This window comes from Cupriavidus pauculus (assembly GCF_022179805.1).
Classification (GTDB): Bacteria; Pseudomonadota; Gammaproteobacteria; order Burkholderiales; family Burkholderiaceae; genus Cupriavidus; species Cupriavidus pauculus_E.
Window position 1 is genome coordinate 1 of sequence record NZ_BPUO01000024.1, and the last position, 57,509, is coordinate 57,509.

Here is a 57,509-nt window from a genome sequence, read left to right on the forward strand (position 1 = left end):
TGAACCAGTTTGCTATTCTCTATGAGGAACGCTTCACCCACCCCGCATCGCTGAGATAATGCTGGCTCACCGGCTAAGTTGACGGTGAGCCTTTAACTGCCCTGAACACAAAAACGCTGACAGGCCCCATGGCGGCTCTGCTTGCCTACAGGTCGCAAATTGAACCGCCAGCCCTCACCCCTGCCCCTCTCCCAGAGGGAGAGGGGAAAACATAGGGTGATGGCCTTCGCCTTAGCGTACGGTGACAAAAACCACCACGCCTCACATCACCCCGCATTCTCCGCAATGATCCTCTCGATCCGCTGATCCGCATCACGCCCCACCGCCGCATACACATCCGTCGACAGCGGTGTCACGACCGGCAACGTATCCAGACTGGCGCCGCCATGCTCGTGCACATCCACCGTGGCCCGCATCGACAACCCAATCCGCAACGGGTGCACGGCCAACTGCGCTGGGTCCAGCGCAATTCGTACCGGCAACCTCTGCACCACCTTGATCCAGTTGCCGGTGGCATTCTGCGCGGGCAGCACCGAAAACGCCGCGCCGGTGCCAGCGGCGAAGCCGGCCACCTTGCCGACGTACCGCACGCGCGAGCCATAGAAATCGGCTTCCAGCGTCACGGGCTGGCCCACGCGCATGTCCTTCATCTGGTTTTCCTTGAAGTTGGCGTCCACCCAGACCTGGTCCAGCGGCACCACGCCCATCAACGCCACGCCTGGCGCCATGCGCTGGCCCACCTGCACGGCGCGGCGGGCGATGAAGCCGGTGACCGGCGCGGGCAGTGTCGAGCGGGCATAGGCCAGGTAGGCGGTGCGATAGGCCGCCGCGGCGCGAGCCACGTCAGGGTGATCGGCAATCGTGGTGTTGCGGGTCAGTGCACGGTTCGATGCCAGTTGCTCCAGCGCGGCCCGCAGCGACGCCTGCGCTTCCTTGAGCGTGGCCTGGGCGTGCTCGATGTCCTCTTTCGAAACGGCGCCGGTACCGTCGACCGACATGCGTCTGCGTAGATCATCACGGGCGTTCTCCACGTTGGCCTGCCGTTGGGCGATATTGGCCTGCAGCGTGCCGTTGTTGACATACAGCGTGCGCACCTGGCGCACGGTTTCCGCCAGTTGCGCGGCGGCCTGCTGCAGCGCTACCTGGCTGTCTGCCGGATCGAGTTGCACCAGCGGCTGGCCCATCGTCACGCGCTGCGTGTCGTCGGCGGCAATTGACACCACCGTGCCGGACACCTGCGACGTGACCTGCACCACGTTGCCGGCCACGTAGGCGTCGTCGGTGGACACGAAGTGCCGGCCGGTGGTCCACCACCACGCGCCGGTGGCGATGCCGGCCGTGGCGACGATCGCGGCCACGACGATCAGGCGCCGGCGTGGCACGGGGCGCATCTCGGCCGAGGGCACGGTGGGCGTGGCGGGTGTGTTCATGGCGTGTGGTTGTTGACGTGGTCCGGCACGGGCGCGGCGTCGGCGGGCAACTGTCCCGCGTAGCCACCGCCGAGCGTCCAGACCAGCTGGAATTGAAGATCGAGTTGGCGCCCCTGCAGCAGCGCCAGCAGCCGCTGCTGGGCCAGCACGCTGTCCTGCGCGGTCAGCACGGCCAGTTGATTGACCAGCCCCGCCTGCCAGCGGTCACCGGCCAGCGCGAACGCATGCTGCGCGAACTGCAGGGCCCGCTGGCGCTGCGGCATCTCGGTGGTCACCGCGCCCAGGCTGCCCACCGTGTCGGCGATCTCGCGCAGGGCATCGGTCAACGTCTGGTTGTAGTCGGCGACGGCCGCGTCATAGTCGGCATGGCGCGCGTGCAGGTCCGCACGCAGCCGGCCGCCTTCGAACACCGGCAGCCGCAATGACGGGCCAAACGCAAAGGCGCGGCTCGCGCCGAGCAGGAAATCGGACGGTGTGATCGTGGTCAGCCCGGCCACGGCCGACAGCGTGATATCGGGCAGGAATTCAGCGCGCGCCACGTCGATGTCCTTCGATGCCGCCTCCACGCGCCAGCGGGCGGCCACCAGGTCGGGCCGGCGCGACAGCAGGCCGATCCGGGCATCGTCGGGAAGTTTCAGGGTCGAGTTGGCCAGCAGCACGGGCCGGGCGATGGCCAGGCCGCGATCGGGGCCCTTGCCCAGCAGCGCGGCAAGCTGATGGCGCGTGACGTCGATGTCGTCGTCGACCTGGGTCAGGTCCGCTTCGGCGCTGGCCAGGTCGGCGGCCTGCAAGGTCAGGCCAACCTGGCTGTCGAGCCCGGCCACGAGCCGCGCGCGGCCCACCGTCGACAGTTGCCGACGCTGCGCGATGGTTTGCGTAGCCACATCGCGCAGTGCATACAGCGTGGCCAGCCGCGCATAGACACGCGCCACGCCCGTGGTCAGCAGCAGCCGGGCCGACTGGCGTTCCGCCTCGGCCTCGCGCACACCCGACAGCGCCGCCTGCAGCGCGTTGCGGTGCTTGCCCCAGAAGTCCAGGTCATACGTCAGTCCGCTGGAGAGCTGCACCTGGTTGACCCAGCGGCCCGACAGCGGCGTGGCGCCCAGCAGGTCCGTCTCCGAGATGCGCTGGCGCGTCACGCCGCCCCGGATATCGACGTCGGGATACAGGCCGCTCCGCGCGCCCTCGGCCACGGCCCGCGCGGCCTCCACGCGCGCCTCGGCGGCCTGCAAGGTGGGGCTTCCGGCCACGGCCTCGCGCGCCAGCGCTGCCAGTTGCGGATCGCCAAAGGCGTCCAGCCAGTCGTCGGCCGGCCATTGGCCGTGCTGGGCCGGCAGGCTTTGCGCGGTGTCGGCCACGGGCGCCAGCGTCTGCGTGGGCGCGCTGTGGTCGAACGCCGCGCAACCGGCCAAGGCCAGGGCGGACAGCAAGGCGGCGGCGCCCTGCGCCGGCAGCCGCCATCGGGTAGCGGCGTGCATGGCGGCCCCAATCTGATGGTAGATGCGGCGAATCATGGCCGAGCCGCGCCGGTCAGGTCATTGCGAACGCCACGTTATTTAGGGATGGCACGGCCGCCTCCATTCCGCCACCAAATGCCCCGTTCCGGTGCACAAAGATGGCCCGGACTATACCTTCGTTTAACGCTGTACCACCCACGCGGCAATTGTGGGCATCCGTACCCGGCTCCTAGCATTCCAGTCATCCACCGACTGCTTCCACGGGAGCCGCCATGAAACCGCAAAAACTCTGGATGCTCATCCTCGCCATCGTCCTCGCCTTTGCCACCGTCGGCGTGGCCGGCGCAACGGTCTACCGCATGTGGCAGCAGGCCATCGCCCCCGTGCACGTCACCGCCGCCGCGCTGTGGCACATCCATTCCTGAGGCCGGCATGACCGAACAGGAAAGCCTGTTGCTCATGTACGGCTGGATTGCCCTCGCGGTCCTCAACCTGATCCTGATCGCCATCGCCTTCATTCAGTACGCTGAATGACCGCGCGGCGTCCACACCCGCCTCCCGGGAGCTTCGCCATGAAAGATGTATCGACCACCGTTCTCGACGCGACCATCGACCTCGATGTGACCGACATGCCCGCGCCGCGCCAGACGCCGCCACAGTTGCGCATCGCGGCCGCCCAGGCGCCCGAGTTCGTCCAGCGCGAGAACCGCTGGCGCCAGGCGCCCGACATGCCGGCGTCGGCGATCCATCGGCCCGACCCGATCGTGGTGACGCGCTGGACGTGCGATGGCGAACCCCCGGTCACCGTGTCGCACGCCGGCGACGACAGCCGGCACTGCATTGCGATCAACCTTCGGTCGAGCTCGATCCGCTTCCTGTGCGGCGGCATGCCGGTGTTCGACGGACGCCTGGGTGCCGGCGCGGTCCACGTCACCGCGCCGGGCACCTCCACCAGTGCCGTTTACGCATCGGCCAGCGACGTGCTGCACCTGTTCGTGCCGCAATCGGTGCTGGCCGCCTGCTACGAAGACCAGTTCGGCCATCCGCACGACGGGGAGCTGCGCCTGGATGACCCGTTCTTCCACGCCGACCCCGCGCTGGAACGCCTGGGCCAGGCGCTGGCCGTGGCGCATTCGCAAGACCCCGGCCTGGGCCGCATCTTTGCCGACAGCGTGGCGCTGGCCATCGTGGCACGCGTGGTGGCCAACCACTTCCAGCGCGTCGCGTCGAACGCGCGGGCCGCCACCACGTTGCCGCAATGGCGCCTGCGGCGCGCCATCGAGTTCATCGACGCCAACCTGTCGGCGCCCATCGGCCTGGCCGATATTGCGCGCAGCACGGGCCTGACCCGTATGTACTTTGCTGCCCAGTTCCGCCGCACCACCGGCATGCGTCCGCACGAATACCTGGTGCGCCGGCGCATCGAACACGCGCAGGACCTGCTGCGCGGCGCCGAGGGCAGCGTGCTGGAAGTGGCCATGCGCTGCGGCTTCCGCTCGCAGGCGCACTTCACCACGGTCTTCAAGCGCTTTGTCGGCGATACGCCGCACTGCTGGCGCGTCAAGGTCACCTCAACTCCCGGGAGCTCCCATGGCTGAAATCCTGCACTCCGCCCCTGCCGACGTTCGCGATCTCGCCGATGTCCGCGACAGTGCCTGCGACACCTGGCTGCGCACCATCGCGCTGCTGGAACCGCAGCGGCATACGCTCACTTCGCTCACGTACTCGGCCGAGGACAACGCGCTGCGCGCCCACGCGCCTATCGTCACCGTGATCGAACGGCTCAGCGCCGCCATGGCCGTGGTGAGCTGGCGCGACGCCACGCACTGCCGCTACGGCGCGCAGGTCTGGACGGCGGGCACCGCACGCGACACCGGCGTCTGCGCGCTGTCGGGGCAGGCCATCGACCGGACCGATCTCGTGTTCCGGCCGCAGCGGTCGCGCCCGCCCGCGCTCAATGCCGACGCCATGATCCTGGCCAAGGCCATGGACCACGCCAGCGTCACCGCCGCGCCCGCGCAGGACGACGATCCGCCTACGTTCCGCTATCGCGCCAACGCCCGGTGAGCCCGCCATGCATGAAGTCCTCGATCTTTCGCGGCTGCAGTTCGGCTTCACGGCCGTCTTCCATATCCTCTGGCCGATCCTGACCATCAGCCTGTCGGCGTTCCTGTTCATCGTCGAAGTGCTCTGGATTCGCACCAACGACGTCACCTGGTACCGCCACGCGCGCTTCTGGAGCAAGCTGCTGTTGCTGAACTTTGCCGTCGGCGTGGTCAGCGGCATTCCGATGGAGTTCGAGTTCGGCACCAACTGGAGCGCGTTCTCGCAGTTCACCGGCCAGTTCTTCGGCAACATCCTCGGCTTCGAGGGCGCCATGGCGTTCATGCTCGAAGCCGGCTTTGTCGGCATCATGATGTTCGGCTGGGACCGCGTGCCGCGCGGCGTCCACCTGTTTGCCACCGGCATGGTGGCACTGGGGTCGTCGCTGTCGGCGTTCTGGATCATGGTGGCCAACTCGTGGATGCAGACGCCGACCGGCGTGGCCGTGGTGGACGGCAAGATCGTCGTCACCGACTACCTGCGCGCGATCTTCAACCCCGATGCGTTCTGGGGCATTGCCCACATGTGGGTGGCCGCGCTTGAAACGGGCCTGGTGGTCGTGGCCGGCATTTCGGCGTGGTACCTGCTCCGCCGCCGCCAGCCCGAGTTCTTCGCGCGATCTTTCCGGCTGGCGATGGTGCTGCTGGTAATCGTGGCGCCGCTGCAGGTGTGGCTGGGCGACGGCAGTGGCGTGGACGTCTTCGAGACCCAGCCGGCCAAGGGCGCCGCCATCGAAGGGCACTGGCAGACCAATGCGCCGGGCACGGCCGCATCGTGGTCGCTGCTGGCATGGCCGGACCAGGCCGCGCAGCGCAACGACTGGTCCATCGAGGTGCCCGGCATGCTGAGCCTGCTGGCCACGCACAAGGTGCATGGCACGGTCACCGGCATGGCCGATATTCCGCGCGCCGACCAGCCGCCAATGCTGCCGCTTCTGTACTACTCGTTTCGCGTGATGGCCGGCATCGGCTTCCTGTTCGTACTGCTGGCGTTCTGGACGGCGTACGTACTGCGGCGCACGCGCCATCAGCCAGCCGCGCTGAGCCAGTACCGGGGCCTGATGCTGGCCTGGGTGCTGGCTATTCCGCTGCCCTACCTCGCGGTGGAATGTGGCTGGATCGTGCGCGAGGTGGGCCGCCAGCCGTGGCTCGTGCATGGCCTGATGCGCACGCAGGATGGCGTCTCCACCGCAATCTCGGCGGCCGATGTGACCGGCAGCATCGCCATGTTCGCCGCCTTCTACATCGTGCTGCTGGCCACGTTCACCTGGCTGGCCGCCCGCTGGCTGCGCAAGGGCCCGGACCTGACGCTCGCCGCGCCGGCACTCACGCCGGCCGCCCTGCCCCGCACTGCCGAACGCGGCACCTACTGATCACCGGAGATCCGTCATGGACAATTCCCCGCACACCCTGCTGGTGTCGCTCTGGTTCTGCATCCTGGGCCTGATGCTGGCCTGCTATGTGGTGACCGACGGCTTTGACCTGGGCATCGGCATCCTGAGCCTGTTCGAGCCCGAGCGCGAACGGCGCGACGTGATGGTCGAGTCGATTGCCCACGTCTGGGATGCCAACGAAACGTGGCTCGTGGTGCTGGGCGGCGGGCTGTTTGGCGCCTTTCCGGCCGCCTACGCCACGCTGCTGCCCCAACTCTACCTGCCACTGATGGCGCTGATTGCCGGGCTGATCATGCGTGGCGCGGCCATCGAATTCCGCCACGCGGCCGAGCGCGGCCCGTTCTGGGACCGCGTGTTTGGCGTGGGCAGCCTGCTGGCCGCCGTCTCGCAGGGCGTGATCCTGGGCCGCATCGTCACCGGGCTGAACCCCGGGGGCTGGAACGCCGTGTTCACGCTGTTCGCGGCCGTGGGCGTGGCCGCCGGCTATGCGCTGCTGGGCGCCACCTACCTGATCAAGAAGACGTCGTATCCGGTGGAATCCGCCGCCCGCACCTGGACGCTCGTCACGCTGCCGGTGACAGTGGTGAGCGCGCTGGTGCTGTCCGGCGCCACGCTCCGGCTGAGCCTGATCGGCACCGAGCGCTGGCACCAGCACGGCGTGCTGGCCGTACTGCTGGTGCTGGGCGCGATGGCCGCCGGCGCCGTGGCCTGGATCGCCGGATCCACGTGGACGGGCAGCCGCCGCGCGCCGTTCCGGGCGACCGTGCTGCTGTTCCTGGTGTCGTTCGACGGGTTGGCCATCAGCCTGTTCCCGTACGTGGTGCCGGGCCGCCTATCGCTGATCGACGCGGCATCCGACGACCGTACGCTGGTATTCATGCTGATCGGTATCGGCGTGCTGCTGCCGGTCATGCTGGGCTACAACCTCTACCAGTACCACGTGTTCCGCAGCAAGGTGCCAGCCTGACCGCTTGTCCGCCGCCGCATCGTTCCGCGGCGGTCTCCCAATAAAAAACGCCCTCTCCAGCCGGAGAGGGCGTTCTGCATGGTGCTGCGGCGATATTACCGGACCGATTCGGCCAGGAACCAGGCGCGGCGCTGCGCCTCGTCGATCCAGTTCTCCAGCAGGCTGGCCGAGGCCACGTCGGCGTGGTCGTCGCAGATCGCATGGGCGTCGAGCATCGCCTCCACGAGCTTGAGATTGTCGGCATGCAGTTCACGCAGCATGGCCTTGGGCGACACGTCCTCGGCGTCGTTGTCGCGCACGCGCTGCAGCCGGGCAATGGCGCCGATCGAGCGCAGCGTGGTGCCGCCGATCTTGCGCACGCGCTCGGCCACGTCGTCGGTCATGGCAAAGATCTGCGCCGACTGCTCGTCCAGCATCAGGTGGTAGTCCCGGAAATGCGGCCCCGACATATGCCAGTGGAAGTTCTTGGTCTTCAGGTACAGCGCGAACACGTCGGCCAGCAGGCGGTTCAGGTGATCCGAGATTTCGGTGACGGCCAGGCCGGCGTCGTCGAGTTGGGTATTCGTCATGGTGACTCCAGAAGATGGGTGCGAAGGGGCGCGGGGGCCCTGTTCCAGTGCACTCGCGGCGGCATGCGCGCCCGGCGAGTGGGCAGTCCGACTATGCGCCCGACGGCGGGATGCCGATTGTCCGCAGGTGGACCGGTTTTACGAAACGCACCGGGCAACGTTAATGCATCAAACATCTCCTATACCTTCATATGATTCCTCGACCAGTCATTCAGGACTAATATCAGCGTCGGATCATGCTGCCGGCCGTGGGCATGGCGTCCAAACCACCGGTTTTCAACCTAGCAAGGGCGAGCGCAAAGGGCATGTACAACCCAACCACCAACCGGCTGTTGATGGGCGCGGCAGGCACACTGGGCCTGTGCGTGTTCCTGATCGATGCCTTCACGCCACTGGACTTCGCGATTGCGGTGGTCTACGTGCTGGTGATCCTGCTGGTGGCGCTGACCGGCGCCATACGGGCAACGCGGATCACGGCCGGCGTAGCGCTGGTGCTGACCGTGGTGGCCTTTGCGGTCGCGCAGAATCCGGACCCCGATCACGGCCAGCTCGCTCGCTTCGTGTTTGCGCTGCTTGCCATCGGCACCACCACTCTGCTGGCGCTGCGCAACCTGTCGGACATGGCGCGGCGCCGCCGCACCGAGGCGGCGCTGGCGCGCAGCGAGGCCTTCCTAGCCGAGGCGCAGCGGCTCAGCAAGACCGGCAGTATCGCGCTGCGGCTGCCCAACAACACGATGACGTGGTCGGACGAGGCGTTCCGCATCTTCGGCTACCCGCGCGGTGAATCGCCCCACTTCGGCATGGTGCTCACGCGCGTGCACCCGGACGACCTGGCCGAAGTGCAGCGCGTGCACGCCGCCATGCTGGGCGGCATACCCATCGTGGACCTGCGCCATCGCCTGCTGCTGCCCGACAGCTCGATCCGGCATGTGCACCTGGTGGCGCGCCGCAGCGCATCGGCCGGTGACCAGCACGAGTACATGGGGGCGCTGATGGACATCACCGACGCCACGCAGACCCAGCAGACGCTGCACCGGACCATGACCGAGCTGGCGCACGTGGCACGCGTGACCACGCTGGGCCAGCTTGCCGCGTCGATCGCGCACGAGGTGACGCAGCCAATGGCCGCCATCGTCACCTGCGGCAGCTCGGCGCTGCGTTGGCTGCAGCGCGATGAACCCGATATCGCCGAGGCCACGGAGTCCATCGAACAGGTGATTCGCGACGCCACGCGTGCGAGCGACATCATCCGCCAGATCCGCGCCATGGCGCAGAAGTCGGAACCCAAGTATGTGGAAATCGGCGTCGACCGGCTGGTGACCGATTCACTGGAACTGGTGCGACGCGAACTGCAGGACCACCAGGTGTCGGCCGTGCTCGACCTCGATGCCGAACAGGCAAGGATTCACGGCGACCGCACCCAGTTGCAGCAGGTGCTGGTGAACCTGATCGTCAATGCCGCGCAGGCGATGGAGCAGGTGCCGGGCCGTCGGCGGCTGACGCTGGCCACGCGCATCATGGCGGACCGTTCGGTGCTGGTCGTCGTCAGCGATACGGGCCCAGGCATTCCGGAGCCCGACATGGACCGCTTGTTCAACCCCTTCTACACCACCAAGGCCGAAGGCATGGGCATGGGGCTATCGATCTGCCGCAATATCGTGGAATCGCACGGCGGCAGCATTGCCGCGGAATCGCCGGCCGAAGGCGGCGCGAGGATGATCGTTCGCCTGCCCCAGCACACGGCCGAAGGCGAGCAGCCGGCAGAAGCGGCCTGAAACAGCGACCTGAAACAGCAGCCTGCCATTGCCAGGCGATAAAGCAATAAGCCGTTCACGCCCGGTGAACGGCCTTCCTGAAACCCGTCATACGCCCGCCCACAACGCCGTGACCAGCGCCATGCCACAGCTCGCGGCGCAGACTCCCACCCATGCCAGCAGCACCCCGATGCCATCGACGGCCGCGCCGGCAGCACGGCCATCGATCCGGCCCGCGGCAATCATGCCGGGGCGTTGCCCGGAGGCGCCGACACGCCGGTCAGATCCTGGCCAGTGAGGATGAAGTGCCCCTGGTCAGCGGGCGTGACCTCAAAGCGGGCGCCCTGCGTGAACCCATCGCGCGGCTGGTCGATGTTGTACTGCGGGTGCGAATGGGTAGCCTGGTGCTTGGTGGAATCGGCTGCATTGGCCATGCCGCTGGACAGCGCGCTGACGGCGGCCACGCCGCAGGCCACGAGTACGGGAACGATATGCTTGCGAATCATGATGAACTCCTGTCTTGACTTGCTGTTTGCAGGACGGGGCACCATCCGGTTTTCCCGCCGGGGCCTGCATTGCAAGCCCGTGAATCCATCGTAGGTGGCGCGGCCGCGCGGCGCATTCGTACCTCGGTTGGTCGCCGGTAGCCAGTTTGTAGCCCGACATCATTCTTTGGTGTAGGTTCGCGCTGCGCCGGCGCTGCCCCGGCGTGCAAAACCGAAAGCTGCGACATCCCGGGGAATGGCCCGGCTGCCCTGCCTCGATACGCTTTGCCATGAAGACGTATCCCGACGTATCGATCCATTCCGCAGGAGAGCAGTGTCATGACCTTCAAGTCCAAGCCCCGCATCGAACCCTATACCCACGCCGCCGCCGGTTGGGGCGCGCTCAAGTACGTGGCGATCAACCTGATCAAGGAGCGCGTGCCGGGCCGCGACTACCGCATGCTGTTCCGGCAGAACAAGAGCGACGGCTTTGACTGCCCCGGCTGCGCATGGCCCGATCGCGAGCACGCGTCGACCTTCGAATTCTGCGAGAACGGCGTCAAGGCCGTGGCCGCCGAATCCACCGGCAAGCGCGTCACGCCGGAATTCCTGGCCCACCACACCGTGGCGGCGCTGATGGCACAGACCGACTACGAGCTGGAGCAGCATGGCCGCCTGACCACGCCGCTGATCTATGACTGGCTTACCGACACCTATCGCCAGATCGACTGGCAGGACGCCTTCGCGCTGATCGGCACCCGGCTGCGCGCGCTGCCCGATCCAGACCAGGCCGCTTTCTACACGTCGGGCCGCGCCAGCAACGAGGCGGCGTTCCTGTACCAGTTGTTCGCGCGCATGGTGGGCACCAACAATTTCCCCGATTGTTCCAACATGTGCCACGAAGCCACCAGCCGTGGCATGCCCCACACCGTGGGCGTGGGCAAGGGCACCGTCACGCTCGACGACTTCGAAACCTGCGACACCATCCTGCTGTTCGGCCAGAACCCCGCCACCAACCATCCACGCATGCTGGCGGAGTTGCGTGACTGCGCGCGGCGCGGCGCCACGCTGGTGTCGATCAACCCGCTGCGCGAGCGCGGGCTGGAACGCTTTACCAGCCCGCAGAGCCCGGTGGAAATGCTGACGATGTCCGATACGAAGATCTGCTCGGTATTCGTGCGCCCGACGCTGGGCGGCGACTACGCGCTGATCAAGGGCGTGGCCAAGCGGGTGCTGGAACTCGACGACGAGGCGCTGGCAACGGGCGCCGCCCGCGTACTCGACACCGCGTTCATCGCCGAACACACGCACGGCTTCGACGCCTTCGCGGCCGACCTGCGCGCCGAGTCATGGCAACTCATCGAGCGTGAATCCGGCGTGCCGCGCGAGGAAATCGAGGGTCTGACCGCGATCTATGCACGCGGCCGTCGCGTAATCTGCACCTGGGGCATGGGCCTGACGCAACACAAGCATTCGGTGCAGACCATCCAGATGCTGTCCAACCTGATGATGATGCGCGGCAACATCGGGCGGCCCGGCGCGGGGCTCTGCCCGGTGCGCGGCCACTCCAACGTGCAAGGCAACCGCACGGTCGGCATCGAGGAACAGCCCACTGGTGCCTTCCTGGACAAGCTCGGCGCGGCGTTCGGCTTCCAGCCGCCGCGCGAGCATGGCTATGACGTGGTGGAAACCATCGAGGCAATGATGCGAGGCGACGTGAAGGTGTTCATCGCGCTGGGCGGCAACTTTGCCGCCGCCACGCCCGACACCCCGCGCACCTGGGACGCGCTGCGGTCGTGCAACCTCACCGTGCATATCGCCACCAAGCTCAATCGCAGCCACCTGGTCCACGGCAAGGAAGCGCTGATCCTGCCTACGCTGGGCCGCACCGAGATCGACCTGCAGGACGGCGTGCCACAGGGCGTAACCGTGGAAGACTCGGTATCGAAGGTACACATCTCGTTCGGCATGAACGAACCGGCGTCGCCAGACCTGATGTCCGAGACGGCCATCATCGCCAACCTGGCGCACGCCACGCTGGGCAGCAGCGCGGTGGACTGGCGCTGGTACGCGCAAGACTACGGGCGCATCCGCGACAAGATCGCCGAGGTGGTGGATGGTTTCGAGCACTACAACGCCCGCGTGGCGATCCCGGGAGGCTTTCACCTGTACGTGCCCGCACGCGAGCGCCAGTGGCATACCCCGTCCGGCAAGGCCGAGTTCCTGGTCAATCCGCTGACGCCCGACACGCCGATATCCCAGGCCCGTGCCCGCCACGGCGAACGCGTGATGACGCTGATGACCACGCGCTCGCACGACCAGTACAACACCACGATCTACGCGCTGGATGACCGCTATCGCGGCGTCTTCGGCCAGCGCCGCGTGGTGTTCATCCACCCCGCCGACCTGGCGATGCTTGGCCTGCAGGACGGCGAATGGGTGGACCTGAGCACGGTCTGGCACGACGACATCGAGCGCCGTGCCGATGGCTTCCGGCTGGTGGCGTACGACATCCCGCGCGGTTGCGTGGCGGCCTACTACCCCGAGACCAATCCGCTGGTGCCGCTGGACAGCGTGGCCGATCTTTGCAACACCCCCACATCAAAGTCGATTCCGATATTGCTGCATCGGGCCAGCGCCATTTGACTGCCTGAAATCCCCAAAAAATGGCCACGTTCTCGTGGCCATTTTCTATTGGCGCTTGCGCAATATTTGCGGCTTTTGCGCAACGCGATTACGAAAAATGCCGGCCATATACAAATCTCCTGGCCCGCGCTTGACCGCTCAACCACCGCTGCACGGCCCACTTTTTGACTTGTACATGACACGGATCGGGCTGCAACCGGCCTCCCATATAGGTGTGACGATCCTCGTCACCGCACGGCGCAAATTTTGTCACCCGGTGCGCCAGATAATGACAATTGACATCTATTTACACGGCTCACGATAATCGCCGCGGCTACAGGGAATGGGCCTTTTCTCCTGCCGGAGATGAAGAAAAATCGAGAACGGAGCCGATGCGGTTCCCCATAAGAACGAAGGGTCAATCATGAAACAAGTCGCTCGCTATCGTGCGCCGGAATTGATGCTGGCCGCTGTAATGCTGGTCACCGCATGCGGTGGAGGGGGCGGTGATGACAAGGCACAGCCTACCGTCACGCCATCGCTCTACGAACCGCTCTACAACGCCGACACGCCGGTGATGGAGCAGATCCAGTACCGCGAGCCGGACGGCACGCTGGTCACGATGATGGGATCGCGCCCGACCGAGCGCCATGCCCGCGAGCGTGGCGAAGCCTGGGATGCGCCCGACGCAGGCCCGGGCCGCTACCTGACCTTCCCGACGTTCTACTTCCAGAACCGTACCTTCGGGCTGGAGATCCGCGACCACGTACCTGCCGGCAAGCAGCTGATCGAGGTCTATCTGCGCGTCAACCAGGGCATTTTCGACGGCACCACGTTCAGCCTGTTCCGCAACGTGCTCGACCCGACGGTGCGCGACTATGGCTGGTCCCTGAACTACGGCTTCAACAATCCGAAGGAAGGTGGCCTGCCGATCTGCCGCGAGAACCAGCCGCGCGAAGACTGCATGATGACGTTCGACTCGAACTGGCGCACTGACCCGCACAGCCCGCTCAAGATCGGCGACAAGGTGGAGCTGGCCCCGGCGCCGCGCCTGAAGCGCGACCCGGTGGTGGACGGCGGCGGCAGCCGCTACTACTCGTTCGAGCAGCTTTACATCGTCGGCGTTGGCATGCGGCCGTGGTACGGCATCGCGCCCAACCTGGACTCCGAGCCGATTCCCGACGACGCGCTGCTGGGCGGCCAGGTCAGCCTCTCGTACAACTACTCGGAAGAACCGATGCGGGTCTTCCAGCAGATGGCCAACAACATCGGCATCACCAACACGCAACGCTTCGTGGAAGGCCGCCGCCTGTTCCACACGTCGTTTGCCGACGGCACGCACTCGGAGCACGACCGCGACAACCCCGTCTTCACCGCGCATATCGGCCAGCTCGGCGCACGCTACAACCAGCCTCGCTGTATCGAATGCCACACCAACAACGGCCGCAGCAAGCCGCTGGCGCTGGGCGCGAAGCTGGACACCATGTCGTTCCTGACCGCCAACAGCGACGGCACCGGCCCGGACCCCGTCTACGGCCACAACGTGCAGCAGCACGCTCAGGACGCCAAGGCCCCGGTCTATGACGTTACCGTGCAGTCGCTGCAGGCCACGGTGCGCACGCTGCCCGATGGCGAGAAGGTGGAACTGGTGAAGCCGGTCTTCGCGTTCGCCGGCCCCACGCCGGCCCGCTTCTCGGCACGCCAGGCGGCACAGGTGATCGGCATGGGCCTGCTCGAAGCGATTCCGGAAACTACCATCCTGGCGCAGGCCGACCCGAACGACGCGAATGGCGACGGCATCAAGGGCGTGGCCAACCTCGTGGTGGACCCGCAGACCGGCAAGACCCACGTGGGCCGCTTTGGCTGGAAGGCTTCGAAGGGCAGCATCCGCCAGCAGGTGGCCGATGCGCTGATCAAGGATATCGGCGTGACCTCGCCAATGTTCCCCGACTACGGCTGCCAGCGCGGCGCGCCGAACTGCCATTCGGTGACCTCGCCGACCTCTGTCAACGAGAACGAGCTGGAGCGCATGACGCACTACCTGTCGCTAATCGCGGTGCCGGCCCAGCGCAAGCTGCGCAGCGGCTTCCCGGACGGCGTGCGCGTATCGCCCGAGCATGACGTCGACCCGGCCAAGATCGCACGCGGCAACGACCTGTTCACGCAAGTGCGCTGCGTGGCCTGCCATACGCCGACCATGAAGACCGGCAACACGCACCCGTTTGCCGAACTGCGCGAGCAGACCATCCATCCGTACAGCGACCTGCTGCTGCACGACATGGGTCCGGATCTGGCCGACACGCTGTCTGAAGGCCGTGCCTATCCGAGCCAGTGGCGTACGGCGCCGCTGTGGGGTCTGGGGTCGCTGCGCTTCGTCCAGAGTGCCGACACCAACGTCCGCCTGCTGCACGACGGCCGCGCCCGCAACGTCACCGAGGCCGTGCTCTGGCACGGTGGCGAGGCCACCGACGCACGCACGCGCTACGAAGCGCTGCCGAAGGCAGACCGCGACGCGATCACCGCGTTCCTGCAGTCGCTGTAACCCGTCGCCACGCTTTTGAAGACACCCCTTCCCCATGCTTGCCATGCGGGAAGGGGCAGGATACCGAACGGAATTACCTATGCTGATGCAATCGTTACGCAGCCGCGCCATTGCGCCGCTGCTCATGGCTTTTGTGCTTGCCGCCTGCGGTGGCGGCGGCGACGGCGGCTCGCCCACTTCCGGCAACGGAGGGCTTGGCAGCAACGGCGGCACGCTGGCGCCGGGCAACCCCAACACCCCGTCCACGCCACCTTCGGCCACGCCCGGTGTGACCAAGAGCGCCAAGCGCGGCATTGCCTATGACCTGGCCAGCAAGGCCGACGTGGCGGCGCTGTCCCCGGGCGTATCGTGGTGGTACAACTGGTCGCCCAAGCCCAATGCTGCGGCGCCCACCGACCCGCGCGCCACCTATGGCATGGACTTCATCCCCATGCTCTGGAACGACTACGCGTTCGATGCCACCACCGTGGAAGCGTGGCTGGTGGCACACCCCGAGATCAAGTACCTGCTGCTGATGAACGAGCCCAACCTGACGGACCAGGCCAACCTGTCGCCCACGGCGGCGGCGGCAGCCTGGCCGCAGTTCGAGGGTATCGCCGCGCGCACCGGCGTGAAGCTCGTGGGACCGGCCATCACGTGGGGCACGATGCCCGGCTACAGCGATCCCGTGGTCTGGCTCGACGCGTTCTACAACGCGTACCGCGCCGCCAATGGCAACCGCAATCCGCAGATCGACTACCTGGCCTTCCATTGGTACGACTACGGCCTGGGCGGGCAGCTCGACCGCCTGGCCAAGTATGGCAAGCCGTTCTGGGTCACCGAGTTCGCCAACTGGCACGCCAATGCCGACGGCGCCCAGATCGACACGCTGGACAAGCAGAAGGCCCAGATGCGCGACATGGTGGCCACCTGCGAACAGCGCGCCGACGTGTTCCGCTATGCATGGTTCACGGGCCGCTGGCGCCCCGATCCGCACTACACGAGCCTACTCGGCGCCGACGGCGAACTCACGGAACTGGGCCGCTATTACCTGAGCCTGCCGTTCTGAAGGCTCGCCGCGACACGCGGGCGTTCCACTTCGCGGAACATCCGTGTGGTTTGCCACTCCTCGCCCAGAATCGTCTTGCAGGCTGCCATGACGGCCTGACCAGAGACCTAGCGAGGAGACGACGATGATTTTGTCTGTGCAGAGCGCGGTAGCCCGCGCGTGGCATGGCGCGTGCTGGATGCTGTGCCTGATGATGGCGCTGGCCACCGGTATGGCCCACGCCGAATACCCCGACCGCCCGATCAAGCTCGTGGTTGGATTTCCGCCGGGCGGCGGCGGCGACCTGTATGGCCGCCTGATCGCGGACCAGATTTCGCGCAAGCTGGGCCAGCCCGTGGTGGTGGAGAACAAGGGCGGCGCCGGAGGCATGATGGCCGCCGAGCAGGTGGCACGCAGCAAGCCCGACGGCTACACGCTGCTGATGGGCATGAGCAGCAACATGTCGCTGGCCGCGGCGATCCGGGGCAAGGAACTGCCCTACCGCGTGCCCGAGGATTTCGTGGCAGTCGGCATGCTGGTGCAGGCGCCTCATGGCCTGTTTGCCTCTGCCGACCGCTACAGCACCGCCAAAGCGGCGCTGGCCGATGCACGGACGCGGCAGATGAGCTATGGCTCGTCGGGACCAGGCAGCGTGGGTTACGTGACGATGGAAATGGTCAAGGCCAAGGCCGGCGTGGAGATCGCACCGATTCCATATCGCGGCTCCGGCCCTGCGATTACCGACCTGCTGGGCGGCCACACGGATCTGTTCTTTGCCACGGCGCCTCCGATCATGGGCCAGGTCAAGGGCGGCAAGCTCAAGCTGCTGGCGCTGACGGGCGAGCAGCGCACGCCGGCCTTTCCCGACGTGCCGACGTTTCGCGAACTGGGCATCGATGTGACCGTGACGCAGTGGTATGGACTGGTGGCCCCCGCCGGCACGCCTAACGCCATCGTCCAGAAACTGTCGCGCGCGGTTTCCGAAGGGCTGGAGAACGCCGAGCTGCGCCGCGTGGTGCGCCAGGACGGCGCCCGTGAAGTGGACATGTCGACCGACCGGTTTCGCCAGTACATCGTGGACGATATCGCCCGCTACCGCGCGGGCATAAGCGACAAGCTTCTGAAGACCATGGAGGTCAAATGAACATTGCTGCCCCTGCCACCCGCCCCGCCCCCGCGCTGCCACAGCGGCTGACGCGCGAACTGGTGGCGCACAGCCTGACCATCGCCCATGGCGACGGCATGCCGTGTGACGTCGCGCGAATTGCCAGGCACAGCCTGCTGGACTGGTTCGCCGTGGCCTGCGCGGCGTGGCAGGAGCCGCCCGTGCAGATCGTGCTGGCCGAAGTGCGCGACGAGGGCGCCACCCCGTGCGCCACGCTGCTCGACGGCTCGCGGGCCAGCGCGGTACAGGCCGCGCTGGTCAATGGCACGGCGTCGCACGTGCTGGATTTCGACGATGCCCACCTGCAGTCGCGCGTGCATCCGTCGGTACCGCTGTGGCCCGCCATCCTGGCGCAAGCCGAAGCGGAACACCTGAGCGGCGCCGAAGCGCTGGCTGCATTCGCGGCCGGCGTGGAACTGCAAAGCCGCGTGGCATCGCTGATGGGCGAAGACCACTACCGGCTGGGCTGGCACAACACGGCCACGCTCGGCGCGCTGGGCGCCACGCTTGCCGTGGCGGCGCTGCTGCGGCTCGACACCGAACGCACCGCGCACGCACTGGCCATTGCCGCCACGCAGGCCGGCGGCATGCGCGCGCTGTTCGGCACCATGGGCAAGCCGCTGCACGCGGGACAGGCCGCCGCCGTGGGCCTGCGTGCCGCCCGCCTGGCCGCGCGTGGCTTCATGGCGGTGCCGGATATCTTGGAGCATGACCAGGGGTTCGCTGCGCTCTACGCGGGTCGGCTCGACCCCGCCGCCGTGTGGCGCGACGCCGCCACCTCGCGCGTGCACGGCATCGTCTACAAGTACCACGCGTCGTGCTACGGCACACAGGCACCGATCGAAACCTGCCTGCAATTGCGGCAGGAAGCCAACTTCGCCACGCCCGACATCGACACCATCGACATCGCCATCGAGCCGCAGTACCTGGACGTCTGCTGCATCGCCAATCCCCGCACGCCTTCGGAAGCGAAGTTCAGCATCACGCATATGGCGGCGCTGGCGCTGGCCGGCTACAGCACCATGGCGACGTCCAGCTTCACGACGGCGCTCGACGACCCAGCCATCCGCGCCCTGCGCGCGCGCATTCGTGTGCATGGCGACCCGGCCATGCCACGCGCCAACGCCGAGGCCACCGTGACGCTGGCCAACGGCCGCACCCACACCACCCATTGCGATGCCAGCCGTCCCGAGACCAATCTGGGCCGGCAGGAGACCCGCATCGCCAACAAGGCCCGCGCGCTGCTGACGCCCGTCCTGGGCGACGAACGCACCGAGGCGCTGATCGCCACCGTGCTCGAATGCGAGAACCTGGACAATGTGACAGCCTGCTTCGCGCCGTTGCGCGGCTAGCGAATGCCGGGCCGCTCTATACCAGACGCAGATCCCACAGCACATCGAGCACGTGCTGGGTGGAGCGTTCCACATACCCGGCACGATGCGCGATGCCGAGCCGACGCCATAGCGCCGGGCGCAGCGGTCGCATGACGATACGCTGGTCCGGCACGGGCGTGGTGGCCTCGTGGGGCAACAGCGCCGCGCCGTATCCCGCCGCGACCAAGCTCTTGATTGCGTCGTTGTAGTTGAGCTGAATGCGCGGTGCGGGGTGGTGTCCAGCCGCCGCGAACCACTCAGTGGTCTGGCGCGAAAGGCGCGTGGTCGCGTCATTGAGAATCAGCGGCTGGGCAGCTAGCCATTCCGGCGTGACACGCGCCGGGCACTCCCAATGCGCCGGCACGAAGGCCATCACGGGGTCGCGCCGCCAGGGCTTGATTACCAACCCAGCCACCGGTGGCTGCGGCAAAGCAACCAGGCCGATATCGATCGTGCCGTCCGCCAGCCGGGTCAATGTTTCCTGCGACGTCAGCACCGCAATCTGGATGTCGATGGCGGGATGCTGCTGGCGCAGCACCTCTAGCGCCTGCGGCAGCAGATGCGCGATCACGCCAGTGGCCGCCCCGAGCCGGGCGCGCCCTTCCAGCCCCTCCACCTGCCGTTGTATATCGTCCAGTGCCTGCTCCGCATCGGCCAGCAACCGGCGCCCGCGCTCCACCAGCACCTCTCCAATCGCCGACGGCCTGACCTGCCCACGCTTGCGCGACAGCAGCGGCGCGCCAATGCGCTGTTCCAGTTCGGCGATGTGAAGGCTGACCGTGGGCGCCGCCAGGTGCAACGCACGCGCCGCTTCGGCGAACGAGCCATGGTCGGCAATGGCCACCAGCGTGCGCAAGCGGTCCAGGCTGATCTCTCGCATGTCGACTCCAGATTCAGAAAAACTGAATGTCATGGTTGTGAAATTCAACTTTTCCTATTTTAGTCGGACGTGGAAGATTAGGGCTCCTTCGACGTGTCACCCCCTTTTCAGCCACTGGAGCATTCCTCGCATGAGCCCTCCCCTTGTTTTCATCGACGGCGACCAAGGCACCACCGGCCTGCAAATCCACGACCAGCTGCGCGGCCGCACCGATCTCAGCCTGTTCACGCTTGCCGCATCGGAACGCAAGGACCCGCGGCGCCGTGCGGAAGCCATCAATGCCTGCGACATCGCCATCCTCTGCCTGCCCGATGTGGCCGCGCGCGAGGCGGTGAGCGCCATCGTCAATCCGGCCGTCCGGGTGATCGACGCAAGCTCCGCCCACCGCACGCATCCGGACTGGACCTATGGCTTTCCGGAAATGGCGCCGGAACAGGCCGCGCGCATCGCGAACGCGAAGCGGGTCACCAATCCCGGCTGCTACCCCACCGGCGCGATTGGCCTGCTGCATCCGCTGGTGCAGGCCGGACTGCTTCCCGCCAGCTACCCGATCAGCATCCATGCCGTCTCCGGCTACTCCGGACGTGGCCGTGCCGGTGTGGACGCATATGAGGGGCCGGATGCCGTCGGCGCGCCACCCTTCCAGATGTACGGCCTGGAACTCGCGCACAAGCACCCTCCCGAGATCCAGCAGTACACCGGACTCGCGCACCGCCCCCTGTTCGTGCCCGCATACGGCGCATTCCGCCAGGGCATCGTGCTGACGGTGCCCATCGCGCTGCGGCTGCTCGCCCCCGGCGTTGACGGCGCCGCGCTGCAAGCATGCCTGGCACGGCACTATGCCGGCGCGGCCCATGTCCACGTGCTGCCACTGGACGAAGCGTCCGTCATGAAGCACCTGGACCCGCAAGCGCTGAACGGCACCAACGATCTGCAGTTGGGCGTGTTTGCCAACGAGGAACACGGGCACGTGCTGCTGTCCGCGGTGTTCGACAACCTCGGCAAGGGCGCATCCGGCGCGGCGGTTCAGAATCTGGATTTGATGCTGGGGCAGCAATAGGGGCGGATAAACGAACAAGGGGGCGGTTGAACCCGCCCCCTTGCCATTCATCGCGACCCGCAACCCACATCAGTCGCGCGCACCCTCCTTACGCCCCACCACCCGATCCACGAACGCCCCCGCCATGCCCGTATAGCCATGCGGATCCAGCATGCGGTCGATGGTCTGTGCGTCGATGCCGGCAGCCACCTTGGGGTTGGCCAGCAGCGCCTCGCGGAAGTCGCCGCCGCGCTCGAACACGTCCATGCACACCTCGTACACGATCTCGTGGGCTTCCTGGCGGCCCAGGCGCTCGCTCAGGCCCATCATCACCGCTTCTGACATCAGCAACCCGCGCTGGATGAACAGGTTCTTCTCCATGTTGGCCGGGCGCACCGTCAGGTTGGCGCAGACGTAGCTCATCTTGGTCGCCGCCGCGTCGCACATGCAGCACAACCGCGAGATGAACTCGCGCTCGGTCTGCAGCACGATCTTGTCGCGCTCGTGCTCGGCCATGATCGATTCCAGCGCCATCGGCGCGGTGTTCCGCACCAGACGGGCCAGCGCCACCACGGTTTCGCAGGTGGGCGGGTTGCGCTTGTGGGGCATGGTGCTGCTGCCGACCTTGCCCATCGCGAACGGCTCTTCCAGTTCGCCGGTCTCGGTCTTCTGCAGGCTGTACACCTCGTGGGCGATCTTGCCGATGGTGCCAGTGCAGATCGCCAGCACGCAGGCCAGCTCGGCAATGCTGTCGCGCGAGACGTGCCAGTGAATGCGCGGACACCCCAGGCCCAGGTCCTCGAACAGCGCCTCCTGCACCGCGATGCCCTTGTCTCCCAGCGCCGCCAGCGTGCCGACCGCGCCCGAGAACTGGCCCACCAGCACGCGCTGCTTCATGGCGTCGAAGCGCTCACGGTTGCGGCGCATCTCCTCCACCCACACGGCCGCCTTGAAGCCGAACGTGATCGGCAACGCCTGCTGGCCGTGGCTGCGCGCCACCATCGTCAGGTCGCGATGCTTCTCCGCCAGCGCCACCAGATGCGTTTCCAGCTCGGCATAACGCTTGCCGATCACGTCGAGTGCATCACGCACCTGCAGCATCGTGCCGGTGTCGATGATGTCCTGCGTGGTGGCGCCCCAGTGGATGTACTCGGCGGCATCGCCGCTGCACACCTTCTTCATCGCCCGCAGCAGCGGCACGATCGGGTGGCTGGTGCGGTCCATCTCGCGCTTCAGGTCCGCCAGGTCGATCAGCTCCACCCGTGCCTTGGCGCAAATCTCGTCGGCGGCGCGCTGCGGGATGATGCCAAGGCGCGCCTGCACGCGGGCCAGCGCGGCCTCGACGTCGAGCCACCGCTGCACGGTCTGCTCGTCACTGAAGATCTCGCGCATCTGCGCGGTACTGAACTGGTCGCGGAACAGGGCGCTGTCAATGACGTACGCTGCCATGCTTGTCTCCTCCGTTTCGGTGTGTGCCTGACCATGTGGTCACGCACGGCATGTCGTTCAGGCGGCTTCGCGCAACTGGCCCACAGCTTCCATCGCCCGCAGCGAATAGACATAGGCGGCGCCGGCGTTGAGTGCAATAGCCGTGCCCAGCGCGTCGCTGACCTCGGCATCGGTCGCGCCGGCCTTCACCGCCGCCGCCGCGTGCGACGAGATGCAGCCGTCGCAACGCGTGGTCACCGCCACCGCCAGCGCAATCAGCTCGCGCGTCTTGGCGTCGAGCGCGCCGTTCGATCCCTGCGCGGCCGCCAGGTTGCGATAGGCCTCCAGCATCTTCGGGTTGCTGTTGCCCAGGCGGGTGTAGGAACGCTTCAGCGTGTTCAGCAGATCGGACCAGTTCATGAACATGGACATGCGGATACTCCTTGTTGGACAGATTGATAACCAAGAAAAATGAATCGATGAGGATGGTTGGAACGCCGGTCATTCGACCTTGACGTTGCCGGCTTTCACCACCTCGCGCCAGCGCGCGATGTCGTTGGCAAGGAAGCGCTTGAAGTAGTCGGGCGACTCGGCCATGGTCTCGGCGCCTTCCGTCTGCATGCGCTCGCGGAACGCGGGGTCGTTCACCGCCTTGTTGATGGCTGCGTTGAGCCGGTCGACGATGGCCGGCGGCGTACCGGCCGGTGCCAGCACGCCGTACCACGCAGCCATGGTCATGTGCGGCATGCCGGCTTCGGTCATGGTCGGTACATCGGGCATCAACGGCGACCGCTTGGCGCTGGTGACGGCCAGCACGCGCATGCGGTTGCTGGATTTCACGGCCATCACCGACGGGATGTTGATGAACGTGTATTGCACCTCGCCGCTCAGGATGGCGACGATGGACGGCGCCGATCCCTTGTAGGGCACGTGGCTCGCCTTGATGCCGGTTTCCTGGCGGAACAGCTCGCCGCCCAGATGCTGCGAACTGCCGGCGCCGGACGACGAGAAGTTCACGCCACTGGCGTTCTGCTTCTTGGCGTAGGCCACGAACTCGGACACGGTGTTCACGCCCAGCGCGGCGGGCACCACCATCAGGTTGGGGCTTTGCCCGAACACCGCCACCGGCGCGAAGCTCTTGACGGGGTCGTAGTCGAGCTTGCCGTAGAGGCTGATGTTGACCGCCAGCGCGTTGGAGCTGAGCAGCAGCGTATAGCCGTCGGCGGGCGAGCGCGCCACGTAGCTTGCCGCGATGTTCTGGCCGGCGCCGGGCTTGTTTTCCACCACCACGGGCTGGCCCAGTTCGGTGCCGATGCGCTGGCCGATCAGCCGGGCCATGATGTCGGTGCCGCCACCGGGTGCGTAGCCCACCACCAGGTGAATCGGCTTGGATGGATACGGCCCTTCGCCCTGCGCGTAAGCCTGCCCCGCGCACAGCCCCGTCATGGCGATAGCTGCGATAGCTGCCACTGCCGCGCCCTGCCTGATGCATTGCTTCATGATCTGTCTCCTCCAATTGGGGGTGCCACGTGCGGATCTTTTGCCCGCTATCGCGACGTGCGCGCCTGCGCCTGTTTTTGCAGGTAGTCGGCCACGCGTTGCCGCAGGCCCGGTACTGCCGCTGACCGCACCAGCGCGGCCAAGTCGCGGGCGTCATCGATTTCCGCATGGCCGTCGATGGCGCCATCGAGCAGGCAGTCCGTTCGGTTGGCCGGACGCTCCAGCACGACATCTTCCGCCGACGCTGCGCAAGCGGTAGCCAAACCCGCACCCAGTGCCTCGGTATCGCGAAACACGCACGCGCTTTCGATCCAGCCCCGCGCACGCTCTGCGCCAACCCGCTGCACCAGCCGACGGCTGCCCAGCACCAGCCCGAAGCCGCGAGCGCCCGGGAACGCGAAGCTCGCTCCATCCAGCGCCACACGCTGGGCGCAGGCCGCGAACAGGTCCGCGCCGGCGCCCATCACGCGCCCCTGTGCCACCGCCACCGTGTGGAACGGCGCGCGCGCCACGCGCTGCAGCATCAGCTCGATGCGCGTGAAGCGCGCCAGCAGGCCGTCGTCAGTTTCGTCGGTCAGGCCGGACAGGTCGAATCCCGTGCAGAAATGGCGGCCGTTGCCCTCGATGACCACGGCCGCGACGCCGCGCTGCGCGCAATCGTCGAGCGCGCCATCGAGCGCATCTACAAGTTCCCGGGATAGCGCGTTGCCCTGCTCCGGCCGATTGAGCGTCAGGTAGCAGACGTCGCCTTCGCGGCGCTGCAAGAGCGGTGCCTGACTCATGAGCGCACCAGGTCCGCGTTGGCGTAGCCAGAGATGAAGGTCTTGGCGGCGCCCGTGGTGGCATCGAACACATGGCGCGACTGCTTGCCGATGTCGGTGCCATAGACGTGAATGCTGATTGACACCCTGTCATCGAACGCGTTGCGCACCACGTGGATATCCCCGATCGATGGCGACACATAGGCCACGTCGCCGGGTTCCAGCCGTTCCGGCTCGCCGCTGGCCACCATGCCGGCGTCGCCGTGCGTGTACGCCTGCCCCGTTTCGGCACCGCGCAACATGCCGATGGCGCCCCAGGTGCAGTGGTCGTGGATCGGCGTCTTCTGTCCCGGTCCCCAGACAAAGCTCACCACACTGTAGCGGCCCTGTGGGTCCGCGTGCAGCAGGTACTGTCGGTAGTACTCGGGATGCGGCATTGCAAACTGTGGATCGAGCCAGTTGTCCGCCGCCACGAGTTCGCCCAGTGCGGCGCCCACACGTGCGAGCGTTTCGGGTTCGGGCACGGCTTCGGTGACGATGTCGTCCATCTTCGCGATGAAGCGAGGCAGGGCCTGGCGGTCTGCCGAGATTTCGGCTGCGACATCGGTTGCGTGTTCGGCTGACATGATTTATCCCTGTTGATCGATACTGGCATTGGCGCTGCCAAAGGCATCGCGCACGGACTGTGAGTGCTCGCCCAGCGTGGGCGGCGCGGAGCGTACTGGTACCGCCTTGCCATCGATGCGGATTGGCGAGGCGAACGTGCGGGTCTGGGTACCGCCCGGCAGTTCAAGGTCCCTGACCCAGCGCATGTGGTCCACCTGCGGATCTTCCAGCGCGCGCGCATAGTCGTTGATGCGCGAATGCGGCACGCCGACATCGCGGAACACGTCGATCCAATGATCGACGCCCTGCTGCACGAACACCTCTTCGAGAATCGTCTTCAGTTCCACCTGATGGCGCGCACGCAGCGTGGGCGAGAGAAAGCGCGGGTCCTCGGCCAGCGTTTCGAGCTGCACCGCACGCAGCACCGCGCGCCAGAGGCTGTCATTACCGGCCGCGATGGCGAAGTAGCCGTCGGCCGCGCGATACGCCTGGTATGGCGCATTGCGCGGATGCGCCGAGCCGAGCTTGCCGGGGCTGCGTCCGGTGCCGAAGTACTCGCTGGTCTGCAGGGCGCCAATGGCCAGCGTGCAGCCGAACATCGGCACATCGAGGTGCATGCCGCGCTTGCGGGCCCGTGCCTGCAGCAGCGCGCTGGCAATCGAGAACGCGCCGTACAGCCCCGAAGCGAAGTCGGATACCGGCACGCCGCATTTGACTGGTGCATCGGAATCGCCGGTCACGCTCATCACGCCGGCCGCCGCCTGGATCGTCAGGTCGAAACCGCCCTCGGCGGCACGCGGGCCGCTCTGGCCGTACGCGGAAATCGAGCAATACACCAGCTCGGGACGCAGCGTGCTCAGCTCGGCATATCCCAGGCCAAGGCGATCCATCACGCCCGGACGGTTGTTCTCGATCAGCACGTCGGCCTGGGCGCACAGCGCCAGCGCCACATCCAGGTCTTCGCGGCGCTTGAGGTCCAGCACCACCGAGCGCTTGTTGCGGTTCAGCGAGGCAAAGTTCTCGCTGAAGCCGTTGGTGATCGGCGGCCAGCTGCGCAGCGTGTCGCCACTGGGCGGCTCGATCTTGATCACGTCGGCGCCCATGTCAGCCAGCAGCATGGCGCAGAACGGGCCGGCGGCAACGGTGCAGAATTCCAGCACGCGTACGCCGCGCAGGGGCAGGTCTTCGGTTCGGATGTCGGTCATGGTGTCATGGTGAGTCGTCGCCGCCGGATGCACGACGTTGAAACCGAGTCTAGAACCGTTCCTCATTTTGACGCGGGTGTTCTACACTTTGGAACAGTTGCCCGCACCCCGCCGGGCGCCCGATGCTCCGTTCCATGAACAACACGCTGATCAAAGGGCTTCACCTGCTCGACATCATGGCGCGCCACGGCAAGCCGATTGGCGTGAGCGAGCTCGCCGTCATGGCGGGCATGCCCAAGAGCGGCGCGCACCGGCTGCTGCAGGCGCTGGTGGATGAGCGCTACGTGGTACGCGTGCCACCGGCCAGCTATACGGTGTCGATCAAGCTCTGGGAACTTGGTTCGGCCGCGCTCTGGAGTTTCGATCTGCGCCGGCATGCCGATACGCTGATGGAGGCGCTGATGCAGTCCACCGGCGAATCGGTGCACCTGTCCGTGCTGGACGGCCGCGAGGTGGTGTACGTGCACAAGGTGGAGTGTCCCAACCCGATCCGCGCCTACAGCCAGATCGGCGGCCGCTCGCAGGCGCACTGCGTGGCCACGGGCAAGGCCATGCTGGCCTTCAGGAATCCGCAGTGGCTGGCCGAGATTGCGCACGACCTGGAACCGGCCACGCCGCGCACCATCACTGATCCCGAGGCATTCCTGCATGAAATGCAGCGCGTGCGCCGTGCGGGCTATGCGATCAATCGTGGCGAATGGCGGCCGGGCGTGAACGGCCTGGCCGCGCCAATTTTCGACGGTACCGGGGCCGTCATCGCGGCCATCGGCATCTCGGGGCCCGATACGCGCTTGCGCACGACGCGCCTGCGCGACCTGGCCCCGCCGGTATGCGAAGCGGCCGAGCAGCTATCGACCGGGCTGGGCGAGATCGGCCCCCACGCGTCGCTGCTGCGCGTGACGAACCACTGGGGCGCGCTGCGCTGAGCGGTACGCCGCGCTACGGGTTGCGCGGGCGGCGGTCGGCTGGCCCTGGCGCCACTGGCGCGGGTGCGGATTGTCCCGCGCCGCGCGCCGCCTTCATGGCCTCCATTTCCAGCCGCGCCTGATCGATCTCGGCGCCGACGTCGCCAGCCTCGGCCACGCCAATCGAGAGCGCCACAGTGCCGCGCGCCACCGGTATGGGAATCGGCTGCGACATGCCGCTGCACTGCGGCGCCGCGCACGGCATGCCTGCACCGTTGAGCGGCACACGCGCCACGGTGGTCACGGCCGAGCCCAGTTCGGCAAAGTTCGCCGCGCCTTCCTGGTTGACCACCAGTTGCCGCGCCACCAGCGCGAACGACACGGCAATGCGCGATGGCTGCGCGGCACTGCCTGCCGCCGTCTTGGCCGTGGCATTGCCGGCACGCACATAGAGCGGCCGGAAGCGGAAGTGATCGGTGAATTTGCCGTCCTGCAGCTTCTGCTCGATGGCCAGTACGGCGAGCAGGCCGGGCCGCGTGGGCGCGTCGCCTTCGGCATAGCGCGCCAAGACCGCGCACCGGACGTTACGGAAGCCGGCCGCCGAGAAGCTGACATCAGCGCTGCTGGCGCTGAGCGCGTCGCGCTTGAGCTGTTCCGGGCCGCTGGCGTCCTTGTCCGCAAAGAGGTCCGCCACGAGCCGCGTGCCCGTGACCACGAACGATGTCGGCGTATTGACCGATGCGCCGTTCGCCGCGCTGGCTGCACGCGCCGCCTGCGCCTTGGTGAGCGGCTCGGCACACTGCGGCGACGCCAGCAAGTCCTTCATGCCACGGTTTTCCGGCAGGGCAAGGATGGCGCCAAGGACCTTGTCCGCGGACCAGTCCTTGTTGGCTGCGACCCAGCCTTGCGCGGCCTGCCTGGGCTTGCCGCTGTTGTCATCCGCCCTGAAGGCGGGCGCCGGTGGCGCCTTTGGCGCCGGCGCGGTGCTGCAGCCGGCGGCCAGCAGGCAACCGGCAAAGAGTCCGGTCAAGGTCCTCATGCTGCGCCTCCCATTGCGTTGTCGCCACAGGATATGATCCGTCACCGTGTGACGGATACCATCCAGAAGACTGAATAGCCAAATGGAGAGTAGTCATTGCGCCGCTTCCTTGCCAACCCGCCCTGCCGGCGCTGTCATCCAAAAGGACGTCAGGTCAGCGCGATGCCGCCATCGACGCGCAGGTTGACCCCGGTGATGAAGCTGCCTTCGGCGCTTGCCAGCAGCAGCGCCGCCGCGGCCACTTCCTCGGCACGACCCAGCCGGCCCAGCGGAATGGCGCCCGCCATGGTGGCCTCGAAGGCCGGCCGCGCCTCGGGAGCCACGCCCAGCTTGGCCAGGATCGGCGTATCGACCGGCCCCGGACTGATCACGTTTACCCGGATGCCGCGGCCCTTGAACTCCAGCGCCCAGCTTTGCGCGAATGCCTCGATGGCGGCCTTGCTGCCTGCGTAGACCGCGTGGCCGTCGAGCACCTTTGCACTGGCAATCGAGCTGACCAGCAGGATGGCGCCGCCATCGCGCAGCACCGGCGCGATCTTCTGCACGCCAAAGAACACGGCGCGCGTATTGGTGGCGAACTGCACGTCGTACTCATCCTCGCTGACCTGCGCGGACGGCGTGATCAGGTTCATGCCGGCATTGGCCACGTAGATATCTGCGCCACCAAAGCGCTCGGCCGCCAGCGCCGCCACGCGGTCGTGCGTGGCCAGGTCGGCGATATCGCCGGTCAGGCCGATGGCGCTGGTACCAAGTTCGGCCACGGCGGCGTCGACGGCGTCGGCACGGCGGCCGACGATGACCACCTGTGCACCCTCGGCCACGAAGCGCTTTGCCATCGCCAAGCCAATCCCACTATTGCCGCCCGTGACTACCGCAACCTTTCCAGCGAGCCTGTTCATGATGTTCCTTCGCATTCCTGTTGATGACGGGTGCGAATCTACGCCGGCCCCAGCCGCACCGGCAGCCTTACAATGGGCGCTTCACTTGTGCCAATTTGTCATCCATGTCAATGGAACGCCTGCATGGCCTGTCCGCCTTTGTGCGCGCCGTGGAAGCCGGATCGTTCACCGGCGCCGCCCGGCTGCTGGGCACCACGCCGTCGGCCATATCCAAGAGCGTCTCGCGGCTGGAGGCACGGCTCGGCGTGAAGCTGTTCCACCGCTCCACGCGCGCGTTCGTGCTGACCGACGAGGGCACGGCCTACCACGCCCGCGTGGCGCCGCTGGTGCGTGGACTGGAGGAAGCATCGGAAGTGCTGGCGAAGTCGTCGGCGGCCGTGGGCCGGCTACGCGTCAGCATGCCCAGCGACCTGGGCCGCTCGCTGCTGGAACCGATCACCGCCCGGCTGATGCCGCGCCATCCGCGTCTGTCGCTCGATATCGGCATCAGCGACCAGCACGTGGACCTGATCCGCGAAGGCTATGACCTGGCGTTGCGCGCGGGCCGCGCCGCCGACAGCGGGCTGTACGCGCGCCCGCTGGCCGACTTGCCGCTGGTGCTGGTGGCGTCCCCTGCCTACCTGGCCAGCCATGGCGAACCGCGCACCGTGGCCGATCTGCAGGAACACCGCCACGTGCGCTACCGGCTGGCCGGGCAGATCCTGCCGCTGGCCTTCGCCGATGGCAGCCGTGTGCAGCAAGAAGGTGTATTCGATTCCGACAGCGGCGAAGCCATGCGCACCGCCGCCGTGAACGGCCTGGGCATCGCGCAATTGCTGCGGACGATCGTCCAGGACGATCTCGACGCCGGCCGCCTGCGCGTGGTGCTGCCCGACGTGCCGCTGCGCCCCGTGCCGCTGCAGGTGCTGCACGGCTTTGGCCGCCGCCTGCCGGCCCGCGCGAAGGTGTTCATCGATTTCGTGGCGGCGGAACTGGCTGGACGGCCCGCATCGTCCTAGCCCGCGCTCAAGCGTCGGCATCAGGGGTATTTGCGTACTGCCAGGCAACATTGCGCGGAACCCATTACCATCCCCACTTTCGCCACAAGACGACATTCCCCCAAATGACTGCCCTGTCCGACTTTCCGATCACCCAGAAATGGCCGGCGCAACACCCCGACCGCCTGCAGCTCTATTCGCTGAATACCCCCAACGGCATCAAGGTATCGCTGATGCTGGAAGAAACGGGGCTGCCGTACGAGCCGCAGCTGGTGCGCTTCGACAAGAACGACCAGATGTCCCCGGAATTCCTGTCGCTGAGCCCGAACAACAAGATTCCGGCGATCATCGACCCCAATGGCCCGGGCGGCAAACCGCTGCCGTTGTGGGAATCGGGCGCGATCCTGGTGTACCTGGCCGAGAAGACCGGCAAGTTCATGTCGGCCGACCCGGCGCTGCGCTACGAGACCATCCAGTGGGTGATGTGGCAGATGGGCGGGATTGGCCCGATGTTTGGCCAGATTGGCTTCTTCCACAAGTTTGCGGGCAAGGACTATGAGGACAAGCGTCCGCGCGACCGTTACGTCGGCGAATCGAAGCGGTTGCTGAACGTGCTCAACGAACGGCTCAAGGGCCGCCAGTGGATCATGGGCGACGACTACACGATTGCCGACATCGCCACGTTCCCGTGGGTGCGCAACCTGCTGGGCTTCTACGAGGCCGGCGAACTGGTCGGTATCCAGGACTTTCCGGAAGTCTCGCGCGTGCTCAAGGCCTTCGAGGCGCGCCCCACCGTGCAGCGCGCAGTGAACATCCCGAAGCGGCCGGAATAACTGGTCAAATATGCGGTAATTGCCCCTTTCCGCCCCGTCGCCGATGGGTCGGAAAGGGGCCACCCAAGCGTCTCCATGGATAGGCGTTCCCCCAATCTCGCGGGGAACCCAATGCGTATATGATCTACGCACAACAAGGCAGGCCCATCGCCCGATGACCGGCCAAAAATCCAAGGAGACAACTCGAATGCCCCGCTTCCAGCCTGTTGCGCTGCTTGCCCTGTCCTGTCTGGCCGCCATGGCCGCCACCCCGGCGGTTGCGGCCGACGCCTACCCCGCCAAGCCGATCCGCTGGATCGTGCCCTACCCGGCCGGCGGTGGCTCGGACTTCCTGGCACGCACGATCGGCCAGGGGCTGTCCACCCGCGTGAACCAGCCGGTGGTGGTGGACAACAAGCCGGGCGGCAACACCGCGATTGGCGCATCGGAAACGGCACGGTCCACGCCCGACGGCTACACGGTGCTGTCGGCGGACAACGGCACGCTGGTCTTCAACCCCGCGCTGTACAAGACCCTTTCCTACAATCCGACGCGCGACCTGGCACCAGTGACGCTGCTGGGCCGTTTTCCGATGATCCTGGTGGTCGGCCCCGGCAGCCAGGCCAAGACGGCGCAGGAATTCATCGCCCAGGTCAAGGCCACGCCGGGCGGCGTGAACTACGGCTCGGCCGGCGCCGGCAGCCCGCACCATCTGGCGATGGAACTGCTCAAGACCGAAGCCCATCTGACCATGACGCACGCGCCGTACCGTGGCGCGGCGCCCGCGCTGTCCGACGTGGCGGCGGGCCAGATCCCGGCGATGATGGTCGACTTCGCGGCCGGCGCGGGCTTCATCAAGGGCGGCAAGGTGCGTCCGCTGGCCGTGGCCAACGCCACGCGCCTGCCGCAGCTGCCCGATGTGCCGACCTTCTCCGAACTCGGCTACAAGAACGTGGAAGCCGCCGCGCTGGTGGGCATGGTGGTGCCGGCCGCCACGCCGCCCGAGGTCATCGGCACGCTGAACCGGCAGGTGGTGGCGGCCGTGAAGGACCCCGCCATCAACAAGAAGCTGGTCGACTTTGGCGTGGAGCCGGTGGGCAATTCGCCGGCGCAGTTTGCCGACCTGCTGCGCAGCGAGACCACGCGCTGGACCAAACTGATCCAGGATCTCAAGATCTCGCTCGACTGATATCCGTACCTTGCAGGTGGAGTTGCCGCATGACCCAGTCCAACACGCCCGCGCCCGGTGCGGGCTGCCCGTTCGACCACACGGCGCCTGACCCGGGCCGGGCGCCCAATGGCTGCCCGGTCAGCCACAACGCCGCGGCGTTCGATCCGTTCGAGGACGGCTACCAGCAGGACCCGCCCGACTACGTGCGCTGGTCGCGCGAGCAGGAACCGGTTTTCTACAGCCCGAAGCTCGGCTACTGGGTGGTGACGCGCTACGACGACATCAAGGCCGTCTTTCGCGACAACCTCACGTTCAGCCCGGCCATCGCGCTGGAAAAGATCACGCCCACGGGCGATGCCGCCAACGCGGTGCTGGCGTCGTACGGCTATGCGATGAACCGCACGCTCGTCAACGAGGACGAGCCCGCCCACATGCCGCGCCGCCGCGCGCTGATGGAACCGTTCACGCCGGCAGAGCTGGCGCACCACGAACCCCTCGTGCGCCGGCTGACGCGCGAGTACGTGGACCGTTTCATCGACGATGGCCGTGCGGACCTGGTCGACCAGATGCTGTGGGAAGTACCACTGACCGTAGCCCTGCACTTCCTCGGCGTGCCCGAGGAAGACATGGATCTGCTGCGCCAGTATTCGATCGCCCACACGGTGAATACGTGGGGACGCCCCAAGCCCGAGGAACAGGTGGCGGTGGCCCACGCCGTGGGCAACTTCTGGCAACTGGCGGGGCGCATCCTCGACAAGATGCGCGAAGACCCTGCCGGCCCCGGCTGGATGCAGTACGGCATCCGCAAGCAGCGCGAGGTGCCCGAGGTGGTCACCGATTCGTACCTGCATTCGATGATGATGGCCGGCATCGTCGCCGCGCACGAGACCACGGCCAATGCGTCGGCCAATGCGATCAAGCTGCTGCTGCAGCATCCCGACGTCTGGCGCGAGATCTGCAACGACCCCGCGCTGATTCCGAATGCCGTCGAGGAATGCCTGCGCCACAACGGCTCGGTGGCCGCGTGGCGGCGCATCGTCACGCAGGACACCGAGGTGGGCGGCATCCGGCTGCCGGCCGGCAGCAAACTGCTGATCGTGACGTCGTCGGCCAACCACGATGAGCGCCATTTTGCCGATGCCGACCTGTTCGACATCCATCGCGACAATGCCAGCGACCAGCTGACCTTCGGCTACGGCGCGCACCAGTGCATGGGCAAGAACCTGGCGCGCATGGAGATGCAGATCTTCCTGGAGGAACTGACCAGCCGCTTGCCCCACCTTCGCCTGGCCGAGCAAGCCTTCACCTACGTCCCCAACACGTCGTTCCGTGGCCCCGAGCACCTGTGGGTGGAATGGGACCCGGCGCGCAATCCCGAACGCAGCGACCGCTCGGTGCTGGCGCCGCACGATGCCGTACGCATCGGCGAGCCCACCGGCAATATCGGCCGCACGCTGGTCGTGGAGGCGGTCACGGCAGCCGCCGACGATGTCCTGCGCATCCGGCTGGTTTCGCAGGACGGCCGCCCGCTGCCGCGCTGGTCGCCAGGTTCGCATCTCGACGTGGAGTGCGGCCATACCGGCATCTCGCGCCAGTACTCGCTGTGCGGCGACCCGGTCGACACCGCCGCCTTCGAGATCGCGGTGCTGCGTGACCAAGAAAGCCGGGGCGGTTCAGCGTGGATCCATACCCAACTGCGCGCGGGCGACAAGTTGAAGGTGCGCGGCCCACGCAATCACTTCCGGCTCGATGAAAGCTGCCGCAAAGCCATCTTCATCGCCGGCGGTATCGGCGTGACGCCGGTCAGCGCGATGGCGCGCCGTGCGCGCGAGCTAGGCATCGACTACGTGTTCCACTACTGCGGCCGGTCGCGCCAGGCCATGGCGCTGCTTGACGAACTGGCGTCGCTGCACGGCGACCGCCTGCAGATCCATGCCGCCGACGAAGGCACGCGCGCCGACTTCGCCCAGATCCTGGCCCGGCCGGAGGACTGCACGCAGGTCTATGCATGCGGACCTGCACGAATGATCGAAGGGCTGGAGGCGTGCTGCGCCGGCTGGCCCGAGGATACGCTGCGTGTGGAACATTTCAGCTCAACGCTGGGCACGCTCGATCCGTCGAAAGAACAGGCGTTTACGGTGGAATTGAAGGATTCGGGGTTGACGCTCGATGTGCCGGCGGACCAGACCCTGCTGACCGCACTGCGCTGCGCCAATATCGATGTGCAGAGCGATTGCGAGGAAGGACTTTGCGGGTCGTGCGAGGTGCGCGTACTGGCCGGCGACATTGACCATCGTGACGTGGTGCTGACCCGCAGCGAGCGCGAGGCGAACAACCGGATGATGTCGTGCTGCTCGCGGGCGGTGAAGGGCGGGAGGATTGTGCTGGCGTTGTAGCAGATATCTGCCAGTGATGTAGCTCCCCTCGCCCGCATAGCGGGAGAGGGGAGCAAAAAAAAGACAAAACAAAAAGCAAAAAACAAACACCCCAGCTACCAGCGTTTAGCCCGGCCTAAACGTTCGTATGGCTAGCCAGCGCGCCACCAGCAGCCTATCGTGTCGGCAACGCAACCCTCATTGCCCCCACACACCATGCATTCCATCGACCAGGTCTACATTGACGGCGCGTTTGTCACGCCAAACGGCGAAGAACGCTTCGCGCTGTTCAACCCCGCCACCGAGGCCGTGATTGGCCATGTACGACTGGCTGACGAAGTGGACGCGACCCGCGCCGTGGCGGCGGCCCGGCGCGCGTTTCCGGCGTTTTCCCGCACACCGGTGCGCGAGCGCGCCGATATGCTGATGGCCATGCATGCGGCAGTGCTGGCGCGCGAGGACGATCTGCTCGATGCCATCGTCGAGGAATACGGCGCCCCGGCTTCGCGCGCACGCTGGATGGCGCGCCATGCCAGCGAGGTGCTGCGTGACGCCGCACGCGTGGCCGAAGGCTATGCCTTCACGCGCCGCATGGGCACGTCGGACGTGATCATGCAGCCAATCGGCGTGGCCGGGCTGATCACGCCCTGGAACAACGACGCTGGCTTCATCGCCGGCAAGCTTGCGGCGGCGCTGGCGGCTGGCTGCACCGCCGTGGTCAAGCCCAGCGAGATGAGCGCGCTGCAGACGCGCGTCGTGACCGATGCGCTGCACGCGGCCGGCTTGCCGCCGGGCGTGTTCAACATCGTGACCGGTCGCGGCGACACCGTGGGCACGGCCATTACCTCGCATCCCGATGTGGTGAAGCTGTCGTTCACGGGATCCACGGCGGTGGGCAAGCAGATTCTGCGCAACGCGGCCGATTCGCTCAAGCGTACGACGCTGGAGCTGGGCGGCAAGTCGCCGGTGGTGGTGCTCGACGATGCCAACCTCGACCAGGCCGTGCCGCTGGCCATGCAGGCCGGCTTCATGAACAGCGGGCAAGCCTGCATCGCCGGCACGCGCATCCTGGTGCCCGAAGCGATGGCCGGCGAGTTCGAGCGGCGCGTGGCGGCGGCGGTGGCCGATATTCGTGCGGGCGATCCGCGCGATGCGGCCACCACGATCGGGCCGATGGTCAGCCAGAAGCAGTGGGATCGCGTGCAGCGCTATATCGGCATCGGCATCGAAGAAGGCGCGCGCGTGATCGCGGGTGGCGCGGGCCGACCCGAAGGCATCGAGGCGGGCTGGTTCGTGCGGCCGACCGTGTTCGCCGATGTCACCAACGACATGACGATCGCGCGCGAGGAGATCTTCGGGCCGGTGCTGTCGATCCTGACCTATCGCGACCTCAACGAAGCGGTGGCCATCGCCAACGACACGCCGTACGGACTGCAGGCATACGTGCTGTCCGCCGACATGGCGCGGGCGCGCGACGTGGCGACGCGCATCGATGCGGGCCGCGTGCTCGTGAATACCGTGTCGCACGATCCGGCCGCGCCGTTCGGTGGCTTCAAGCAGTCGGGGATCGGACGCGAATATGGCGCTTTCGGCCTGGAGGCGTTCCTGGAGCCAAAAGCGGTGCTCGGGGTGGCGTAGGGGAGCAGTACCAGTGCAGTGCAGCACTGTCCGAAATGCCTGCCTTCGGCAAGTTTGGTTCGCTACCGCACACAACCGGGGATTAACGGCACACTAACGCCGGAACCACAAGACCGATAGCGCACATGCGATGACAAGCAACGCTACCGCCACTGCGGCGAACAGCGCGCTGACTTCGGTTTCCTTGCGCTCCAGCGCAAAGCGCGCGCTGAGCTGCCGGTAGACGCGGCTCAGGTCGGCGGCCGACCCCGCCTGGAAGTACTCGCCGCCGGTCAGCGTGGCTACCGCGCGCAACGCGGGTTCGTCCAGCTGCATGAAGTACGACAGCATCGGTTCGCCCGCCACACCGCCCTGCGCCGACCCGAATCCCACGGTATAGACCCGCACGCCACGCTGCGCGGCCATGCGCGCGGCATCGATCGGATCCGGGCCGGTGGTGCGGCGCCCATCACTGAGCAGGATCACGGCGCCGTGGCGGTAAGACCCCGGTTGCACCGGCGCCCGCTCGCGGGCGCGCTTGCGCACGGCATCGGCAGCGGCAGCCTCGTCGAGCGACGTGGACGGCCGCGCGCCCACCGGCGCCCCATCGTTGAACAGCACCGCTTCCAGGTCGATGCCATCGTCGGGAAACAGCACGGCCAGCGCCTGGATCAGTCCGCTGCCCGTTGCCGTGCCGCGCTGCAGTTGAAAGCGGTCAAGTGCATCAAGCATGTCCTGCCGGTTATCGGTCGGTGACAGCACTTCGGCGGCGGTGGCGGCAAACGAGACGATACCCAGGCGCACGCTGGACGGCAGCCCCGTTACCAGCTCGCGCGCGGCCTGCTGGGCGGCGGCGATGCGGGTAGGAGCGACGTCGTTGGCTTCCATGCTGCGCGACACGTCCATCGCCAGCACCAGCGTGATGGTGTCGGAAGGCAGGGTGACGGTGGCGCTGGGGCGCGCGCAGGCCAGCAAGGCGGCACCTAGCGCGATGAGGAAAAGTGCGGGTGGGATGTGGCGCCGCAGGCGTTGGCGGGGCCCCATGGCGGCGCGCGGTAATGCAAGGCTCGCATACACAAGGGCCGCCTTCTTGCGCCGTGCGATCAGATAGACGTAGATCGCCGCCAGTAGCGGCAGCAATAGCAGCAGCCAGAGCATTTGCGGCCAGAGAAACTGCATGCCCTGCTCCTTGGCGCAGTGGGTAAGAGGATGGTACTGTATTTTTTAAGACGCGACGTCAACCAGGGGCAGCGATGAAACGCGTGACGATCTACGGAATGGTTTCGGCGGCCGTTGTCCTGGTGGTCGCGGCTGGCGTGGGGTTCGCGTGGCTGTCGCAGCCACCGCCACGCAAGCTCACGCAAGCCGACATCGACGCCGCCGTGCTGCACACGCTGCAGACCAAGACCCTGCCCTCGCAGACCGCCCGCGCCGCCGAGGCCATCCGCGAATCGGTCGTGGAAATCCGCAGCTTCGCCCCCGAGAAACCACCCGAACCGCCCTCCGCTGGCCCCCGGGGCAAGCGCGAGCCGCCTGACGGCAAGAACAAGACCACACCGAAATCGCCCCCGGCGCCGCGCGACGAGGCAGCCGCCGTGGACCCGCCCAAGGGCCGCGAGCAACCCGAGCCCAGGTCGGAGGCACGCCACATCGGCTCGGGCGTGGTGGTGACCGAAAGCGGCACCATCATCACCAACTACCACGTGGTGGCCGACGCCCGACGGCTCGAAGTCAGGTTCCACAACGGCCAGACGTCCGAGGCAACGGTGCTGCAGGCCATGCCGGAAAAGGACCTGGCCATCGTCCAGCCCAGGTCGATTCCCGATGACCTGCCGGCGGCCACGCTGGGCTCCAGCCAGGAGCTGACGCCCGGCATGGAGGTGGTGGCGGTGGGCTTTCCGTTCGGCATCGGCCCGTCGGTATCGTCCGGCGTGATCTCCGGGCTCGACCGCCAGTTCGTGTCGCCCGACCGCAAGCAGAACCTGGACAAGCTTATCCAGTTCGATGCCGCCGTCAATCCCGGCAACTCGGGCGGCCCGCTGGTGAACCTGAACGGCGAGGTGGTGGGCATCGTCACCGCCATCCTCAACCCCAACCCGAGCGGCACTTTCCTCGGCATCGGCTTTGCCATCACCATCGAGAGCGCCGGCATGGCGCTTGGATCCTCACCCTTCTGACAACGCGGAGGCCTATGAACGACCAAGCCCGGGGCGCCAGCGACAGCGCCGACCTGATGGAACGCCTGCTGTACGAGGTGAAACGCGTGGTGGTGGGACAGGACCATTTCCTGGAGCGGGTGCTGGTGGCCATGCTGGCCGGCGGCCACCTGCTCGTGGAAGGTGTGCCCGGCCTGGCCAAGACGCTGACGATCAACACGCTGGCGCGCACCATGAGCGGGTCGTTCAAGCGCATCCAGTTCACGCCCGACCTGCTGCCGGCCGACCTGATCGGCACGCGCATGTACAACCAGGGCACCGGCGAGTTTTCCACGGTGCGCGGGCCGGTGTTCGCCAACCTGCTGCTGGCCGATGAAATCAACCGCGCCCCGGCCAAGGTGCAGAGCGCGCTGCTGGAAGTGATGCAGGAGCGGCAGGTGACGATTGCCGGCGAGACGCATCCGGTGCCGATGCCCTTCCTGGTCATGGCCACGCAGAATCCGATCGAGACCGAGGGCACCTACCCGCTGCCCGAAGCCCAGGTGGACCGCTTCATGATGAAGGTGCTGGTGGGCTACCCCAGCGAGGAAGAAGAGGTGGTGATCGTCAACCGCGTGACCGGCCCGCGCATCGGCGTCAATGCAATTGCCACGCCCGAGCACCTGGCTGGCCTGCAGGACGAGTGCCGCAGGGTGTACGTGGACCCGGGCCTGATCCAGTACGCGGTACGCGTGGTGGCGGCCACGCGCAAACCCGCCAGCTATGGCCTGGAGGACCTAGACCGCTACGTGTCGTTCGGCGCCAGCCCGCGTGCCACCATCGGTCTGATCGAAGGCGCCCGCGCACTGGCCTTTCTGCGCGGCCGCGACTACGCGCTGCCCGAGGACGTGATCGATCTGGTGCCCGACGTGCTGCGCCATCGGCTGGTGCTGTCGTACGAGGCCATCTCCGATTCGGTGACGGCCGATCAACTGGTGGCCCGCATCCTGCAGGCACTGCCGGTACCCGAACGCCCGATGGAATCCCATGTTCGGGCGGCTGCGCGCTAAGTCCCGGCCCGGCCCGGTCGCCGTCGTACCCGGCAGCGGGGCCGTGCGCGTGGGCGCCGCCCAGACCGATGCGCTGCTGCGTCGGCTGGAATGGACGGTCGCGCGCCGGCTGGACGGCCTGCTGCAAGGCGACTACCGCACGCTGTTCCGCGGCTTCGGGCTGGACCTGGCGGACCTGCGCGAATACCACCCCGGCGACGACGTGCGGCATATCGACTGGAATGTCACCGCCCGGCTGCAGACGCCGCATGTGCGCGAGTACCAGGAAGATCGGGAGGTCGCGGCGTGGTTCCTGCTGGACCTGAGCGGATCGATCGACTTCGGCTCGGGCACCGTGCGCAAGCGCGACCTGCTGGCCGATTTCACCACGGTCATGGCGCTGCTGCTGACGCGCTACGGCAATCGCGTGGGCACTGTGCTTTATGGCGGTGGGACTGGCGGCGCGAAGGAGGCTCCTGCCGACGCCTCGGTCATTCCGGCGCGCGCCGGACGCCGGCACCTGCTGCATTTGCTGGACCGCATGCACGCCACGCCCGCCGCATCGCCGGGCGACACCCGGCTGCGCGATCTGCTGGAGCGCGCGCGCACCGTGGCCAAGCGCCGCTCGGTCATGTTCGTCGTATCCGATTTCATCAGCGCGCCCGGCTGGCAGGCGTCGCTGGCGCTGCTGGCACGGCGGCACGAGGTGGTGGCTGTGCGGCTGGTCGACCCGCTGGAACTGGCGCTGCCGGACCTGGGCGTCGTCGTGATGCAGGACGCCGAGACCGGCGAGCAGATGTTCGTCGACACCCATGACAAGGGCTTTCGCAAGCGCTTTGCCGCGATGGCCGAAGCACGCGAGGAGGAATTGCGCCTGGGCTTTGCCCGCAGTGGCGTGGACTGCCTGACGCTGTCCACCGATACCCGCCTGGACCTGGCGCTGCTGCAATTTGCCCGCCAGCGCAGCACCCGCCTTGGGGTGGCCCGGGCCACGGCGCGGGGGGTCGCATGATCGACGTGATCAGCCGGCTGCCTGTCTTCAGCTTCCTGTGGCCCGCGATGCTGTGGCTGCTGGCACTGGTGCTGCTGCTGGGCGCCGGCTACGTGTGGCTCGACGCGCGCCGCCGACGTGCGGCCGCGCACTACCCGGCGCTGCGCATGTCCGCCACCGGAGCCGCCGGGGCATCGACCAAGGCCGTGGCAGGCTGGCGCCGCCATGTGGCGCCGGTGCTGGCGCTGCTGGCCCTGGCTGCGCTGGTGGTAGCCGTGGCGCGGCCCCAGGCCGTGCTGACGCTGCCGTCACGCATCGAGACGGTCATCCTGGTCATCGACCTGTCAGGCAGCATGCGCGCGCAGGACATCAAGCCCAGCCGCCTGCGCGCGGCCCAGGGCGCGGCCAAGGTGCTGCTCGATGCCCAGCCGGCGGGGGTGAGCATGGGCGTGGTGGCGATGGCCGGCACGGCGGCCGTGGCGCAGGCCCCGAGCCGCCGCAAGGACGATGTGGCCGCCGCCATTGACAAGCTGCAGCCCCAGGGCGGCACGGCACTGGGCAATGGCCTGCTGATCGCGCTCACGACGCTGATGCCGCAACTGACCGACGACGCCGCGCGGCTCATGAATGACGACGCGCCGGGACCCAAGACCATGGCCCCGGACAGCGACGACAACGTGTTGCCTGGATCGTATGCCGCCGGCGCCATCGTGCTGTTCTCCGATGGCGAGAGCAATGCCGGCCCGGCCGCGCTGCAGGCCGCGCAACTGGCTGCCAGCCATGGCGTGCGCATCTACACGGTGGGCGTGGGCACGCTGGAAGGCGTGGTGCTGAAGGCGGACGGCTGGTCGGCGCGCGTCAAGCTCGACGAGCCGGTGCTGAAACAGGTGGCCGAGGCCACCGGTGCCGAATACTTCCGCCTGGAGGATGCGTCGCGCCTGAAGACCGTGTACCGCGCCATCAATGCCAAGCTGGCCCACGGCAAGCGCGACCAGGTGGAAGTCACGGCGTTCTTTGCCGCGCTGGGCGCGCTGCTGGCCACGTGCGCGGGGCTGCTGTCGCTGTGGTGGTTCGGACGCGTGCTGTAGGTGTTGCTGCAGGTACGTTGGCGTGGACGGTGGCAGCTCAGGCCGGGTTCACGCAATCCTGCTCGGGCGCCACCGGGACGGTCGACGAGACGGTCGACGAGTCGGCCGGCTGCATGCTCGACGCGAGCACGAACTGGTCGCGCCCCCGCTTCTTGGCCATGTAGAGCGCCCGGTCCGCATCGGCGAACAGATTGCGCCACAGGCCGTCGCGGCTCGACGATCCACCATGCAACTGCGCGATGCCGATGCTGACACTGGCGTGGCCGCAGCCGGGGCCATCGCCCTCGGGCAGCGCAATCGCCCTGACCTTGCGCAGGATACGGTTGGCCAGCGCCGTGGCCTGGTGCTCGTCGGTATGCGGGCAGAGGATGCAGAACTCCTCGCCGCCGTAGCGCGCGGCAATGTCGGACGCGCGGCGGGAGTTGTCGAGCGCTGCCGCGATGTCGCGCAGCACCTGGTCGCCGGCATGGTGGCCGTGGCGGTCGTTGACCTGCTTGAAGTGGTCCACATCGATCACCAGGCACGACAGCGGATCGCCGTCGCGCTGCCAGCGTGCCACCAGGCCGATGGCCATCATGTCCAGCGCGCCGCGATTTAGCAGGCCGGTCAGTGCATCGAGACGCGCGCCGCTTTCATTGCGGGCAATGATCTGCTCCATCGCCATCATGCTGAAGCCGAACAGCCCCAGCAGCACCGCCACCAGCGGCGCCAGAGGCCAGATCGAGGCACTGGTCTGCAGGAAGAACGGGGTGATCGCGGTGCCCTTGAAAGCGGCACCGTAGCTGAGTGCCGCCACCTGGGACCCCAGCAGCACGAGATGCGACGCCAGTACCAGCGGACCGCCAATGCTGGTGCGGCCACGGCGGCTGCGCAGCATCGTGACGATGGTACTGAACGAGATCATGGCCAGCATGCCGTAGGCCACGCCATGCAGCAGCAGGCGGCCGTCGGCCAGGCCCGTGGCGAGCACCAGCAGCACCAGCGTGGCCAGTCCGACGATGCGCAGCGGCAGCGCATGATCGGGCAGGCCATAGTAGACGCGCACGCCGCGATAGATCGTGAGCCGGCCGATCAGGTACGCACCGGCACCCAGCGCGGCAAGCTGGATCGAATCGCCGGCGGCACTGGCCGCCACCACCAGCCCGGCGCCCGAGGCCACCACATGGCCAACGGCCCAGAGACGCCCCGCCGCGCTGGCGCGCAGCGCGAGCACCAGCCCCGCGGCCATGACCAGCGTGCTGGAGAAAACCACCATCATGACGACCAGAATCGTCTGCTGAGCCAGGTGCACGGGAATCGTTTTCCTCTTAAAGCGACCGGAGGCGGCTGCCGTTATCCACGTTAACCCTCAATGGGCGACCAAAACGCGGACACGTTTGTTTGAAACGACGCAAAGCACGCATCATAGCCCGCGCGCCACGCATGGCGCACCCCCGGCAAGCCGGGTACGGCACCTGCGTGCCACCCTGGTTACCCCCACTTTCCCCGCCCGAAAATCCCCCGCACGCCTCCCGGCTTGACAGCCTCCCCCATCGCTCCTATTCTCACGATCATTCCTTCTTTAAGATCGTTGTTCTATCTTACAGAACATCAGAAATGGAGACCTGCATGACCTGCCTGACCCGTCAGCCCCTGCGCCGCAAGTTCGTTCAAACGTTGCTGGCCGTTGCCATCGCACCCACGCTGTTGGCCGCACCCGCCATCGCCATCGCCGCCGATGCCTACCCGGCCCAGCCGATCCGGCTGGTAGTGCCGTTCCCGCCGGCGGGTGGCACCGACGTGCTGTCGCGCCTGGTGTTCAATAAGGTGGGCGCATCCGCCCACTGGACCGTCGTGGTGGAAAACCGCGCGGGCGCCGGCGGCAATATTGGCCTGGATCTCGTGGCCAAGGCGAAGAACGACGGCTACACGATGGGCATGGGCCAGACCGCCAACCTGGCGATTAACCCGACGCTGTACCCGAAGATGCCCTACGACGCGGTCAAGGACTTCACGCCCGTGGCGCTGGTGGCCGCGCAGCCCGTGGTGCTGATCGTGCGCCAGGACGCACCGTACAAGTCGCTGGCCGACCTGGTGGCGGCCGCCAAGACCAAGCAGTTGTCGATGGCATCGGCCGGCACCGGCACGGTGGGCCACCTGACCGGCGAGATGTTCCAGCGCCGCGCCGGCTTCAAGGCACTGCACGTGCCGTACAAGGGCGCGTCGCCCGCGCTGACCGACCTGATGGGCGGCCAGACCGATTTCTACTTCGCCACGCCGCCCATCGCCATGCCGATGATCAAGGCCGGCAAGCTGCGCGCACTGGCGGTGACGTCGGTCAAGCGCGTGGCGCTGCTGCCCAACGTGCCGACCGTGGCGGAACAGGGCTATGCTGGTTTCCAGGCCGAGGACTGGAAGGCACTGGTGGCACCGGCCGGCACGCCGGCCGACGTGGTGGCCAAGCTGAACACCGAAGTGAACAAGGCGCTCAAGGACAAGGAAACGATCGCCCGCCTGCATGACGAAGGCAGCGAACCGCGCGGCGGCACGCCCGCCGAGCTGGCCGCGTTCATCAAGAGCGAGAACACGCGCTGGGGCACGATCGTCAAGGATTCGGGCGCCCGCGTTGAGTAATTTTTCCGGGCAGGACCCCATGCAAACGCACACTCCGCACAAGCCGCTTCGCAACATCCGCGTGCTCGACCTGACCAACGTGCTGGCCGGGCCCTTCTGCTGCCACCAGCTGGCCCATATGGGCGCCGAGGTGATCAAGGTGGAAACGCCCGGCACCGGCGACCTAGCGCGCCAGCTGGGCGCCGACGCGGAACTGAACCGCAACCTGATGGGCGTGTCGTTCCTGGCGCAGAACCCGGGCAAGCGGTCGATCACGGTCAACCTCAAGCACGCGCGCGGCAAGGAAGTCTTCCGCAAGCTCGTGCAGCACGCCGACGTGGTGGTCGAGAACTTCCGCCCCGGCGTGATGACGCGGCTAGGCCTGGGCTACGACGAGCTGAAGCAGGTCAACCCGCGCCTGATCTATTGCGCGATCTCTGGCTTTGGCCAGGACGGCCCGCTGTCTGACCTGCCCGCCTATGACCAGATCATCCAGGGCATGTCCGGCGTGATGAGCATCACCGGCGACCGCGAAACCGCGCCGCTGCGCGTGGGCTATCCGGTGTCCGACACCATCGGCGGCATGACGGCTGCGTTTGCCATCGCCGCGTCGCTGGCGGACCGCGACCGCACCGAGGGGTATTTCCTCGATGTCTCGATGCTGGAAGCCACGATGGCCACCATGGGCTGGCAGGTGTCGAACCACCTGATCGCGGGTAAGGACCCGGTGCCAATGGGCAACGAGAACATGACCGCCAGCCCGTCCGGCACCTTCAGCACCGGCGACGGCCCGCTCAACATCGCCGCGAACAAGCAGGAACAGTTCGAGGCCGTGTGCCGCGTGGTGGGCCGCCCCGACCTGGCCCAGGACCCGCGCTTTGCCGAGCGCCAGGCGCGCCTGGCCAACCGCGCGGCACTGACCGCCGAGCTGGAAGCCGAACTGGCGAAGAAGCCGGCCACGGAATGGTGGCAGTTGCTGAACGATGCCGGCGTACCGGCCGGCCCGGTGCTGAAGGTGCCCGACGTGCTCGCGCATCCGCAGGTTCGCGATCGCGGCATGATCGGCGACTTCGCCAATGTGCCCGGCGTGGGCCGCGACATCCGCCTGGTCCGCACCGGCTTCAAGGTCAACGGCACGGCGCCGTCGGTGGACACACCGCCGCCGCAGCTGGGCCAGCATACCGACGACATCCTCGGCGAACTCGGCTACGGTGCCGACGACATCGCCACACTCAAGCAGGAGCGCGCACTATGAGCCAAGCATTCCCGATGGACGCCGGCCGGCAGGCTTCGCAGGACTGGTGGCGCACCGAGATCATCGACATGAAGCCCGGCGAGATCCGCTACCGTGGCTACCCGATCGAGCAACTGATCGGCAACGTGTCATTTGCCCAGATGATCTGGCTGATGCTGCGCGGTGAATTGCCCGAGAAGCGCCAGGGCCAACTGCTGGACGCGGCGCTGATGGCCGCCGTCGACCACGGCCCGCAGGCGCCCAGCATCGCCATCGCGCGCATGGCGGCCACCTGCGGCGTGGGCCTGAACAACGCGATGGCATCGGCCGTCAACGTGCTGGGCGACGTGCACGGCGGCGCGGGCGAACAGGCCGTGGAGCTGTACCAGGACATCGCGCAGCGCGTGGATGCCGGCACTCCGTTCGACGATGCCGTGGCCGCCGGACTGGCCAACTATCGCGACCTGCACGGCAAGTTCGTGTCGGGCTTCGGCCACCGCTTCCACCCGCTCGACCCGCGCGCACCGCGCCTGCTGGCACTGGTGGACCAGGCCGCCAGCGACGGCGTGGTGACGGGCCGCTACGCCACCATCGCCCGCGCCGTCGAGCGCAAGCTGGGCGAAGGCCGCGACAAGCCGATCCCGATGAACATCGACGGCGCCACGGCCGTCATCTACGCCGAACTGGGCTTTCCCGCTCCGCTGGCGCGCGGTCTGTTCTGCCTGTCACGCTCGGTTGGCATTTTGTCGCACGCCTGGGAACAGACACAGCAAGGCGGCCGCAACAAGGGCCCGATTCCGAGGCAGTTTTTGTGGACGTACGACGGGGAAGCGCAGCGGGATGTGCCTGGGGTGTAGGGCTAGTTCCACTGGTTTTGGTTTTGCTCCCCTCTCCCACAACGTGGGAGAGGGGTTGGGGGTGAGGGCGCAGCGCTGCAAATTGCGACATGTCGGCAAGCAGACCCTCGTTACCCTCACCCCCAGCCCCTCTCCCGCCATGCGGGAGAGGGGAGCAAGACAGCGTCGGGAACAAGCTTCCCTCAATGAAAATCCCGGCTCCCCACCATCAGCCGCCCCAGTAGCGGACTCAAATCCACCAGTTCCTGCGCCACCAGGTGCCGGACTTCGCCCTGCCGTTGCCAGGTGCCGATCACGCCCAGCAGCGTGGCGCCCAGTACTTCCTTGCGCTGGCGCTCCACCAGGTCGGGCCAGATGATCACGTTGACCGATCCGGTTTCGTCCTCGATGGAGGTAAAGATCGTGCCGCTGGCCGTGGACGGGCGCTGGCGTACCGTCACGATGCCGCATGCGCGCACGAGCCTACCGTTGCCCAGCCGTGATAGCTGCTGCGCGGTGATGTACTTGAGCGCGTTGAGCCGTCGCCGCAGCAGCGTCAGCGGGTGGCACTTCAGCGACAGCCCCAGGCTTGCATAGTCGGCCGCCACATCCTCGCCGATCTTCGGCTCGGGCAGGGCCAGGGCGTGCTCGCGCGGCGGCGCCTCGTGCAGCAGGTCGTGGTGCGCGGTCTGCACCGCCGCGCCGCGTGCGTGCCAGCGGGCCTGGCGCCGGTGGCCAGCCAGCGACACCAGCGCATCGGACGCGGCCAGTGCGTCGATATCGTGCGCGTCCAGCGCGGCGCGGCGGGCCAGGTCTTCCACGCTGTCGAAGGGCCGTTCGGCGCGCGCGGCCTCGATGCGCAATGCCGCGGCCTCGCGCATGCCCTTGACGCGATTCATCCCCAGCCGCACATCGCGATGGGGCTGCCCCGGCCGGCGCGGTTCCAGCGCGCTTTCCCAGCCGCTGATCGTCACGTCCACGGGCTGCGTGACCACGAGGTGGCGGCGCGCTTCCTGCACCAGTTGCGACGGCGAATAGAAGCCCATCGGCTGGCTGTTGAGCAGCGCGCACAGGAAGGCGTCGGGGTAATGGCACTTGATCCACGCGCTCACGTAGACCAGCTTGGCAAAGCTGGCCGCATGGCTTTCCGGAAAACCATATTCGCCAAACCCCTCGATCTGCTTGCAGATGGCCACCGCGAACGCCTCGGGATACCCGCGCCCGGTCAGTGCCCGCACCAGCGCGTCCTGGTGCTTCTTCAGATCGCCACGGCGCCGCCATGCCGCCATCGAGCGGCGCAGCTGGTCGGCCTGCCCCGGCGTGAAACCGCCGGCCTCGATGGCCAGTTGCATCACCTGTTCCTGGAAGATCGGAATGCCCAGCGTGCGCCCCAGCACGCGGCGGATCACATCGTTGAAGTACGTTGGCATCTTGCCTGTGCGGCGCAGGTCCTCGCGCCGCTTCAGGTACGGATGCACCATGCCGCCCTGGATCGGCCCGGGCCGCACGATGGCCACCTCCACCACCAGGTCGTAGTACTGGCGCGGCTGCAGGCGCGGCAGCATCGACTGCTGCGCGCGCGATTCGATCTGGAATACGCCCACCGTATCGGCCTTGCAGATCATGTTGTAGGTCAGGTCGTCGGTCTCGGGCAGGTCTTCCATGCGCGTGGGCAGGCCCGCGCGTTCGGGCTCGGGGTTCGGGATCATGGCCAGCGCACGGCGGATGGCGGTGAGCATGCCCAGCGCCAGCACGTCCACCTTGAGCAGCCCCAGCGACTCCAGGTCGTCCTTGTCCCACTGGATGACGCTGCGGTCCTTCATCGCGGCGTTCTCGATCGGCACCAGCCGCGACAGCTTGTGCCGCGCAATCACGAAACCGCCCACGTGCTGCGACAGGTGGCGCGGAAAGCCCCGTAGCTGTTCGGTCAGGCTGGCCCATTGCAGCACGGCCGGCGACTCGGGATCGAGGCCGTAGCGCGCAATGCGTTCGATGAACGCGGTGCCGCCGTCCCACCACGCCTGGCCCTTCACCACCTGCTCCACCACACCCGGGTCGATGCCGAGCGCGCGCCCCACGTCGCGCAACGCGCTGCGCGAGCGGTAGGTGATCAGCGACGCCGCCAGCGCGGCGCGATGGCGGCCGTACTTGCCGTAGATGTACTGGATGACTTCCTCGCGCCGCTGATGCTCGAAGTCGACGTCGATGTCGGGCGGCTCGTCGCGCTCGCGCGAGAGAAAGCGCCCGAACAGCAGGTTGGCCTGCTCGGGGCTGACCTCGGTGATATGCAGGCAGTAACAGACCAGCGAATTGGCGGCCGAGCCGCGCCCCTGGCACAGGATGCCGCGCTCGCGCGCAAAGCGCACGATGTCGTGCACGGTCAGGAAAAACGGTTCGTAGTGCTTTTCCTCGATCAGTTCGAGTTCGCCTTCGAGCTGCGCTTCCCATTCCGGCTCCATCCCGTGCGGAAACCGTTCGGCTTTTCCCTTGCGCACTTCCTGGCGCAGGTAACCGATTGGCGTCAGCCCATCGGGCACCAGTTCCTCGGGATATTCGTAGCGCAGCGCGTCGAGCGAAAAGCGGCATTGGTCGGCGATCTGCAGCGTGCGTGCCAGCGTCTCGCGCGGGTAGAGCCGCGACAGCACCTGGCGCATGCGCAGGTGCGCCTCGGCGTTCGGCGCCAGCGCCGTGCCGCACTGGGGCAGCGGCGTGCCGAGCCGGATCGCCGTCAGCACATCGGACAGCGGCTTGCGCGAGCGCACATGCATGTCCACCGCGCCGGTGGCCACCAGCGGCACGCCGGTGTCGCGCGACACCTGTTGCAGGCGCTCGCGATGCAGCGTTTCGGCGTGGCCCTGCAACAGTTCCAGCGCGATCGACACGCGGCTACCAAACACGTCGCGGCACCATTGCGCCTGCGCGCGCAGCACATCGGCATCGGCGCAGTAGTCGGGCAGCAGGATTGCCATGCAGTCGGGCATGCCGCGCAGGTGATGCACGTCGGGCTGCGGATCGGACAGGTCGGTGCCGTACAGCAGGTAGTTGCCCTTGTCGGCGCGGCGGCGGCCCAGCGTGATGAACTCGCTGAGATTGCCGAAGCCTTCGCGGTTCTGCGCCAGCAGTACCAGGCGCAGCGGCGGCACGGCATCGCCGGGCGCCGCCGTCAGCGTGAAGCGGCTGCCGATGATCAGGTTGAACCCATCGGCGGCGGCGGCCAGTGTTTCCAGCACCGCGTGCCGGCGCACAGCCGCGTCGGGGTCCTCGCCGAAGTCGATCGCATCGCTGCCATCATCGTCCTCGTCGCCCTCGCCCTCCTCCTCGTCACCGTCCTCCGTGACGAAGACCACGATGTCATCGACGTCCTCCACCTCGCCCGCCGCTTGCCCCGCCGCCAGGCGTCGGGCGCTGCGTACCACGGCCTCCCACATGTCCTCGCGCAGCACCTTGATGGCGTGATGCGCGCGGGCGGTGCCGGCCACCGAGCATTCGTCGGTCAGCGCCAGCCCGCTGTAGCCAAGCTGGAACGCACGGGTAATCAGCTCCTTCGGATGCGAGGCCCCGGTCAGGAACGTGAAATTGGAAATGCAGTGCAGCTCGACATAGTCGGGCAGCGAAGGCAGCAGCGAAGACAATCCCGGCAGCATCGTCGAACTCTCTCAGGCGAACAGCCCGTGCAGGAACCAGCGGTATTCGCCGCCGTCTTCCTGCCCGTCGCGCGTGGGGCGGCCGGGGCGTTCGCGATAGACCCAGCAGCGCAACCCGTCGGCGCGTTCGGCAATGAAATAGTCGCGCGTGGCCAGGCCGCCGTCCCACCAGCCGGCCTCGATGCGCTCGGTGCGCGTCAGCATGACCAGCGGCCCCTGGTACACGGGCCGATGCTTTTCCACGCGCAGCGGCTGCGGTGCTTCCAGCAGCCACAGCGGGCGCTCCGGCGGCAACGCGCCCGGGGCCGACGCACGCGCGGCGACGTCGCCCACCGGACACCACTGGTTGGCGCGCTCGGGGCGATGGTCGGCCAGCGGCTGCGGCTGCAGCACGTTGTCGCGGCCCAGGCGGGCCACCAGCGTATCGAGCAGCCGGCCCAGTTCGGCGGGTTCGGCGCCAGGTTCGGGAAACAGTGAATCGCTCTGCGGCACGCAGGCTTCCATGGCCTCCACGCGCAGGCCCAGCCCGCCCACTGGCGCATGAAAGCGCACCTTGTCGAGCTTCTCGCGCAACAGCTTCGACAGATGCACGGCATCGCGGCTCGGCTGCGCCAGGGCCAGCGGCACCGCCGTGGTGTCGGTGTCCTCGCCCAGCCGGTACCGTTCGTGTTCCAGCACCAGCACGCAGCGCGTGACACCGGCCTGCTGCGCCGCCAGCCAGCCGGACAGCGCCAGCAGTAGCCGCTGCGCGCCGGCCAGCACGCCTTCGGCCGATTCGATGCGGCCCGGCAGGTCCATGCGCTGCGCAAACGTGGGCGGCGCCTCGAACCACGCAAAGCCGGATGGCGTCTTGCCATAGGCCTGGTCCAGCCGTGCCAGCAGTTCGGTGCCGATGCGGCGCGACAGCCCCGCGCGCGGCAGGCCCCGTACCTCCGCCAGCGTGCGGCAACCGATGCCTTCGAGCCATTCCGGATCGGTGTACGCCTGCAGGCATTCCACGGACAGCCGGTCCAGCAGGCGCACCATGCGCGCCTGCTGGACCGCGCGACGTGCGGGCCTGACGATGCCGCGCGGCGTCTTGCGCAACGGCTGGCGCGCCAGCCATGCCGCGCCCTGCGCCGTGGTGCCGCTGCCGATCTGCGCAAACGTGCCCAGTTGCCGCACGCGTGTGCGAACGGCGCGGCACAGCGCGCGATGCCCGCCAAACAGGCGCAGGCTGGCCGTGACGTCGAGCATCACCGTGGCCGATTCGGGTTCGGCATCGATCGTCACGGCCGGCGTGAAGTGCAGCAGCGTCAGCGCCACCGATGTCACCAGGTCCGCCTCGGCGGCCGGGTCGCGATCCAGTTGCACCACGTCGGCCGACAGCGCCTGCACGCCGCCGCGCCGCATGCCGTAGCACACGCCCAGCGCCATGGCCGGGCCATTGGCCAGCACCACGCGCTCGTGCGCGACCACCGCCACCGGCAACTGCCGCAGCGTACCGGTGCCGTGGGCGGGCGATGCGCCGGCGGGCTCAGGCCAGCTCGGCTGCAGCGCGTCCAGCGGCAGGCGCGGCAGATGCACCGCGATCCAGTACGTCATCGGCAACATGATCGGTACCCGCGGGCATGGCGGGCGTGGGAATGGCTGGCACGCCCGCGCGCTGTGGCACGTGGGACATGCCTTCGAGCGGCAGGAGCAGCGGGGTGTCGCGCACCGGGCCGCGCCGCTTGTGGAAGACGATCGACATCAGATTGCCGGGCTGGGGCGACAGCGCCAGCCGCAGCACCGCCGGCGACGCATCGTGCAGCACGCGCATCGGGCGCAGCACCCACACCACGGTATCGCCGGCCTGCGCCAGCACCTGCAGGCGCCGCAGCGCCTCGGGCCGCGCGCTGGCCAGCCAGATCAGCACCGCCCCGAACGCCTGGCTGCGCAGCATCTGCTCGGCGGCCCACAGCATGTCGGACCGCTGCGACGCCATCGTGGCGGCCACGGGCGGACGCACCCAGTACAACTGCCGCGCGGGCAGGCGGCCTGCCTCCAAAGCCCCCGCCAGCGCGCCGGCATTGGGCAGGCACGGTGGATTGACCAGGCCCACGCGCCGGCCGGCGGCGGCCAGCATGCGCAGCGCCGGCATCAGCAGCCGCAGTTCTCCCGCGCCGTCCTGCGCCAGCAGCAGTTCGGTCACGGCGCCGGCCGGCCAGCCACCGCCCGGCAACTCTGCGGTCAGCGCGTCGTAGCCGGTGGGGCACACGGGCAACCGGCCGGCACGGCCCAGTTGCCCCGCGCGCCACAGGCCGGGATATCGCTGTTCGAGTTCGCGCACCGATTCACGGTGCGCGGCGGATGGGGACGCATGGTCCTCCGTCAGGAGCGGCGGCTGCACATGCGGAGCGGCAGTCATTTTGGCAAGTCGGTGTCGCGCTGCGGTGGGGCGCGGACATAAGAATTTGTCGAGTACTGTATGTTTATACAGTATCGATGCCGACGCAAGGGGTACGCAGCACGGGTGCCGGATCCAGCGCTTTTGAGGCGAAATTTGCGCGCTTGCCACAGTTGCGGCCGGACGAATGCAAACAAGTGTCAAGTGTCATTGTGAAGTGTCAGGCAGTGCGGAAAAATGCACGGCATGAAAAGGAATACGCGCGAATGCGTGCATCTGCTGATGGAAGGGTTGCAACGCCACGGTCCCCTGCGCCGTGACGCGTTGGCCGACGCCTGCGGCCTTACCGCCGAGGAGACCACGCGCGCGCTGAAAGCCGCGCGGCAGATGAGCGTGATCGACCATGTGCCCTACGGCCCCGGCACCCCGCCGGCCGCGGTCTTCTACCAGATGACCGGCCGCGAACTGCCGCCAGCCCGCAAGAGCACCCGCGTCGCCCCCGCCCCGGACGACCGCTTCCAGCCGTTGCTGGAAGCATGGTGGAACAGCAGCGAACTCGATCGCGCCTGAACCGGGTCATCGTCGAGGGGGGCGGGTAGCGCCACCACGGTTACTTCTGGCGGCGATAGCTGGCCTGCATGATCTGGGTCCATGACCCGTCATCGCCCTGCACAAACGACGTGAGCGTGCGGTTGTCGTCGTCCTGGAACGCGATCACATCGCGATACCTGGCCATCTTCCCTTCCTGGATCTTGCCGTCCGGCGTGAATGCCGGGCCATCGGCGCGCAGCGTCAGCGTCTTGCCGTCGGCTTCGAGGTCGCCTTCGTAGACCCACATATGGGTCATCATCGACCCGATGAACGTCCCCACGAAATGCTTGCGGGCCGGGTCGTAGCCCAGCGTCATGACCGTGACGGCCGGGCCGCAACCGGGGAAATCGCCTTCCGACCGGGTCTGTACCCAGGCGTCACCGATCTTGCCCACCTGCTCGGGAATCTTCCACTTCTCGGCGGGGGCATCGGGGCCCATCTGCGCCTCGCCTTCGGCCATCCAATTGCCAACCAGCTTGTGCAACCAGCGATGTTCGTTTGTGGTTTCGGTATTCATGCGGACGTCTCCTGTTGATGTTTCGGGTGCATCATTCGACTCTTGCTGCCGTCTTGTGTACAGCGTACACAAATCGTAGGTGACGATGCTGCCAATGTCCACATTGAACTGGCCGGATGACAGAAATTTAATGATCGCCTCCGCCACGTCGAGACGAACGAGCAAGACGTTGAGCCGCATGCGTCAGCAACGCCACCCGTGTCCGCGTACTATCTGATGCATCAACGAACATTTGATTGCGAGCAGACCATGGGCGCCCCCACCCCAGCTTCCCCCTCCAGAAACATTCCCCTGTCGTTCTTCGGCATGGCCGTTGGCCCGCTGGCGCTGGCCAACGCCTGGCGCGGCGCCGTAAATGTCTGGGCGCTGCCCACCCTGCCGGCCACCGTGCTGGCGTGGCTGGGCCTGGCAATCTGGATGGCGTTGCTGGTCGCTTATGTCCGCAAGTGGCGCGTGGCCCCCGATGCCGCCCGCGCCGAGATGGCCGACCCCGTGCAGTCGTCGTTCGCGGCGCTGATTCCCACATCCACGCTACTGGCCACGCAACTGATCCATCCGTATGCGCCGCATGTGGCTATTGTGCTGTTCATTGGCGCCACGGTCGGCCAGCTCGTGCTGGGCGCCACGCTGCACGGCCGGCTCTGGCAAGGTGGCATCCGGCCCGAAACCCTGACGCCCGCCGCCTACCTGCCGGCCGTCGCCCCGGGTTTCGTGGGCGCCACCACGGCCATGCTGTTCGGATGGCATAGCGTGGGCATGCTGCTGTTCGGCGCCAGCCTGCTGTCGTGGATTGCCATCGAATCGATGATTTTGAATCGCGCGGCGGTCAACGCCCCGCTGCCCGAGGCACGCCGTGCGCTGCTGGGCATCCAGATCGCGCCGCCGGTGGTGGGCGGCACCGCCTACATGGCGCTGACGCAGGGGCAGCCCGACCTGTTCGCGTATGTGCTGCTGGGATATGGCCTGTACCAGGCGCTGGTGATGCTGCGGTTGCTGCCGTGGATCGGCACGCAACGGTTCTCGCCGAGCTACTGGGCCTTCAGCTTCGGCGTGGCCGCGCTGCCCGGCATGGCCATACGCATGGTCACGCGCGGTGCCGGCGACATGCAAGGCGTGGCATTCGGATTGTTTATCGCAGCAAACGCGATCATCGGCCTGCTGATCTGGAAGACGGTGGTGCTGGCGTTGCGCGGCAACCTGCTGCCCACCACGGCCGCCCCGGCGCCGGCGCAAATTCCGGCACCGTCACCGGCTGCCGAAACGGCCTGACGCCAGAATCCGGCGGCCTGCTTACTGCGGCAGCCGGATCTTCGGCACGATGAACTGGTTGCCCGGTGCGCGCATGACGTCGCACTGGGCATCGCCCTTGCGCGCCTCGCCGGCCTGGTTCACGAACTCGATGCTGCCCACCACGCTGTAGACGTCTTCCGCTACACGGCGCGTGTTGCTGCCGGTCCAGCGGAACTGATCGGGATTCGGCAGCTTGGCCTTCACGGCCTGCATGCAGGCCAGCGGCGCCTCGGGGGCCTCGGGCCGGCCGCCACGCTGGCCCAGTTCGACGTTGACGGAGGCGTCGGCGGCCGACGCAACCAGCGGCGATGCCAACGACATCACCAGGGCGATAGACACCACGAGCTTGCGGCGCATATGTGTTGTCACGGAGAACTCCAAATGAAAACGGCCGGCACGCGCGTTGCATGCCGGCCGGCTGCCATTGTACTGCGGCTGGTCTGCGGGACGATTACACCGACATGTCCCGGCTATCCGGCTTGCGGTCGTCGAACCAGCGGTACAGCGTGGGCACCATGACCAGCGTCAGCAGCGTCGACGTGATCAGCCCGCCGATCACCACCACAGCCAGCGGGCGCTGCACCTCGGAGCCCGGTCCCGACGAGAACAGGAACGGCACCAGGCCCAGCATGGCGATGGTCGCGGTCATCATCACCGGGCGGAAACGCTGCGTGGCGCCGCGCACCACGGCGTTGCGCAGCGACATGCCCTGCTCGCGCAGCGTGCGGATGTACGACACCAGCACCACCCCGTTCAGCACCGCCATGCCCCATAGGGCGATAAAGCCCACCGACGCCGGCACCGACAGGTATTCGCCGGTGACAAACAGCCCGATGATGCCGCCGATCGATGCAAACGGCAGCACCGTGATGATCAGCGTGGCAAAGCGCAGCGAGTTGAACAGGAGGAACAGCAGGAAGAAAATCGCGGCGATGGTGATAGGCACGATTAGCTTCAGGTGGCCCATGGCGCGCTCCATGTTCTGGAACTGGCCGCCCCACTCGTAGTAGTAGCCCTCCGGCAGCTTGACCTTGCTTTCGGTGGCCGACTGCAGCTCGGCCACGAAGCCGCCCAGGTCACGATCCTTCACGTTGATCATCACCACCACACGACGCTTGCCCATTTCGCGGCTGATCTGCGCGGGGCCATCGCTGACCTCGATCTTGGCCACGCTCTGCAGCGGCACCTGCACGCCGTCAGGCGCCTGCACCAGCAACTGGCGGATGGACTGCACGTTGTTGCGGAACTCTTCCGGCAGGCGCACCGCCGCCGCAAAGCGGCGCTCGCCCTCGAAGATGTCCGTGGCGCGCTTGCCGCCGATGGCGATCTCGATGATGTCGTGGATGTCCGACACGTTCAGCCCGTACCGCGCAATCGCCTGGCGGTCGATTTCGATCGACAGGTATTGCTGGCCCGAGATCCGCTCGATCCGGATGTCCTGCGACCCCTTGATGCCGCCGGCCACACGTGCGATCTCGCCCGCCAGCTCGCGCAACTTGTCCAGGTCGTCGCCGAAGATCTTCACGGCGATGTCGGAACGCACGCCGCTGACCATCTCGTCCACGCGGTCAGAGATCGGCTGCGCCATCACGATCTGCACGCCCGGAATGGCCTTGAGCTTGTCGCGGATGGCGTTGGCGATATCGTCCTGCGTCCAGCCGTCGGGCCACTCGTCGCGGTCCTTCAGGCTGGCAATCGGCGTCGATTCGTTCTGGCCCTGCGGGTCAGCCGGGCTTTCGCCACGACCCACGCCCGATACCACCGACTTCACGCCAGGCACTTCCAGCACCAGCTTGTTGGCCTGACGCTCCAGCTTGATCGATTCCTCCAGCGAGATGTTCGGCACGCGGTCCAGCGCGGGCACGATCGATCCTTCCTTCATTTCCGGAATGAACGACGTACCAAGCATCGGCACGATCAGCACCGTGGCCACGAACAGGCCCACCGCCGCCAGCACCGTCTTCTTGCTGTTGAGCAGCGACCAGTGCAGCATGCGCAGGTAGTGGCGCTTCATGAAGGCGATCACGCGCGTGTCGTGCTCGGCGCCGCCCTTGAGCAGGTATGCCGACAGCACCGGCGACAACGTGAGCGACAGAAACAGCGAAATCGCCAGTGCAATCGAGATGGTGATGGCCAGCGGCGCGAACATCTTGCCTTCCATGCCCTGCAGCGTCATCAGCGGCAGGAACACCAGGATGATGATGCCCACCCCGACGATCACCGGCGTGGCCACTTCCTGCACGGCCTTGACCAGCACCTCGGTACGCGTCAGGCCCGATTTCTCGGCATGGCCCAGCCGCTCGAACGCGTTCTCCACCACCACCACGGACCCGTCCACCATCAACCCGATGGCGATGGCCAGCCCGCCCAGCGACATCAGGTTGGCCGACAGCCCCATCCTGTTCATCACCATGAACGTCAGCAGTGGCGTCAGCACCAGCGTGGCCAGCACGATGACCGACGAGCGCACGTCCCCCAGGAACAGGAACAGCACAATCACCACCAGCACCACGCCTTCGAGCAGCACCTTGGTCACGGTCCACAGCGCGGCGTCCACCAGTTCGCTGCGGTCGTAGTACGGCACGATCTGCAGGCCGCCCGGGATCATGCCCTTGTCGTTGATCTCGGCCACGCGTGCCTTGACCCGGCTCACCACCTCCTTGGCGTTGCCGGCACGCATCATCATCACGATGCCGCCCACGGCCTCGGTCTGGCCGTTCTTGACCACCGCGCCCTGGCGCACCTCATGGCCAATCGTGACCTGCGCCACGTCGCGGATGTAGACCGGCGTACCGTTCACTTCCTTGAGCACGATGCTGCCGATGTCGTCCACGCCCTTGGCCAGGCCCACGCCGCGAATCAGGTACTGCTCGGCGTAGTGCGGCAGCACGCCGCCGCCCGAGTTGGCGTTGTTGCGCGCCAGCGCCTGGTACACCTGCTGGATGCTGACCTCGTAGTGGCGCATGCGCTCGGGGTTCACCAGTGCCTGGTACTGCCGCACGAAGCCGCCCTGCGAGTTGATCTCGGCCACGCCCGGAATCGAGCGCAGCAGCGGACGCACCACCCAGTC

48 protein-coding genes (1 of these 48 running past the window's edge) are annotated in these 57,509 nt (G+C 67.3%); 27 read left to right on the forward strand and 21 right to left on the reverse strand.

Annotation, left to right across the window (positions count from 1 at the left end; translation table 11 throughout):
- Positions 1-266: 266 nt before the first annotated feature.
- Together MFF62_RS29075 and MFF62_RS29080 are read right to left on the reverse strand one after the other, a co-directional pair.
- Entirely contained in the window at positions 267-1,430 is a 1,164-nt protein-coding gene (locus tag MFF62_RS29075; protein WP_238267163.1) for an HlyD/EmrA/EmrK family protein, read from the reverse strand.
- Complete coding sequence (locus MFF62_RS29080) at positions 1,427-2,908, reverse strand: efflux transporter outer membrane subunit (protein WP_238267167.1); 1,482 nt, start codon at positions 2,906-2,908, stop codon at positions 1,427-1,429. The genes MFF62_RS29075 and MFF62_RS29080 overlap by 4 nt, the downstream gene beginning before the upstream one ends.
- Before the next feature lie 251 nt (positions 2,909-3,159).
- Here MFF62_RS29080 and MFF62_RS29085 point away from each other — a divergent pair, with 251 nt between their 5' ends.
- The 5 genes from MFF62_RS29085 (at position 3,160) to MFF62_RS29105 (ending at position 7,350) form a co-directional block, all read left to right on the forward strand.
- On the forward strand, positions 3,160-3,312 hold the full coding sequence (locus MFF62_RS29085) for a hypothetical protein (RefSeq protein ID WP_238267169.1): 153 nt from the start codon (positions 3,160-3,162) through the stop codon (positions 3,310-3,312).
- A 204-nt stretch (positions 3,313-3,516) separates the two neighbouring features.
- Positions 3,517-4,485, forward strand: a complete 969-nt coding sequence (locus tag MFF62_RS29090) for a helix-turn-helix transcriptional regulator (RefSeq protein ID WP_404990853.1) — start codon at positions 3,517-3,519, stop codon at positions 4,483-4,485.
- Positions 4,478-4,954 carry a DUF3331 domain-containing protein gene (locus tag MFF62_RS29095; protein ID WP_238267172.1) on the forward strand — a complete coding sequence of 159 codons (477 nt, stop codon included), beginning with the start codon at positions 4,478-4,480 and terminating at the stop codon, positions 4,952-4,954. Before MFF62_RS29090 ends, MFF62_RS29095 begins: the two co-directional genes overlap by 8 nt.
- A gap of 7 nt (positions 4,955-4,961) precedes the next feature.
- The gene (locus MFF62_RS29100) at positions 4,962-6,362 is read left to right on the forward strand and encodes a cytochrome ubiquinol oxidase subunit I (RefSeq protein ID WP_238267173.1); all 1,401 of its coding nucleotides are present in this window, start codon (positions 4,962-4,964) and stop codon (positions 6,360-6,362) included.
- Between the two features lie 16 nt (positions 6,363-6,378).
- Positions 6,379-7,350 carry a cytochrome d ubiquinol oxidase subunit II gene (locus MFF62_RS29105; protein WP_238267174.1) on the forward strand — a complete coding sequence of 324 codons (972 nt, stop codon included), beginning with the start codon at positions 6,379-6,381 and terminating at the stop codon, positions 7,348-7,350.
- A 95-nt stretch (positions 7,351-7,445) separates the two neighbouring features.
- On the opposite strand, the gene MFF62_RS29110 is transcribed toward MFF62_RS29105, so the two are convergent.
- The gene (locus MFF62_RS29110) at positions 7,446-7,919 is read right to left on the reverse strand and encodes a Dps family protein (RefSeq protein WP_238267175.1); all 474 of its coding nucleotides are present in this window, start codon (positions 7,917-7,919) and stop codon (positions 7,446-7,448) included.
- A gap of 305 nt (positions 7,920-8,224) precedes the next feature.
- On the opposite strand from MFF62_RS29110, the gene MFF62_RS29115 reads away from it, so the two are divergent.
- A complete protein-coding gene (locus tag MFF62_RS29115; RefSeq protein WP_238267177.1) occupies positions 8,225-9,694 on the forward strand; it encodes a sensor histidine kinase in 1,470 nt (489 codons plus the stop codon).
- A 221-nt stretch (positions 9,695-9,915) separates the two neighbouring features.
- On the opposite strand, the gene MFF62_RS29120 is transcribed toward MFF62_RS29115, so the two are convergent.
- Positions 9,916-10,179, reverse strand: coding sequence for a hypothetical protein (locus MFF62_RS29120; RefSeq protein WP_238267178.1), 264 nt, complete (start codon positions 10,177-10,179; stop codon positions 9,916-9,918).
- 318 nt (positions 10,180-10,497) lie between these two features.
- Here MFF62_RS29120 and MFF62_RS29125 point away from each other — a divergent pair, with 318 nt between their 5' ends.
- From MFF62_RS29125 to MFF62_RS29145, 5 genes are all read left to right on the forward strand, one after another.
- Positions 10,498-12,804 carry an FdhF/YdeP family oxidoreductase gene (locus tag MFF62_RS29125; protein WP_238267184.1) on the forward strand — a complete coding sequence of 769 codons (2,307 nt, stop codon included), beginning with the start codon at positions 10,498-10,500 and terminating at the stop codon, positions 12,802-12,804.
- A gap of 403 nt (positions 12,805-13,207) precedes the next feature.
- A complete protein-coding gene (locus MFF62_RS29130) occupies positions 13,208-15,325 on the forward strand; it encodes a di-heme oxidoreductase family protein (protein ID WP_238267185.1) in 2,118 nt (705 codons plus the stop codon).
- An 85-nt stretch (positions 15,326-15,410) separates the two neighbouring features.
- The gene (locus MFF62_RS29135) at positions 15,411-16,373 is read left to right on the forward strand and encodes a glycosyl hydrolase (RefSeq protein ID WP_238267190.1); all 963 of its coding nucleotides are present in this window, start codon (positions 15,411-15,413) and stop codon (positions 16,371-16,373) included.
- 124 nt (positions 16,374-16,497) lie between these two features.
- Positions 16,498-17,496: a Bug family tripartite tricarboxylate transporter substrate binding protein gene (locus MFF62_RS29140; protein ID WP_238267192.1), complete on the forward strand. Its 999-nt coding sequence runs from the start codon at positions 16,498-16,500 to the stop codon at positions 17,494-17,496.
- Entirely contained in the window at positions 17,493-18,869 is a 1,377-nt protein-coding gene (locus tag MFF62_RS29145; protein ID WP_238267193.1) for an MmgE/PrpD family protein, read from the forward strand. Before MFF62_RS29140 ends, MFF62_RS29145 begins: the two co-directional genes overlap by 4 nt.
- A 16-nt stretch (positions 18,870-18,885) precedes the next feature.
- Here the strand turns inward: MFF62_RS29145 and MFF62_RS29150 are convergent, their stop codons facing one another.
- The gene (locus MFF62_RS29150) at positions 18,886-19,770 is read right to left on the reverse strand and encodes a LysR family transcriptional regulator (RefSeq protein ID WP_238267197.1); all 885 of its coding nucleotides are present in this window, start codon (positions 19,768-19,770) and stop codon (positions 18,886-18,888) included.
- 130 nt (positions 19,771-19,900) lie between these two features.
- Between MFF62_RS29150 and argC the strand changes: the two genes are divergently transcribed.
- A complete protein-coding gene (argC, locus tag MFF62_RS29155) occupies positions 19,901-20,830 on the forward strand; it encodes an N-acetyl-gamma-glutamyl-phosphate reductase (protein WP_238267351.1) in 930 nt (309 codons plus the stop codon).
- 69 nt (positions 20,831-20,899) lie between these two features.
- Here the strand turns inward: argC and purB are convergent, their stop codons facing one another.
- The 6 genes from purB to MFF62_RS29185 form a co-directional block, all read right to left on the reverse strand.
- Positions 20,900-22,258 carry an adenylosuccinate lyase gene (gene purB, locus MFF62_RS29160; RefSeq protein WP_238267201.1) on the reverse strand — a complete coding sequence of 453 codons (1,359 nt, stop codon included), beginning with the start codon at positions 22,256-22,258 and terminating at the stop codon, positions 20,900-20,902.
- A 57-nt stretch (positions 22,259-22,315) separates the two neighbouring features.
- Positions 22,316-22,663 carry a carboxymuconolactone decarboxylase family protein gene (locus MFF62_RS29165; protein WP_238267353.1) on the reverse strand — a complete coding sequence of 116 codons (348 nt, stop codon included), beginning with the start codon at positions 22,661-22,663 and terminating at the stop codon, positions 22,316-22,318.
- Between the two features lie 75 nt (positions 22,664-22,738).
- Positions 22,739-23,737 (reverse strand): tripartite tricarboxylate transporter substrate binding protein, encoded by a 999-nt coding sequence (locus tag MFF62_RS29170; protein WP_238267208.1) that lies wholly within the window; start codon positions 23,735-23,737, stop codon positions 22,739-22,741.
- 47 nt (positions 23,738-23,784) lie between these two features.
- Positions 23,785-24,519, reverse strand: a complete 735-nt coding sequence (locus tag MFF62_RS29175) for an enoyl-CoA hydratase/isomerase family protein (protein ID WP_238267210.1) — start codon at positions 24,517-24,519, stop codon at positions 23,785-23,787.
- Positions 24,516-25,124: a cysteine dioxygenase family protein gene (locus tag MFF62_RS29180; RefSeq protein ID WP_238267211.1), complete on the reverse strand. Its 609-nt coding sequence runs from the start codon at positions 25,122-25,124 to the stop codon at positions 24,516-24,518. Before MFF62_RS29180 ends, MFF62_RS29175 begins: the two co-directional genes overlap by 4 nt.
- Positions 25,125-25,127: 3 nt before the next feature.
- Complete coding sequence (locus MFF62_RS29185) at positions 25,128-26,309, reverse strand: CaiB/BaiF CoA transferase family protein (protein WP_238267213.1); 1,182 nt, start codon at positions 26,307-26,309, stop codon at positions 25,128-25,130.
- Between the two features lie 134 nt (positions 26,310-26,443).
- Between MFF62_RS29185 and MFF62_RS29190 the strand changes: the two genes are divergently transcribed.
- Positions 26,444-27,235: an IclR family transcriptional regulator gene (locus MFF62_RS29190; protein WP_238267214.1), complete on the forward strand. Its 792-nt coding sequence runs from the start codon at positions 26,444-26,446 to the stop codon at positions 27,233-27,235.
- A 13-nt stretch (positions 27,236-27,248) separates the two neighbouring features.
- Here MFF62_RS29190 and MFF62_RS29195 read toward each other — a convergent pair whose 3' ends face one another.
- Both MFF62_RS29195 and MFF62_RS29200 read right to left on the reverse strand, forming a co-directional pair.
- Positions 27,249-28,253 (reverse strand): hypothetical protein, encoded by a 1,005-nt coding sequence (locus MFF62_RS29195; RefSeq protein WP_238267215.1) that lies wholly within the window; start codon positions 28,251-28,253, stop codon positions 27,249-27,251.
- Between the two features lie 149 nt (positions 28,254-28,402).
- Positions 28,403-29,152 (reverse strand): SDR family NAD(P)-dependent oxidoreductase, encoded by a 750-nt coding sequence (locus MFF62_RS29200; RefSeq protein WP_238267216.1) that lies wholly within the window; start codon positions 29,150-29,152, stop codon positions 28,403-28,405.
- Between the two features lie 104 nt (positions 29,153-29,256).
- On the opposite strand from MFF62_RS29200, the gene MFF62_RS29205 reads away from it, so the two are divergent.
- From MFF62_RS29205 to MFF62_RS29225, 5 genes are all read left to right on the forward strand, one after another.
- Entirely contained in the window at positions 29,257-30,150 is an 894-nt protein-coding gene (locus MFF62_RS29205; RefSeq protein ID WP_238267223.1) for a LysR family transcriptional regulator, read from the forward strand.
- Positions 30,151-30,254: 104 nt separating this feature from the next.
- On the forward strand, positions 30,255-30,962 hold the full coding sequence (locus tag MFF62_RS29210) for a glutathione binding-like protein (RefSeq protein ID WP_238267232.1): 708 nt from the start codon (positions 30,255-30,257) through the stop codon (positions 30,960-30,962).
- A gap of 187 nt (positions 30,963-31,149) precedes the next feature.
- Positions 31,150-32,130 carry a Bug family tripartite tricarboxylate transporter substrate binding protein gene (locus MFF62_RS29215; RefSeq protein WP_238267243.1) on the forward strand — a complete coding sequence of 327 codons (981 nt, stop codon included), beginning with the start codon at positions 31,150-31,152 and terminating at the stop codon, positions 32,128-32,130.
- A 29-nt stretch (positions 32,131-32,159) separates the two neighbouring features.
- Positions 32,160-34,508, forward strand: coding sequence for a cytochrome P450/oxidoreductase (locus MFF62_RS29220; protein WP_238267245.1), 2,349 nt, complete (start codon positions 32,160-32,162; stop codon positions 34,506-34,508).
- Positions 34,509-34,703: 195 nt separating this feature from the next.
- On the forward strand, positions 34,704-36,125 hold the full coding sequence (locus MFF62_RS29225) for an aldehyde dehydrogenase family protein (RefSeq protein ID WP_238267252.1): 1,422 nt from the start codon (positions 34,704-34,706) through the stop codon (positions 36,123-36,125).
- A gap of 93 nt (positions 36,126-36,218) precedes the next feature.
- Here the strand turns inward: MFF62_RS29225 and MFF62_RS29230 are convergent, their stop codons facing one another.
- The gene (locus tag MFF62_RS29230; protein ID WP_238267256.1) at positions 36,219-37,283 is read right to left on the reverse strand and encodes a VWA domain-containing protein; all 1,065 of its coding nucleotides are present in this window, start codon (positions 37,281-37,283) and stop codon (positions 36,219-36,221) included.
- 74 nt (positions 37,284-37,357) lie between these two features.
- Here MFF62_RS29230 and MFF62_RS29235 point away from each other — a divergent pair, with 74 nt between their 5' ends.
- Genes MFF62_RS29235 through MFF62_RS29250 form a run of 4 tightly spaced genes read left to right on the forward strand, consistent with a single transcriptional unit; the run spans position 37,358 to position 41,367 of the window.
- On the forward strand, positions 37,358-38,281 hold the full coding sequence (locus MFF62_RS29235) for a S1C family serine protease (RefSeq protein WP_238267260.1): 924 nt from the start codon (positions 37,358-37,360) through the stop codon (positions 38,279-38,281).
- Between the two features lie 14 nt (positions 38,282-38,295).
- Entirely contained in the window at positions 38,296-39,309 is a 1,014-nt protein-coding gene (locus MFF62_RS29240) for an AAA family ATPase (RefSeq protein ID WP_238267264.1), read from the forward strand.
- Positions 39,287-40,300 (forward strand): DUF58 domain-containing protein, encoded by a 1,014-nt coding sequence (locus MFF62_RS29245; protein ID WP_238267268.1) that lies wholly within the window; start codon positions 39,287-39,289, stop codon positions 40,298-40,300. The genes MFF62_RS29240 and MFF62_RS29245 overlap by 23 nt, the downstream gene beginning before the upstream one ends.
- A complete protein-coding gene (locus tag MFF62_RS29250) occupies positions 40,297-41,367 on the forward strand; it encodes a vWA domain-containing protein (RefSeq protein ID WP_238267272.1) in 1,071 nt (356 codons plus the stop codon). The genes MFF62_RS29245 and MFF62_RS29250 overlap by 4 nt, the downstream gene beginning before the upstream one ends.
- Positions 41,368-41,404: 37 nt before the next feature.
- Here MFF62_RS29250 and MFF62_RS29255 read toward each other — a convergent pair whose 3' ends face one another.
- The gene (locus MFF62_RS29255) at positions 41,405-42,658 is read right to left on the reverse strand and encodes a GGDEF domain-containing protein (RefSeq protein WP_238267273.1); all 1,254 of its coding nucleotides are present in this window, start codon (positions 42,656-42,658) and stop codon (positions 41,405-41,407) included.
- Positions 42,659-42,975: 317 nt separating this feature from the next.
- On the opposite strand from MFF62_RS29255, the gene MFF62_RS29260 reads away from it, so the two are divergent.
- Genes MFF62_RS29260 through MFF62_RS29270 form a run of 3 tightly spaced genes read left to right on the forward strand, consistent with a single transcriptional unit; the run spans position 42,976 to position 46,050 of the window.
- A complete protein-coding gene (locus tag MFF62_RS29260) occupies positions 42,976-43,980 on the forward strand; it encodes a Bug family tripartite tricarboxylate transporter substrate binding protein (protein WP_238267279.1) in 1,005 nt (334 codons plus the stop codon).
- 19 nt (positions 43,981-43,999) lie between these two features.
- On the forward strand, positions 44,000-45,214 hold the full coding sequence (locus MFF62_RS29265) for a CaiB/BaiF CoA transferase family protein (RefSeq protein ID WP_238267281.1): 1,215 nt from the start codon (positions 44,000-44,002) through the stop codon (positions 45,212-45,214).
- Complete coding sequence (locus tag MFF62_RS29270) at positions 45,211-46,050, forward strand: citryl-CoA lyase (protein ID WP_238267289.1); 840 nt, start codon at positions 45,211-45,213, stop codon at positions 46,048-46,050. Before MFF62_RS29265 ends, MFF62_RS29270 begins: the two co-directional genes overlap by 4 nt.
- Before the next feature lie 182 nt (positions 46,051-46,232).
- Here MFF62_RS29270 and MFF62_RS29275 read toward each other — a convergent pair whose 3' ends face one another.
- From MFF62_RS29275 to imuA, 3 genes are read right to left on the reverse strand one after another with little or no spacing between them, the layout of a single operon-like run.
- Positions 46,233-49,673, reverse strand: a complete 3,441-nt coding sequence (locus MFF62_RS29275) for an error-prone DNA polymerase (protein ID WP_238267295.1) — start codon at positions 49,671-49,673, stop codon at positions 46,233-46,235.
- Between the two features lie 12 nt (positions 49,674-49,685).
- Positions 49,686-51,257, reverse strand: coding sequence for a Y-family DNA polymerase (locus tag MFF62_RS29280; protein ID WP_238267355.1), 1,572 nt, complete (start codon positions 51,255-51,257; stop codon positions 49,686-49,688).
- Positions 51,190-52,062: a translesion DNA synthesis-associated protein ImuA gene (gene imuA, locus MFF62_RS29285; protein ID WP_238267298.1), complete on the reverse strand. Its 873-nt coding sequence runs from the start codon at positions 52,060-52,062 to the stop codon at positions 51,190-51,192. The genes MFF62_RS29280 and imuA overlap by 68 nt, the downstream gene beginning before the upstream one ends.
- A gap of 225 nt (positions 52,063-52,287) precedes the next feature.
- On the opposite strand from imuA, the gene MFF62_RS29290 reads away from it, so the two are divergent.
- Positions 52,288-52,611 carry a hypothetical protein gene (locus MFF62_RS29290; RefSeq protein WP_238267299.1) on the forward strand — a complete coding sequence of 108 codons (324 nt, stop codon included), beginning with the start codon at positions 52,288-52,290 and terminating at the stop codon, positions 52,609-52,611.
- Between the two features lie 40 nt (positions 52,612-52,651).
- On the opposite strand, the gene MFF62_RS29295 is transcribed toward MFF62_RS29290, so the two are convergent.
- Entirely contained in the window at positions 52,652-53,149 is a 498-nt protein-coding gene (locus tag MFF62_RS29295; protein WP_238267301.1) for a DUF1579 domain-containing protein, read from the reverse strand.
- Positions 53,150-53,398: 249 nt separating this feature from the next.
- Between MFF62_RS29295 and tehA the strand changes: the two genes are divergently transcribed.
- Positions 53,399-54,418 carry a dicarboxylate transporter/tellurite-resistance protein TehA gene (gene tehA / locus MFF62_RS29300; RefSeq protein ID WP_238267309.1) on the forward strand — a complete coding sequence of 340 codons (1,020 nt, stop codon included), beginning with the start codon at positions 53,399-53,401 and terminating at the stop codon, positions 54,416-54,418.
- Between the two features lie 21 nt (positions 54,419-54,439).
- Here tehA and MFF62_RS29305 read toward each other — a convergent pair whose 3' ends face one another.
- Positions 54,440-54,796, reverse strand: coding sequence for a DUF2880 domain-containing protein (locus tag MFF62_RS29305; protein ID WP_404990854.1), 357 nt, complete (start codon positions 54,794-54,796; stop codon positions 54,440-54,442).
- A 94-nt stretch (positions 54,797-54,890) separates the two neighbouring features.
- Positions 54,891-57,509: the 3' portion of an efflux RND transporter permease subunit gene (locus MFF62_RS29310; protein WP_238267321.1), read on the reverse strand. It continues 498 nt past the right edge of the window; only the last 2,619 of its 3,117 coding nucleotides appear in the window; the start codon falls outside the window, past its right edge — the gene reads right to left on this strand; its stop codon occupies positions 54,891-54,893.

Bases quoted from the DNA above. Each gene is read 5' to 3' on its own strand.
- MFF62_RS29305 (WP_404990854.1), bottom strand. From the start codon at position 54,796: ATGCGCCGCAAGCTCGTGGTGTCTATCGCCCTGGTGATGTCGTTGGCA.
- MFF62_RS29195 (WP_238267215.1), bottom strand. From the start codon at position 28,253: ATGAGGACCTTGACCGGACTCTTTGCCGGTTGCCTGCTGGCCGCCGGC.
- MFF62_RS29105 (WP_238267174.1), top strand. From the start codon at position 6,379: ATGGACAATTCCCCGCACACCCTGCTGGTGTCGCTCTGGTTCTGCATC.
- MFF62_RS29205 (WP_238267223.1), top strand. From the start codon at position 29,257: ATGTCAATGGAACGCCTGCATGGCCTGTCCGCCTTTGTGCGCGCCGTG.
- MFF62_RS29130 (WP_238267185.1), top strand. From the start codon at position 13,208: ATGAAACAAGTCGCTCGCTATCGTGCGCCGGAATTGATGCTGGCCGCT.
- MFF62_RS29295 (WP_238267301.1), bottom strand. From the start codon at position 53,149: ATGAATACCGAAACCACAAACGAACATCGCTGGTTGCACAAGCTGGTT.
- MFF62_RS29185 (WP_238267213.1), bottom strand. From the start codon at position 26,309: ATGACCGACATCCGAACCGAAGACCTGCCCCTGCGCGGCGTACGCGTG.
- MFF62_RS29225 (WP_238267252.1), top strand. From the start codon at position 34,704: ATGCATTCCATCGACCAGGTCTACATTGACGGCGCGTTTGTCACGCCA.
- MFF62_RS29280 (WP_238267355.1), bottom strand. From the start codon at position 51,257: ATGACGTACTGGATCGCGGTGCATCTGCCGCGCCTGCCGCTGGACGCG.
- MFF62_RS29165 (WP_238267353.1), bottom strand. From the start codon at position 22,663: ATGTTCATGAACTGGTCCGATCTGCTGAACACGCTGAAGCGTTCCTAC.
- MFF62_RS29090 (WP_404990853.1), top strand. From the start codon at position 3,517: ATGCCCGCGCCGCGCCAGACGCCGCCACAGTTGCGCATCGCGGCCGCC.
- MFF62_RS29145 (WP_238267193.1), top strand. From the start codon at position 17,493: ATGAACATTGCTGCCCCTGCCACCCGCCCCGCCCCCGCGCTGCCACAG.
- MFF62_RS29275 (WP_238267295.1), bottom strand. From the start codon at position 49,673: ATGCTGCCGGGATTGTCTTCGCTGCTGCCTTCGCTGCCCGACTATGTC.
- MFF62_RS29290 (WP_238267299.1), top strand. From the start codon at position 52,288: ATGAAAAGGAATACGCGCGAATGCGTGCATCTGCTGATGGAAGGGTTG.
- MFF62_RS29180 (WP_238267211.1), bottom strand. From the start codon at position 25,124: ATGTCAGCCGAACACGCAACCGATGTCGCAGCCGAAATCTCGGCAGAC.
- MFF62_RS29115 (WP_238267177.1), top strand. From the start codon at position 8,225: ATGTACAACCCAACCACCAACCGGCTGTTGATGGGCGCGGCAGGCACA.
- MFF62_RS29135 (WP_238267190.1), top strand. From the start codon at position 15,411: ATGCAATCGTTACGCAGCCGCGCCATTGCGCCGCTGCTCATGGCTTTT.
- MFF62_RS29210 (WP_238267232.1), top strand. From the start codon at position 30,255: ATGACTGCCCTGTCCGACTTTCCGATCACCCAGAAATGGCCGGCGCAA.
- MFF62_RS29230 (WP_238267256.1), bottom strand. From the start codon at position 37,283: ATGCAGTTTCTCTGGCCGCAAATGCTCTGGCTGCTGCTATTGCTGCCG.
- MFF62_RS29215 (WP_238267243.1), top strand. From the start codon at position 31,150: ATGCCCCGCTTCCAGCCTGTTGCGCTGCTTGCCCTGTCCTGTCTGGCC.
- argC (WP_238267351.1), top strand. From the start codon at position 19,901: ATGAGCCCTCCCCTTGTTTTCATCGACGGCGACCAAGGCACCACCGGC.
- purB (WP_238267201.1), bottom strand. From the start codon at position 22,258: ATGGCAGCGTACGTCATTGACAGCGCCCTGTTCCGCGACCAGTTCAGT.
- MFF62_RS29175 (WP_238267210.1), bottom strand. From the start codon at position 24,519: ATGAGTCAGGCACCGCTCTTGCAGCGCCGCGAAGGCGACGTCTGCTAC.
- MFF62_RS29085 (WP_238267169.1), top strand. From the start codon at position 3,160: ATGAAACCGCAAAAACTCTGGATGCTCATCCTCGCCATCGTCCTCGCC.
- MFF62_RS29200 (WP_238267216.1), bottom strand. From the start codon at position 29,152: ATGAACAGGCTCGCTGGAAAGGTTGCGGTAGTCACGGGCGGCAATAGT.
- MFF62_RS29265 (WP_238267281.1), top strand. From the start codon at position 44,000: ATGCAAACGCACACTCCGCACAAGCCGCTTCGCAACATCCGCGTGCTC.
- MFF62_RS29110 (WP_238267175.1), bottom strand. From the start codon at position 7,919: ATGACGAATACCCAACTCGACGACGCCGGCCTGGCCGTCACCGAAATC.
- MFF62_RS29100 (WP_238267173.1), top strand. From the start codon at position 4,962: ATGCATGAAGTCCTCGATCTTTCGCGGCTGCAGTTCGGCTTCACGGCC.
- MFF62_RS29245 (WP_238267268.1), top strand. From the start codon at position 39,287: ATGTTCGGGCGGCTGCGCGCTAAGTCCCGGCCCGGCCCGGTCGCCGTC.
- MFF62_RS29235 (WP_238267260.1), top strand. From the start codon at position 37,358: ATGAAACGCGTGACGATCTACGGAATGGTTTCGGCGGCCGTTGTCCTG.
- MFF62_RS29220 (WP_238267245.1), top strand. From the start codon at position 32,160: ATGACCCAGTCCAACACGCCCGCGCCCGGTGCGGGCTGCCCGTTCGAC.
- tehA (WP_238267309.1), top strand. From the start codon at position 53,399: ATGGGCGCCCCCACCCCAGCTTCCCCCTCCAGAAACATTCCCCTGTCG.
- MFF62_RS29250 (WP_238267272.1), top strand. From the start codon at position 40,297: ATGATCGACGTGATCAGCCGGCTGCCTGTCTTCAGCTTCCTGTGGCCC.
- MFF62_RS29170 (WP_238267208.1), bottom strand. From the start codon at position 23,737: ATGAAGCAATGCATCAGGCAGGGCGCGGCAGTGGCAGCTATCGCAGCT.
- MFF62_RS29260 (WP_238267279.1), top strand. From the start codon at position 42,976: ATGACCTGCCTGACCCGTCAGCCCCTGCGCCGCAAGTTCGTTCAAACG.
- MFF62_RS29140 (WP_238267192.1), top strand. From the start codon at position 16,498: ATGATTTTGTCTGTGCAGAGCGCGGTAGCCCGCGCGTGGCATGGCGCG.
- MFF62_RS29240 (WP_238267264.1), top strand. From the start codon at position 38,296: ATGAACGACCAAGCCCGGGGCGCCAGCGACAGCGCCGACCTGATGGAA.
- MFF62_RS29080 (WP_238267167.1), bottom strand. From the start codon at position 2,908: ATGCACGCCGCTACCCGATGGCGGCTGCCGGCGCAGGGCGCCGCCGCC.
- MFF62_RS29150 (WP_238267197.1), bottom strand. From the start codon at position 19,770: ATGCGAGAGATCAGCCTGGACCGCTTGCGCACGCTGGTGGCCATTGCC.
- MFF62_RS29190 (WP_238267214.1), top strand. From the start codon at position 26,444: ATGAACAACACGCTGATCAAAGGGCTTCACCTGCTCGACATCATGGCG.
- MFF62_RS29075 (WP_238267163.1), bottom strand. From the start codon at position 1,430: ATGAACACACCCGCCACGCCCACCGTGCCCTCGGCCGAGATGCGCCCC.
- MFF62_RS29095 (WP_238267172.1), top strand. From the start codon at position 4,478: ATGGCTGAAATCCTGCACTCCGCCCCTGCCGACGTTCGCGATCTCGCC.
- MFF62_RS29125 (WP_238267184.1), top strand. From the start codon at position 10,498: ATGACCTTCAAGTCCAAGCCCCGCATCGAACCCTATACCCACGCCGCC.
- MFF62_RS29120 (WP_238267178.1), bottom strand. From the start codon at position 10,179: ATGATTCGCAAGCATATCGTTCCCGTACTCGTGGCCTGCGGCGTGGCC.
- MFF62_RS29270 (WP_238267289.1), top strand. From the start codon at position 45,211: ATGAGCCAAGCATTCCCGATGGACGCCGGCCGGCAGGCTTCGCAGGAC.
- imuA (WP_238267298.1), bottom strand. From the start codon at position 52,062: ATGACTGCCGCTCCGCATGTGCAGCCGCCGCTCCTGACGGAGGACCAT.